Consider the following 57671-nt stretch of genomic DNA (forward strand, 5'->3'; position numbering starts at 1 on the left):
TTCAACATCCTTCATTCCACCTCTTCACACGTCATTTCATTGAATATATCGGTCTTCAGACGGTGGAAAATTATGAAGCATCTGTTAAGATAACGTTAGCGTTTCGTAAGAGCACACCGATCAAGCGCTTGCTGGGTGCTTTTTCACAAACATTTCGTTATGATAATAAGGAAACCACTCATCTGAAATCGATTGGAACCTTTCCAAAAGAAGGAGATTACGTATATGTCAGAAATTTTGCATCGTTCATTAACCCGTCCGATCCGTGTCGGCAACCTCATCATCGGTGGATCCAATGAAGTCGTCATCCAGTCAATGACGACAACAAAAACTCATGACGTCGAAGCAACCGTCGCTGAGATTTTACGTCTCGAAGAAGCGGGTTGCCAAGTCGTCCGCGTCGCTTGTCCTGACGAGCGTGCGGCTGACGCCCTCGCTGAAATCAAGAGCCGCATCAATATCCCGCTCGTCGTCGATATTCACTTTGACTATAAACTGGCGCTCAAAGCCATCGAGAGCGGTGTCGATAAGATCCGCATCAACCCGGGTAACATCGGTCGCCGCGAGAAAGTTGAAGCGGTCGTCAACGCTGCTAAAGCAAAAGGTATCCCGATTCGAATCGGTGTCAACGCCGGCTCGCTCGAAAAGCAGTTTCTCGAGAAATATGGTTACCCGACGGCCCAAGGGATGGTCGAGAGTGCCATGCACCACGTCAAGATTTTGGAAGATCTCGGCTTCTATAACACGATCATCTCGCTCAAGGCGTCTGACGTAAACCTCGCCCTCGAAGCATACACGCTCGCGGCCAAGACGTTTGACTACCCGCTCCACGTCGGGATCACCGAGTCGGGTCCTCTCTTCTCAGGCTCACTCAAGTCAGCAGCTGGCCTCGGTGCGATTCTCTCGCTCGGTATCGGTTCGACGGTCCGCGTCTCGTTATCGGACGATCCGGTCGAAGAAATCAAAGTTGCCAAAGAAGTGCTCAAATCGTTTGGTCTCGCGGCTAACGCAGCGACACTCATCTCATGCCCAACATGTGGTCGCATTGAGATCGACTTGATTTCAATCGCTAAAGAAGTCGAGGAGTATATCCAAAACATCAACGTCAACATTAAAGTTGCCGTCCTCGGCTGTGCAGTAAACGGACCTGGGGAAGCTCGTGAAGCTGATATCGGGATCGCCGGCGCCCGCAACGAAGGCCTTCTCTTCCGTCACGGGAAAATCATCCGGAAAGTACCGGAAGCCACGATGGTCGAAGAATTGAAAAAAGAAATCGACGCCATCGTCGCCGAAAAATTGGCCGCACGTGAACTTGAAGAGCAAGAGCTCGCCAACCAATCTAACTAATCCTTTGCCCGCTCGGTTGCAACCGAGCGGGCTTTTGGTACAATAAGGGTTATGAGCAAGGAGGGACGAATATGCACATTGGAATTGACCTCGACGGAACCGTCACGGATCCGCAAAGTTGTTTTCATTATATGAACGATGCGCTCGGATACGCCATCGATTATCATCAGGCGACCGAATACGAGCTGCATACTTATACAGATATGACACAAGAAGCGTTTTGGCGCTTCATGATTGAACAAGGTCATGAGGAAGCGATTTATCGTCGCTCACTTCCGCATTCCGAAGTGAACGCCGTCTTATGGAATATGCGCAAGTCGCACCGCCTCCATTACGTCACGGCCCGCAGCGAAGCCGTCCGCGCCGTCACCGAGGAGTGGATTCGGCAGCATGAACTCCCACTCGACTCGCTCATCATGACAGGGAGCCATGACAAGGTCGGCGTCGTCAAACAGCTCGAACTCGACCTATTCATGGAGGACCGTTATGAGAACGCGATCTCGATCCATGAACAGACGACCATCCCGGTCCTATTGTTCGACGCGCCGTATAATCGCAAACCGTTACCGGATGGGGTGAAACGGATCACATCTTGGAACGAGGCGCTCCACATCGTCAATCGCTTCGAGACGACCAAGTCCATCACCATTTAAAAAAAGCCCCATATACGTTGGATAGGAATATCCACTGTATACAGGGCTTTTTTATATGTGTCCGATTGCTTCGATGACGTCTGTTGCGAGGACACTCGCCGGATGCATCTGCCGACTCGCGGCTTGTGCCGCCAAGGCGTGCCATAGGACGGCTTGTTCGTTCGGGGACGACTCGGTGTCAATTCGGTCCGTCCGCGCCCAGAGCGCGAGCAACATTCCGGTCAACACGTCGCCGCTCCCTCCTTTCGAGAGCGCCGCGGCTTGAATCGTATTGACCGCCCCCGTCCCGTCTGGTTTGACAATGAGCGTATGCGTCCCTTTCAAGATGAGGTGAATCCCATGTTGCCGTGCGAAGTCTGACGCGATACGGAACCGGTCCGCTTCAATCTCGGCGACGGACCGTCCCGTCAAGCGAGCGAACTCTCCCGGGTGCGGCGTCAACGTGAGAGGACCTTCCGCTGCGAGATGTTCCGTCGTCAAGGCGCCCGCATCGACGATGAGCGGTTTCGATTGACGACTGACGGTTTGCCATAAACGGTCCGACCGTTCATCGTCGACGAGACCTGGCCCAATCGCCGTAGCTGCATACTCCTTGTCCGGCAACTCATCGATGCCATAATACATCGCCTCAGGTAAACTCGATGCCATGATGTGCGCCTCCGATGGGATGGCCAAGTCCAGTAAGCCAATGCCAGTCCGTAACGCCGCCCGGGCCGCCAAGAACGGGGCTCCAATCAAATGACGGCTCCCGCCAATCAAACATCCATGCCCATATCGATTCTTATGACCGTACGGGTCGCGCTCGAGCAAATCCCGGTCAAAGTCTGACTCCGTCAACACGCGCCATTCAGACGTGTGAGGCAGTCCGATATCGACTACCTCGACCGTCCCATAATATGGGGCCGTCTGTGTTAAAAAGGCACTCCGCTTATAGCCGTGTAGCGAAAACGTCGTATCCGCCTTAACCGCATGTCCGTCAAATTCTGACGCCTCATCACTCGGGACACCGGACGGCACATCGATCGCCATGACCGGCGCCGACTGTTCACGCATCCAAGTGATGACGTCCCTCGCCTTTCCGGTGACCGGACCACGGAATCCGACCCCGAACAAGGCGTCGACGACATAATCGGCGTCTCGGGGCTCCTCGACGATGGTGACGAAACGGCGCGCATACGCCGCATGCCGTTCCCCTTCCGAAGACTTCGGTTCGCCAAATGGGGCATAGACAAAGACGTCACACCCTCGCTGTGCCGATTCTCGAGCCACGACCCAGCCGTCCCCACCGTTATTGCCGGCGCCGCAGATGACGAGCACCGACGAGCGTGGCCGGAAGGTCAGACGGGCCGCCACGGCCGATGCTGCCCGTTCCATTAACACGTCGGCCGGCATCCCTTGCCGGAGCGCCGTCGTATCGGCTTGTTTGGTTTCGGCTGCGGTGTAAATCATCTCGACTCCCCCTCTCTTGATTCGACAAAAAAGGGATTGCATCCACAATCCCTTCTCGTCACTTACATTGTTTACAATACCCGTAAATCTCGAATTTATGATCGACGACCTCAAAATCAGGATCGAGCGTCTCGACATAGCGCATCGGGCAGAGCTCGAGCAGCTTCGTCTTACCGCAACCGCGGCAAATCAAATGGTGATGATGATGATTCGACCCGCACGTGACGCGGAACGCCTTCTCTCCATTCAATTCGGTCGCTTCGAGCAATCCTTCCTCGGCGAATGACTTCAAGTTGCGGTACACGGTGTCAAAACTCATCGTCGGATGTTTCGCGCGCATATAGTCGAGCACATCCTTGGCACTGACGTAACGCTCTTCCGCCGCGAGAAAGGCAAACATCTCAATCCGTTTCGGTGTCACTTTGAGCGACGACGATTGCAGACGGGTCAATTGTTCAGTTTCCTTCATAACGAACCTCCTTCTTCCGAGCGAGTCCGAGTCGTTCAGCCAGCATGACGACGGCTAAAATCATAACGGCGAGCAGAACGATGACACCACCCGGGGCGACATCGAGCTCATAGGCGAGGATGAGTCCGCCAATCGTCGCGACTTCTCCGAACACGATTGACCAGAGAATCGTTTGCTTGAAGCTGCTCGTGAACCGGAGCGCAGCCGCTACCGGTAATGTGATCAGACTCGAGACGAGCAGCGTGCCGACGATGCGCATGCTGACGGCAATGACGAGCGCGACGACGAACATGAACAGCACGTGGAGCATCGTACTCGGCAGACCCGACACTTTCGCCTGTTCTTCATCGAACGACAAGAACAACAGCTGTTTATAGAACACGATGATGATGAGCAGCGTGAAACCCGCCACCGCTAAAATCATCCAGATGTCTGATAGACTGACCGCTGAGATTGACCCGAACAGGAGCGTCGACAAATCGATGGAAAACCCGCGCGACAACGAGATGAAGATCGCACTGAGTCCCATCCCGGCCGACATCATGATCGGAATCGACAACTCTTGGAAATGGACGTATTTTCCGCGGAGCCAATTGAGGCCGAGCGCGGCGAGCACGGAGACGAGCGTCCCCAAGTAAAGCGGGTTCAAGTCGCTGAACAGCAGAATATACTGTCCGAGGAACAGACTGAACGAGATTCCGGCAAGCGTCATATGGGACAATGCGTCGGCAATTAAGCTCATCCGTCTGACAACGACGAACGAGCCGATGAGCGGCGCGGTGAACCCGATGACGACGGCTGCGATGAACGCATAACGTAAAAAGCTGTACGTGAACAGATCCGTGATCATGACGTACCTTCATGGACGAGCACTTTGACCGGATACGGTTTAATCGCCGTCAATTCGCCGAGCTCACTATATTCTTTCAAGCCACAGTTGCAGGCCATACGTCCGTGATCGAGATGGACGACTTTCGTGACGAGGTCGGTGACGACGTTCAAGTCATGGGTAACGAGAATGAAAGTACATGACGTGTGCTCGCGCAACAGATGGAGCACCTCATAAAAATCACGCAAATGTTTTTGGTCGACCCCGACCGTCGGCTCATCCAAGATGAGCAAGTCCGGTTGGTTGACAATCGCTCGAGCAATAAAGACGCGCTGTTGCTGACCGCCGGACAGGCTGCCGATTTTCCGATGTCGAAACTGCCACATATTGACCGTCTCGAGTGCATTTTGAATGGCCGCCTTGTCTTCGATATTCAACCGTTTGAACAGACCGAGGCGTCCATAACGGCCCATAGCGACGACTTCCTCGACCGTCACCGGAAATCCTGAGTTAAACGACGCGGCTTTTTGGGAAACGTAACTTATACGAGACTTGTCTTTGAACTGTCCTTGGGGACGGCCGAACAGTTCGACTGATCCGGTTTGCGGCGATAACAATCCGAGAATCGTCCGAATCAACGTCGATTTGCCGGACCCGTTCTCCCCGACGACAGCGACAAAGTCGCCTTGTTTAATATCGATGGACACGTCCTGTAGCGCGGCGGTCCCATCGTAATGATAGGAAACATGATTTAATTTTACGACGGATGTCGTCATAAGCTACCCTTCTCTCGTGTGATAAATCGTAATCATTTCTACTTGCTTGGCGTCTGTATTATACAGAATATCAGTCTATGCTTCAAGTATAGAGGCAATGCGAGCCGATTGGCGGCGCACGAACTGAAATCCGTATGTAATTTTATGGTCTTCGTTGTACACTAGAGATAACGCAGAGGGGGTTTTTCCGTGGAGAAAAAACTAGCAGTCATCGATATCGGGTCCAACTCGATTCGTAACGTCATTTTTGAAGTGAACGGCCACGGTCAGTATTTTGAACGGTTGAACGTGAAAGAAGTGGCACGGCTGTCGAGCCATATCACCGATGACAATGAACTGTCCGAGTCTGGCATCGAGGCGCTCATCGAGACGCTGAATCACTTTAATCGCTTGAACGAGCATCACGAAGTGAAAGAAGTGTTGCCCGTCGCGACGGCCGCCATCCGCAACGCCAGCAATTCCGAGGCCATTTTAGAAGAAGTCCGGCAAGCGACCGGCATGGAGATTCGGTTGTTGAGCGACTATGAGGAGGCGTTTTACGGCTACTCGGCCATCATCAACTCGACGTATATCGAGGACGGCTATTCAGTCGATATCGGTGGTGGTTCAATGGAAGTGACCTACTTCAAAGATCGTGAACTCGTCTTCTATCACAGCTTCCCGTTCGGAGCCGTCACATTGACCGAGGACTTCATGAAGGGTGACACGCTCACGAAAGACGAGCGTAAACAATTGACGACGTTCTTGAAAAAGTCGTTCAAAGAGATCGACTGGCTCGAGCCGCACGGTATACCGCTCGTCGGTGTCGGAGGCACGGCTCGAAACCTCGTTCGGGTCGAACAGTCGATGTCCTTGTTCCCACTCGAGGGAATTCATCAATACACGCTCGGGGCCGACCGCCTGCATGATGTCGTCGACGAACTCATACAAATGTCGCCGAAACAACTTGGGCGTCTCGACGGTTTGTCGAAGGACCGGATGGACATCATCGCCCCGGCCGTGACCGCCATCGATGAACTGGCGAAGTATTTGAAAGTTCCTGAGTTCATGATGAGCAACAACGGACTACGCGAGGGCTTGTTCTATGAGTACTACTTAAAGGAAAACAATCTGGTCCGTTTCGGTGACGTCAAAGAAGAAAGTTTCCGGTATTTCGAGAAGCAGTATGCCGTCGACCTGGTCCGTCATCAACACTTGATTCATCTCGCCCGCCAAATCTACACCGGCTTGATTGAGACAAAGACGATTAAGCCGAAACCGTTCGAACCCGGTCTTTTAGAAGGGGCGTGCCGGCTCGCTTATGTCGGGGAATATATCGACCATAACAACAAGAGCGACCACACGTTCCACTTGATTACGACGAACGATTTTAAAGGGATGAACAACGAGGACCGGCTCGCCCTTGCCTTGGTGACGTCCTATAAATCGCGACGCCTGCTCAAACAACATATCGAAGGCTTCCCTGAATGGTTCGACTCGAAGATGTTGAAGAGCTTAGAGCTGCTCGGCTCCATCGTCAAGCTCGTCGACGCGCTCGATTTGACCGAACGTCAAGTCGTAGAGAACGTCGACGTATCCTCGACCGAGGAAGGACTTGTCTTCACGCTTCATACGCACACATCCCCGCGCTTTGAACTGCAGCGCGGCATCCGCCATAAAAAACATTTGGAACGTGCGATTGACCAATCAATCGAGTTACGCGTAGAGGAGAGAGATTCATGACCATCTACTTACCCGAACATTTCAATAACCGTGAGCTCAGCTGGCTGAGCTTCAACGAACGCGTCTTGCAAGAAGCGATGGACGAACGCAATCCGCTCATGGAACGGCTGAAGTTTCTCGGCATCTTCAGCTCGAACCTCGATGAGTTTTATATGGTCCGTTTCGGCGGATTGAAGGACGAGGTGCTCGCCGGCTTCAACCGTCCGGAAGACAAGGCCGGTCTGACGCCGAAGCAGCAAATCAAAGCCATCTCCATCAAGGCGCAAGAGCTCGTCGAGGTCCAGTACGCGACATATAAGAAAATCCTCAAGCAGCTCGCCGCGGAGAACGTCCGTTTCTTGCGGCCGAAACATTTGAATAAGACGCAACTCGAGTTCGTCAAACTCTATTTCCGGACGCATGTCTTCCCTGTCTTGACGCCGATTGCCGTCGACGCCTACCGGCCGTTCCCGATGTTGTTGTCTAAATCACTGAATATCGCCGTCGAGATCGCCTCGACCGATGAAGGCAAGAAACGGCTCGCTCTCGTCCAAGTGCCGGCCGTCTTGCCACGCTATCTCGAGCTACCGACCGAGGATGAGGACCATACCGACTTGATGTTGCTCGAGGATGTCATCATCCAGTTCATCGACTCGTTGTTCAAAGGGTTCGAAGTCGAGTCGACGATGCCGTTCCGAATCACCCGAAACGCCGATATGCCGTTCCATGAGGAAGGCAGCCGCGACGTCTTGAAACAAATCGAGAAAGAGTTGAAGAAACGACGCTACGGGGTCGCGATTCGGCTCGAGGTGCAGCAACGGTCGCTCAGTAAAGAGCTGTTGTTCATGCTCCAGGACGTGCTCGACCTTCATGACCGGGACATCTTCCTCGTCGATGGTCCAATCGATTTGACGTTCTTGTTCGGGGTCTATAATAAAATCGGGATCGAGTATGATGAGATGATTAACGAGACGCTCATTCCGTTCGTCCCGGAAGGACTTGAACCGGGGAAAGATTTGTTCCAAGCGGTACTGAAAAAAGATTACTTGCTCCACCATCCGTACCATTCGTTCGACCCGGTCGTCCGCTTCATCGCCCAGGCGGCCAAAGACCCGAACGTCCTCGCCATCAAGCAGACGTTATATCGGGTGTCCGGTGACTCGCCGATTATCAAGGCGCTGACCGATGCCGCCGAGAGCGGGAAGCAAGTGACGGTGCTCGTCGAATTGAAGGCCAGGTTCGATGAGGAGAAGAATATTCAATGGGCAAAACAGCTCGAGAAAGCCGGCGCCCACGTCATTTATGGCTATAAAGAGTTAAAGACGCACTCGAAAATTACGCTCGTCGTCCGTATTCTTGAAGGCGGCGTCTTGCAACGGTTCGTCCATCTCGGTACCGGCAACTATAACGACTCGACCGCCAAGCTGTACACGGACATCGGCTTGTTGACAACGAACGAAGAGCTCGCCGAAGACGCGACCAACTTCTTCAACTGGCTCTCGGGGTACGGAGAACGTCCGTCGTGGCATAAATTCGAGACGTCACCGGACGACATGCACGACTTCTTCCTTCAAAAGATTGAGGACGAAATTAAACTGCACGAGAAATTCGGTAACGGCCGCATCGTCGCCAAGATGAACTCGATTACCGACAAGCCAATTATCACGAAACTATACGACGCCTCACAGGCCGGCGTCAAAATCGATTTAATCATCCGCGGCATCTGTTGTCTGCGTCCGGGCATTAAAGGCATCTCGGAAAACATCCGTGTCATCTCCATCATCGATCGCTATTTGGAACACTCGCGTATCTTCTACTTCTATCAAAACGGGAAAGAAGACTTATATTGTTCCTCTGCCGACTGGATGACCCGTAACATGCACAAACGGATTGAGATTCTATTCCCAATCCTCGATGCGGGACATAAGTCGTATATTAAAGACATACTCGCGCTACAACTCGTCGATAACGTGAAAGCCAGAATCCAGCGTGCTGACGGCAGTTATGTGTATTTGAAACAAGAAGCCGGACAAGAACAAATTCAATCACAAATCATCATCCATCAATACACGGGCGGCCGCTGGAACAACATTCCGAGCGTGTTTGAACGGGAACCTTCGAACTGGGCCGAACGGGAAGTCCTTCGCTTACGAGCTGAAAATGAGAAAATGACAGATGACTGATGTTAGACTTCTCAAACGAGAATGAACATTGTATAATGAATTCGGTTACCTGTTAATAAAGCGTTTTCATTTCGATTATGGAGGAATCATTCATGCAAGAAATCCTATTGTCATTGCTCGCTGGTCTTATTTGTGGCATGATTTTCACCGCTTTGAAGTTGCCGCTCCCTGCTCCACCCGTTTTACCTGGTGTCATCGGCATCTTCGGCGTGTTTCTTGGGATGAAAGTATATCAATTCGCACTCGCGAACTGGCCATTTTAATTCAAAAAACGAAGCCCCTGGGCTCCGTTTTTTTTTACATATCGTAATGTCTTGCTTTGTGACACGTGGGGCATAGCCATGTGCCGCTTCCTGCTTCAAAATGATACTCCATCAGACGAACCCCGAATGCTCCAAAACGATTCAAATCATCCCCGCATGCCTCACAGACAGTCGTCGGGGCGAGTTGTAACATCGCCTGTTCGTTTGCCAAGTGGGCGCGAAACGACTCCCGGGTCCACTTGGCAGAAGGCACGCGGTATCCTTGTTCCCATTTCGCGCGGATGACATCGTTAGTATCCCCGTCATACATCCCGGCTCGGAGGAGCGGATGATGGAAGTCGAGGCCGACCACATCAACGAGACTATACGCCGTCACTTCGGGCGTTGCCTCCATCCGCCAATAACGGTCAAACGGGCGCTGCGTCGTCTCTACGAGCATGACTTCGACTTCGGCCACGATTCCATACTCGAGAATCTCGATCCATGCTGTCGCCTCGTCAATTTGCCCTTCCACATAAAACGGGCTCGCTTCTTGAAAATATGTCGGAAGCGCAGACCAGACATCATATACGTTCGGGTCGATCCGAATGAGGCTCATCTTATTGGTGCGCGAGCGTAAACTGTTCGCGCCATTCGGCGTCAAAGCGGTTCGCCCGGAACATCTCGATTTCCTGCTTGTATGGTGCCACTTTCGTCTTCTCACTGATTGGAATATATGGTGTCTCTAAAATTTTCGGCAAGTGGGTGAACGCCTCGTGATGAATGATGCGGTTCAACGTCTCGAATCCGATTTCCCCGTATCCAATATTCTCATGTCGGTCTTTCTTCGCGCCACGAACGTTCTTCGAATCGTTGACGTGGATGACACCGAGACGCTCGAGTCCGACGATTCGCTCGAACTGTTCGATGACGCCGTCCAAATCGCCGACGAGGTCGTAACCTGCGTCATGAACGTGACACGTATCGAAGCAGACCGACAGGCGATTGTTATGCGTCACCCCATCGATGATGGTCGCCAGCTCCTCGAACGTCTTGCCGAGCTCGCTGCCTTTCCCAGCCATCGTCTCGAGCGCGATTTTAACTGTTTCATCGCCAGTGAGCACTTCGTTCAAGCCCTCGATGATGCGGGCGAGTCCGACCTCTTCACCGGCACCGACGTGGGCACCGGGATGGAGCACGACATGGCGCGCGACTTGGAGCGCCTCGGCCCGTTTAATCTCGGCTGCTAAGAATGACACGGCGAGTTCGAACGTCTCCGGTTTCGTCGTATTTCCTAAGTTGATGATATAAGGGGCATGGACAACGATTTCCTCGATGTCGTGCGCCGCCATATGGACGAGCGCCGCCTCGATATTCAAGTCCTCAATCGGTTTGCGACGCGTGTTTTGGGGCGCACCCGTATAGACCATCATCGTATTGGCACCGTAAGACACGGCCTCCTCACTACCTGCGAGCAACATCTTCTTACCGGAAACTGAAACGTGGGAACCAATTTTTAACATAGTCATTTCTCCTTCATTCTCATCTGTCTTTAGTGTACACAAAAAGAAGAATCGACTCCACGAAGTCGATTCTTCTTTTGCTTAGCGACGGTTCTTCTTACGAACTTCGCGACGTTCCTTACGTTGGCTCTGCATATGCTCACGTGAGGCCGTCTCTTTCAACTTATACTTGAACTTCTTCTTGTAACCAGGCTTGACCTTTTTCTTCGCCTTCTTGATTTCGCCCGCCATCCGGCTGTGCGCCGTTTGCGAGACTTTCATCTTCCGGTCGGTCGTGCGGCGTTTGCGCGTCTTAATCTCTTGGAGCGATCCGTTCCTCACATCGACGTGCTTGAACGTGAAACCACGCTCTTCGAGTCGATTGATGGGACCGTTCTCGTGATCTTCATATAACGTGTACGCTTCGCCCGTCTCACCGGCGCGGCCCGTCCGGCCGACACGGTGCGTATAGAAGTCGAGGTCTTTCGGAATTCCGAAGTTGATGACGTGCGATACACCTTTAATATCGATGCCGCGCGCTGCTAAGTCGGTGGCAATCACGAACTGATATTTCGCGTCGTTTATGTCTTTGATGGCTTGCTTGCGGCGACGAGCTTGCATGTCCCCGTGAAGCGTGCCGACGTTGAGTCCCGCCTCGCGGAACGAAGTCTCCAACTCATCTGCATCCTGTTTCGTGTTCGTGAACACGAGACAGACGAACGGGTTAATCGTTTTGGCGATTTCGACCGTCAACGCCTTACGGTCACGGTGACGTACCGGGATGACGTGATGCTTGATTTTCGGAACGACACGGTGCTCTTCACTCGCTTCCGCGTAGCGTGGGTCGTGCAAGTATTTCTTCAAGAACGGCTGTAACTTCTCAGGGATTGTCGCTGAGAAGACCATCGTTTGAAGTTTTTCTGGCAACGCCTGCGCGATACGGTCGACTTCAGGCAAGAAGCCCATGTCGAGCATTTGGTCAGCTTCATCGACGACGAAGTGCGTGACTTTGTGCGGGAATAACGCTTGGACTTTCATCAAGTCGAGCAAACGACCTGGTGTCCCGATGATCAGTTGTGGTGGGTTTTTCATCTTGTCGATTTGTCGTTCCCGGTCAGTTCCTCCGACAATCAGACTTGTCTTAATATAATCCGGCTGTTTGACGAGGAGTGTTTTCAACTCTTCGTGAATCTGCCAAGCGAGTTCGCGCGTCGGTGCGACGACGATGGCTTGGACCGATTCTTCTTTCGGATCGATTGCTTCTAAAATAGGTAAGAGGAACGCAAGCGTCTTCCCCGTTCCGGTTTGTGATTTCCCAATGATATCGCGGCCATTCATGGCAGCCGGGATAATCCGGGCCTGAATGTCCGTCGGTACTGTGATGCGCTTTTCTGTCAAGGCATCGACGATAAACGGTAACAATTTGAACTGTTGGAAGCTGTTCAATCGATACACCTCCTGTTTCTTTCCACTTTTCCTAGCATAGCGGAATCTAATCATTTGTCAATTAATCTTTTGCGAGCCCTTCATACAAATAGCTCGATGTGTAGTAGTGTGGTGCGATTTTCTTGCCGCTCAAATATAGTTCGAGCGCTTTGAACCCGACCTCGATCATCTCATTCGGAGATTGGACGACGGTCGCATTTACTTTGCCGTTATGAATGAGCGGATAAATCCCCGTCACCCCGTCGACCGATACGAGCGTCTTGTCGCTGAGTCCATGACTTTCAAGGGCACGGACGACACCGAACGTATTGTCATCGTTATGCGAGAAGACGGCATCGAATGGGATGTCGGACTCGAGCCAACGTGACATCTCGATCTCCGCTTGAAACGTATCATAGTTTCCGGTGATGGAGGCGACGACTTGAAGGTTGTCGTTCGCCTTATCATATTCCGTCAATCCGAGGCTTCGGTCAATCGTCGAGCGGACCTTGGCCGTCCCGCGTACTTCGACAACTCGAATCGGACGGTCTAGCCCGGCGTGTTGGGCGGCGATATGGTTCGCAGCCATGCGTCCGATTTCGACATTGTCGGACATGACGGACGTCAAAACGCTCTCATGGTCGATCATACGGTCAATCGCGATAATCGGAATGCCTTCCCGCTCGGCACGCTCGAGCGACGAACGAATGAACGCCTCGTCGAGCGTCGTCACAAAAATCGCTTCGACCCCGCGGTCAATCAAGGCATCCAACTTCTCTTTCTCTAATACCCGTGAGTCCTCGCTCGTCGTCGGGACAGGGATGAACCCTTTTTGGTTCGCCGTCCGGACGAAAGCGGCCAGTAACTTATTGGCGTGTTCGTGCTTCTCACTGACGAAGACGAAACCGACTTCGTTATTCTCGCTCGATTGTTCCGGCAATTGAATTGATGTGATCAGTAAAATCGTCAACGCCCAGACGACAGGCAGCCATAGCCAGTAATGTTTGAATCCTTTCGTCATGGGTGTGACCGCCTTGGGATTTTAATCATCATGGCCGTACCTTCTCCTTCAACGCTCTCGATTTCCATGTCACCGTTCACGGCTTTCAAGTATTCGCGAATCATGTAGAGACCTAAGCCGTTGCCGTTCTCTTTCGTCGTGTAAAACGCCGACCCGACCGATTTGACTTGAGCCTCGGTCATACCGATGCCGTTATCCTTGATCAAGAAACGATAATCCCGCTCCGTGAATTGAATCGTGACCGTGACATTGCCGGCGGCCCCTTTCGAATCGACGGCTTCGACCGCATTTTTGAACAAGTTGTAAAGGATTTGAATGAGCATGTCGCTCGAGCAGTAGAACAGCGGCATGTCGTTCGGGAAGTTCAACTCCCAATTCGTGACCCGCTTATAACACTCGGCGTCGAGCAAGAATTCAAGGCGACTCGCAAACTCTGTCATATCGAGCCATTCTTCTTGCAGTTTGGCCTGATCCGGTTTGGCGAGCGTTAGCATCGTCGTAATCAAATGGTTGGCCCGGTCGAGCTCTGAGAGGGCGAGGTCAAGCATCTCTTGGCTGCTATGCCCTTCTTTCACCATCTGTAACGTGATTTGGACAGGTGTGAGCGGGTTACGGATCTCATGAGCGATTCCGGCCGCCAGCTGTCCGAGCGAGGCGAGCTTCTCTTGCTGGAGCAATAGTTGTTGTTGGCTAAGCTGTTCCCGTCGTGCCGTCTCCATGCGGCGGGAATAGTCGTTATACGTATCAAGCAACGTCTCGACTTCTTTGGAGCCGGTCCGTTCTAGTTGAATCGGTTCAAGCGACTGCTGCTTCTTGATGTTTTGCACGAGCTCGAGGAGCGGGCTCGTCAACGTCTTCGACAACAGCAAACCGACCATGATACTTAAAAAGAACGTGACGAGCGTAATCATTAAATATTGCCAACGCGTCGCATAGACCGCCTCGTACACAGAATCGGTACTATGTTTAGCGAGGACGCTCCAGCCGGTGACACGGGCGTCCGGTTCATACATGATGACGTCATCCTCGGTGCTGAACAGCGTCCGGACCGAATAGTCGTCCGTCGCCTCGATAATAGAGCGAGGCAGACGACGTTCCGCGTCTGTGACGAGATTGAACGATGTCGATAACACCTCGCCCCGCTCGTTCAACAAATAAAGAATCATATCGTCGTTCGCCGATTCGAGCATGCGTCGATATAAATCGGAGTTGAGCACGCTGATGCTGCCGCCAAACATCCCGACCAACCGGTTATCCTCAAGGACCGGTACGTATAAAAACGTCCCGACGTCACCGGAGATGGAAATCGGTTCACTCATGAATAAGTCGTTGCCTCCACCGTTGAGCACTTCGTTAAACTTTGCATCGGCTTTCAGTGTCGTGGTCGGCACTCGACGTTGCGAGTACCATTTAAAGGCATCGTCCTGTAAATCGTAATAAAAAATCGAGGTAAAGCTCGTGCGCTGATTCAAATAGCCGGTTCGAATCCGTTCTTCGATATACGTCTCGTTTCCGACGTAGGCGCCGAGATAGACCAAGTCTTCATACAGTTTACCGAGTCGCGTCTCTAGGTTCTCGATACTCCCGTCAATCGCATAATCAAATTGTTCTTTCGCTAGCTCTTCCGCCCGGGACACCGTCACACGATCGGCAGAGAACGCTAGTGAAGAGATGACAAGTCCTAGTATAATGAAGATAATAAATGTAATCTGAAAGAAGTACGATTTTCGAACTTCAAGCAATGTTCTCACGCGTTCCACGGTGTCCCTCCTTTCTAACCTTAAGATTATAGCATGAATACACGCAATTCTTTTCGTATTTTCGAAACAATGTTAGACTAATACGTATGAAAGCATCGCGAAAGGAGCGTTCCTTACAAAATGAAAGTTAAAAAAATCAGTCCACGCGGATACTGCTACGGCGTCGTCGATGCCATGAAGCTCGCCAACGAAGCGATGGCCAACCCAGATTTACCGCGTCCTATCCATATACTCGGCATGATCGTCCATAACCGACATGTCACCCAAGCGTTCGAGGACCTCGGCGTCAAGACGGTCGACGGCGAGGATCGCATGAAAGCACTCGAGACCATCGACCGCGGTACGGTCGTCTTTACCGCTCACGGCATCTCGCCGCTCGTACGTAAACGTGCCATCGAGAAGGGATTGACGATTGTCGATGCTTCGTGCCCAGACGTCTTGGTCACGCACGATTTGATTCGTGAAAAGACGGCCCTCGACTATGAGGTCATCTATATCGGGAAGCACGGACACCCGGAACCAGAAGGTGCCATGGGCGTCGCCCCGGGCAAAGTTCATCTCGTACAATATGAACGGGATTTCGAGGCATTGCCAGCCCATCTCTATGAGACGAAAATCCTCGTCACGAACCAGACGACGATGAGTCAATGGGACGTCTCGGCCTTGATTGAAATGATTCAAGAGCGTTATCCGCATGTCGAAGTGCATAATGAAATCTGTAACGCGACGCAAGTCCGTCAAGAAGCGGTGGCCGAACAAGCCGGCGATTGCGAACTGTTAATCGTCGTCGGCGACCCGAAATCGAATAACTCGAACCGCCTGGCCCAAGTTTCTAAAGAGATTGCCGGCACGAATGCCTATCGCATCGGTGATTTGAGCGAGCTCGACCTTGCTTGGCTCGATGGTGTCGAGACGGTCGCCGTCACGTCAGGTGCGTCTACACCGACGCCGATCACGAAGAAAGTGATCGACTTCCTGAGCCAATATGACCCGCTCGATTTGAGCACACATGACAAGACCCCTTATCTCGAACTCCGTAGCATCCTCCCGAAAGTGAAGGCGCTCCGTAAGTGACATCAAACCCCGTCCTCGTGAGAGGACGGGGTTTTCGCATAATCAATAGAAACGAAACGGATTCGTATCGGCTTCGGACACGAAGAATTCGACATCGAGCTTCGCACGTTCTCCTTTTTGCCGCATGACGTCGACGACTCCCTGCTTCATGACACTCTCGACATGATGACCCGGGTCGACGACCGAAAGACCGAGAGCCATCGCGTCGTGCGCCACATGGAAATACAAGTCACCCGTCACATACACGTCCGCGCCTTTGAAATGGGCGGCCGACACGTATTTGTTCCCATCACCACCGAGGACGGCCACTTTCTCGATTGTCCGGTTCGGATCGCCAACGATACGCACCGCTTCGACGCCAAAACTCGCCTTGACGTGCTCTGCGAACGCAGCGAGTGTGAGCGGGGTCGATAGACGACCAATGCGCCCGAGACCGAACACACGCCCCTCTATGTCGTCCCGAATCAAATCGTAGGCGACCTCTTCATATGGATGCGTGTCCCTCATTGCCTTGAGTACTCGTTTCTTTTGGCTCTCCGTGACAATCGTCTCGATTTTCACTTCCTCGACATGTTCCGTCTTGCCGTGTTGGCCTAGATACGGGTCCGACCCTTCGAGTGGCGTGAACTGACCCTCTCCCGAGACGGTGAACTGACAGTCCCCATAATCTCCGAGACGACCGGCTCCGGCCCGGCCAAGCGCATCCGACACGGCTTGCCGATGCGTCGTCGGGACGAACACGGACAGTTTATATACCGGTTCTTCATACGTCGGGATGAGCACCGTCGGATCGACCAACCCGAGTGCCTCACTCATCCAGTCGTTGACCCCGCCCTCGCAGACGTCCAAGTTCGTGTGGGCCACATAGACAGCGATGTCATGCCGAATGCATTTCATGACGATGCGCCCTGCCGCACTGCGGTCGTTCACTTGTTCTAGGGCACTGAAAATCGGTGGATGATGGGCGATAATCAAGTCGACGTCCCGTTCGATGGCCTCATCGACGACCGATTCGAGCACGTCGAGCGTCACCATGACCCGATGTATGGGCTTATTCAGCGTACCGATTTGGAGACCGATTTTATCGCCCTCGACGGCAAGATGTTTCGGGGCAAACTCGTCAAACAATTGGATGACATGGTTTCCGTTCGCCATTAGTTGCTCACCTCTCTCATTTTGTCACGTAACGTCTTGAACTCCTCCTGCTTCTGGATGAGCGCCTCGGTCTGTGCCCCCTCAGCCATTTGACCAAGCACGTAATCGAGCTTGTCCGCTTCACGTCCCCATTTCAGCTTGAACGCCTCAGGCCGTGTCTCGAGCAAGTAAGGACCGAACATGAGCTGCCAAGCCCGTTCCGCTTCATCCGAACTATAGCGGGTCTCCGTACCACGTTCGCCGACGAGAATCTCATATACTTTATCGTTCTCTTCGACGATGGACTCAGCAATCAACACGAAGCCTGCGTCGAGCAACCATTCGCGGACGTGTTGTCCATCTACATTCGGTTGCAAGACGAGCCGTTCGACCGCGCCTAACTTGTCACGGCCACTCTCTAAAATCGATCGAATCAAACTTCCTCCCATCCCGCAGATTGAGATACAAGTCGCCTCATCTGCTTCGAGAACGGCTAGTCCGTCACCGAGACGGACGTCAATCTGTTCAGTCGCGCCAATCAACGCGACTTGCGCTTTTGCCGCCTCCATCGGTCCGCGGTTCACTTCGCCGGCGATGGCTCGATTGACGATGCCTTGTTGGACGAGGTAACATGGCACGTAAGCGTGGTCAGATCCAATGTCCGCCACCACGCTACCTTTCGGGATGAAATCGACGACTTGCTTCAGCCGCCGGTCTAACGTCACTTGTTCTTGCATAGGGACAACTCCTTTTTCTACTTCTTCACTATTAGGGTAACGAATATTGATAGTCAGGACAATAAAAAACGTACCCCGCTAGGAGTACGTTTCCCTCTTATTGTTCGAGCAACCAAGTCGCGAGCACGTCCGCCTCTTCGGCAGTGGCGAGGCCAGCTGGCATCGCACCTTTACCGTTGACGATGATGTTCGTGATCTCTTCAGCCGATAAACGTTCGCCGACACCAGTCAAGGCAGGACCGACGCCTCCTTCGAGATTTCCACCGTGGCAACCTGTGCAACCTTTAGCTGCATACAAGTCTTCTGGGTTCATCTCAGTGACAGACGGACCTTCAGCAGCTTGTTGTGCTTGGTTTACGCCAAAATACGATAATGAGACCATGGCAATGATTGCGACGATCGCAATCGCTGCAAACGGTAACAATGGATTACGCATTGCATTTCCCCCTCATGTTCATTCCAAATTTCTACCCATCACTATTTTACTCAAAAAATAATAAAGAAGGAAGGAAAATCACTCATTTTCCTTCCTTTCTTCTAAAACTTCACACTTTATTCAAAAACACAATTAATCGAGGAAGTCTTTCAAGCGTTTCGAACGGCTCGGGTGACGAAGTTTCCGAAGTGCCTTCGCCTCGATTTGACGAATCCGCTCACGAGTGACACCGAACACTTTACCTACTTCTTCAAGCGTACGCGTACGGCCGTCATCGAGACCGAAGCGGAGACGGAGTACGTTCTCTTCACGGTCCGTGAGCGTGTCGAGCACGTCTTCGAGTTGTTCTTTAAGCAATTCATACGCGGCGGCATCTTGTGGAGCCATCGCATCTTGGTCTTCAATGAAATCACCGAGGTGTGAATCGTCTTCTTCACCAATCGGAGTCTCAAGCGACACCGGCTCTTGAGCGATTTTCAAGATTTCACGCACCTTCTCAGGTGTGAGCTCCATCTCTTTGGCAATCTCTTCAGGCGACGGTTCGCGTCCGAGGTCTTGCAACAATTGACGTTGAACACGAATCAATTTATTAATCGTTTCGACCATGTGAACCGGAATCCGGATTGTACGGGCTTGGTCCGCGATGGCTCGTGTGATTGCTTGACGAATCCACCACGTCGCATATGTCGAGAACTTGAACCCTTTCATATAGTCGAACTTCTCGACGGCTTTAATGAGGCCCATGTTTCCTTCTTGAATCAAGTCGAGGAAGAGCATGCCGCGCCCGACATAACGTTTCGCAATCGAGACAACGAGACGGAGGTTGGCTTCGGCGAGGCGTTTCTTCGCCTCTTCATCGCCTTGTTCAATCCGCTTCGCGAGTTCAGTCTCATCTTTCGCGCTAAGAAGATCGACGCGTCCGATTTCTTTCAAGTACATGCGGACCGGGTCATTGATTTTAATGCCCGGTGGGACAGATAGGTCGTTCAAATCGACCTCTTCGTCTTCTTTTTTCGATGGCGTCTCTTCGGCATCGGCCGCATCTTCTGTGACGCGGATATCTTTACCTTCTAAATCTTCGATGAAGTTATCGATAAAGTCTGAGTCTACCTCAAAATGGCTGAGGCGATCTTGAATCTCCTGCATCGATACGACGCCTTTTTTCTTCCCTAATTTCTCAAGTTCCTCTATGGCGTTAAATAAATCCTCTTTTTTCTTCTCTGCCATCTAGCAGTTCAACTCCTTCCAAACTTCCTCCACGTTCATCGTTCACGAAGCCGACGACTCCGGGTAATCAATTCTTGTAACTTGGATGCCTGGTCTACTATACTTTCGGCATCTTGTCCGATTTCCCTTTTCGCCCGCTCGATTTGACGCTGTTCCTCATAACTGTTTATGACCTTAATGTATTCATCTAAAACCTCTTCGGTCAGTTCATCCGGTGCGGCCATGAGTCGAATCTCGGCATAACGATTCGCAAAGTCCGGACGTTGGTCACAATATCGTTCCATGAACGGGGGGGCGACTTGTTCGAACTCCTCGTGTGTCATGTCCTCGGAGACGATTTCATACAATGCCGTCGCCAACATGCGGTGCACCTCGTCCTGATAGGACAGGCCGAGACGGTCCCGGACGAAACGAACCCGTTCCGGTCCACTCAACATTGCCCGCAGCAATAACTTCTCCGCTTTGACGTAGCGTGGCTCGTTCGCTTTAGACGAACGCCGGCGGACCGGCTCCGGTTCGCGGACGGGCTGTGGGACGGCTTCTTTCGAAGACGTCTTCGGCATCCGCGACAATAACGTCTCGACCGGAATCTCAAATTCGTTGGCCAGCTTCTTCACGTACAGGTCACGGCGAATCGAGTTATCCGTTTTACTAATTTCCACAAGCATAGATTCAATAAACCGTATCCGTTCTCCTTCTCGATTCATGTTTTTCCCACGCCGGAGCGTGCGGTTCATGAAATCGAGGACGGACAACCGTTCCGATTCGACCAATTTACGCCACTGTTCCGCCCCGTTCGTCCGAATGTAATCGTCCGGGTCGGTCTTCTCAGGTAACATCAACACTTGCACGTCGAGCGGATAACCTTCGAGCAAGCGGACGACTTTCATCGTCGCTTCCTGTCCGGCCGTATCGCCGTCGTAACAAATGATGACTTCTTCGACCATACGGGCCAAGGCGCGGGCATGTTGGGACGAGAACGCCGTCCCGAGCGAGGCGACGACTTCTTTCGTCCCGGCTTGCGCGACTTGCAAGACGTCGACGTTTCCTTCGACGAGCAAGACACGTTTTTGTTTGCGCATCGTGGCGCGGGCCTGTGAGAACCCGAATAAGAGTTCACTCTTATTGAATAACGGAGTATCCGCTGTATTGACGTACTTTGGCTGTCGCTCATCGATCGCCCGTCCGCTAAATCCGACGATTGTGCCGTCTCGATCCGCAATCGGAAAGACGACTCTGCCTTCGAACCGGTCGAAATATTCACCGGATCTAGACTTAGAAATCAATCCCGCTTCTACCATAACCTCGAGGTCGAAACCTCTTCGTTCTAATGAATCCACGGTGAATCGGCGATGGTCGGGCGCGTAACCAATCTTATACTGACCGATCGTCGACTCCTCTAAACCGCGCTGCTGCAAATACGTCAATCCGACTTCGCCCGCCTCGGTCTTCATCAACACCTCGTGATACAAGTCGGCCACGACCCGATGCGCATCGCGCATCTGTTTACGGAGGACTTGGTCACGCGACAATTCCTCGTCGCCCGACACGCCACCTTCGATTGCGATATTCGCTCGCGTGGCGAGGCGTTCAATCGTCTCTGGAAACGATAGTCCTTCCGTCTCCATGACGAACGTGAACACGTTCCCGCCGGCGCCGCATCCGAAACAGTGATACATCCCTTTCTCCGGGGACACGGAGAACGATGGGCTGTTCTCCGAGTGGAACGGGCAAAGCCCGACGAGACGATGTCCTTGCTTCTTCAATTCAACGCGTTCACTAATTAAATCAACGATATCTGTGGCTTGTTTTACTTCCGCAATGACTTCATCCGGTATGCGCGGCAACTTGACCACTCCCTATCCAAACTCGCAACGAAACGGAACGTTCACCACGTTCCGTTTCAATGTCATGTCAGTACTCTATTATACCGTTATCACCAGTCGATTACTAATCCGAGTGCTCAATCCTCTTTTGATTGATCGAGCATCCGTAAAATGATGCCAGCCGTCTCTTCGACGGCCTTGTTCGTCACATCGATGACCTCACAACCGATCCGCTCGTAAATCCCACGGGCGTATTCGAGCTCCCGGTTAATCCGTTCGAGTTGGGCGTAATCGGCCTCGGGTTTTAATCCGAGCGATTTCAACCGTTCCATCCGAATCGAAATCAATTTGTCAGGTGAGATAATCAAGCCGACACACTTGTCAGGCGGCAATTCAAACAGTTCTTCCGGCGGGCGTGACTCCGGCACGAGCGGCACGTTCGCGACCTTATAGCGCTTCAGGGCCAAATACTGCGAGAGCGGTGTCTTCGACGTCCGTGAGACGCCGACGAGGACGATGTCCGCCTTTTTCAACCCGCGCGGATCACGTCCGTCATCGTACTTGACCGCGAACTCCATCGCTTCGATTTTCCGAAAATAATCTTCGTCCAAACGATAGATGAGTCCTGGTTTTTCGCGCGGACTCTCACCGAGTTTACCAGCGAGCACATCGAGCAAATCCCCGAGCAAATCGACCGTCTTCACACCGTACTCTTGTCCGAGACGGACGAGTAACGACCGGTGTTCTTCATTGACCAACGTGAAGGCGATGACCGCTCCTTGGGCACGCGCTTGAGTCACGACGTCGTGAATCGTCTGTCCATCTTCGACGAACGGGATGCGAAGCGTCTCAATCGCATTCTCATGGAATTGGATGCTCGCGGCCCGGACGACGAGTTCACACGTCTCGCCGACTGAATCGCTCACGACAAATACGAGTTGTTTTTGTGTCAGTGTCAAACCAGATTCCTCCTCAGAACGACTCATCGTTAGCGAGCGCGATCAATACTTTCGTCATGTTCGTCTTCGTCATGCGACCGAGAACGATCAGCTTGCCATCCTTCTCTTCAACGACCGGCATGGCATCGATTTGCTTCTCGATCAACTTCATTCCGGCCCGAATCAACGTCTCACCCTTCTCGCATACCGTGATGTTCGGCATCCGGGTCATGATGACGTTGACCGGCAATTGATCGAGATCTTGATTACCGATGGCAGCCCGGAGTAAGTCTTTACGCGATAGGACGCCGACGAGCTCATTGTCTTTCCCGACGACAAACAGCGAGCCGACGTCTTCCAAGAACAACGTCACGACAGCGTCATACACCGTCATCTCGTTACTGACGACTTTCGCCGACGACATGAAGTCTCCGACCGTCAACGAGTCAAGCTTTTCCCGAAGCAGGGATGAGTTTCGTTTGCCGACGAACGTGTAGCCGACACGCGGTCGGGCTTCTAGTATTCCAGTCATCGTCAAAATGGCAAGGTCCGGTCGGAGCGTGGCCCGGGTGAGCGATAGCTCTTGGGCGATCTGCTCCCCCGTGATTGGTCCGTTGACCCTTACGATTTCAACGATCTTCTGTTGGCGTTCATTCAGCTGCATAGCCAACCCCCTCAAGTTTGGTCAGAGTACGAGCGCGCTAAAATCGGCGACATTCTCGATTGTCGCAGCGAGTCGCTTCATCTCGCGCAGACGGTTCTCGCGAATCGCCTCGACATCGCTCATGACCATTGTATTTTCAAAATAAGCGCTAATCGGATGTTCTAGGGCGCGCAATGATGTGATTGCTTGATGATAGTCGCCCGCCTCGACCGCGCGTTCCGTCTCCGGTAACGTCGCTTCGATGGCAGCGTGGAGTTCTTTCTCCTCCGTATTTTCAAACAATGACGGATCGACGTCCCCGGCCTCGCCTTTTTTAGCGATGTTGACGACGCGTGTCAATTGTTCGATGAGCAGTTTCGCCTCGCTCGCGAGCATGGCTTGAACCGCATCCGCTCTCGCATCGAGTCGGTCGATCGCAAGGCCAGTCGTCAAGACGGCGTCAATGACGTCATAACGGACTTGTCGCTCTTGCAGACGATACTTCAAGCGAAGCATGAAGAAGTCCTCGAGTTGCGCCTTGACTTGTTCTTTATCGGCATCGTAAAGTCCTGCCTGAAGTTGCGAATCGACAACTTGTGAAAGTAATTTGTCGAGTGGCAAGGCAATCTTCCAATCCGCCAAAATTTGAACGACCCCTTGGGCTTGGCGACGGAGCGCAAACGGATCTTGTGAACCGCTCGGGATCATGCCGATTCCGAAGAAGGCAGCAATCGAATCCAGTTTATCGGCGAGTGCGAGTACGGCACCCGTCGATGTCGCCGGCGAGGCATCACCAGCAAAGCGCGGCATGTAGTGCTCACGGATCGCCGCGGCCACTTCCGCGTCCTCACCTTGTTGGAGCGCATACTTCTCACCCATCACTCCTTGAAGTTCTGTGAACTCATACACCATTTGGCTGACGAGGTCGAATTTATGGATGGCACCGGCACGCGCCACTTTGGCTGCATCCGCATTGAACAATGGCGCAAGCGTTCCTGCGAGCTGTTCGACGCGACGGACCTTGTCTCCTGTCGTACCCAACTTCTCATGGAAGACGATGCGGTCGAGACGGACGAGTTGTTCGTCAATCTTCGTCTTTTGGTCTTCCTCATAGAAGAAAACGGCATCTGCCAAGCGGGCCCGGATGACCTTCTCGTTCCCTTTGGCAACGTTTTGAAGGTGTTCAGCATTTCCGTTACGGACGGTCACGAAATAGTTTTTGAGCGTTTCACCGATATAAACCGGGAAATAGCGCTGATGTTCTTTCATCGTCGTAATCAAGACTTCTTCTGGAAGTTCGAGATAACGGGCATCGAATTCACCGAATAGCGCTGTCGGCCACTCGACGAGGTTCGTCACTTCTTCGAGCAACGAGGCATCGAGCGGCACGGTCCAACCCTGTTCTGAAGCCAACTCCTCGATTTGACGTTCGATGCGCCCTTTCCGGTCTTCGTACGAAGCGACAACGAACTCGCGTTCAAGCGTCTCAGCGTAGGCAGCCGGTTCCGTGATGACGACGTCACCCTTACTCAAGAAACGGTGACCACGCGTCACGTTCCCCGTCTTCACGCCTTCGATTTCGAAATCAATTTGTTCGGCACCGAACAAGGCGACGAGCCAACGAATCGGACGCATATAGCGTAGGCTGCTCGTTCCCCATTTCATGTTTTTCGGGAACGTCATGCCACGGACGACGTCTTCGAGTGCTGGGAGCAACGTGCTCGTCGGTTGACCTGATTCATGACGGTCGGCGAAGACGTACTCGACACCTTTCTCTTCGGCGAAGTACAAGTCGTCGACCGATAGACCGCGGCCACGGGCAAAGCCGGCGGCTGCTTTCGACCAGTTTCCTTCAGCGTCTTGGGCAATCTTTTTCGCTGGTCCGCGAAGCGTCTCCGTCAAATCTTGTTGGTTCTCTTCCACATCTTTGACGAGAACGGCGAGGCGGCGCGGTGTCGAATAAACGGTGATGGCACCGAATTGGACACGGGCTTCCGTCAAGAAGGTAGTTACGCGTTCCGCCAATTGTTTTTCTGAACGGAGGACGTATTGGGCTGGTAATTCTTCAAGTCCGATTTCTAATAAAAGGTCACGCATCAAGGGCACCTGCTTTCTGTTGGTTCAAAAGTGGGAAACCGAGACGTTCCCGCTCTTCGATAAATTTGGCGGCACAGGCACGGGACATGTTACGGACGCGTTGGATGAAACCGGTCCGTTCTGTCACCGAGATGGCGCCTTTCGCATCGAGAAGGTTGAACGTATGCGAACATTTAAGGATATAGTCGTAAGCCGGGAAGACGAGGTTTTCGTCCAAGGCACGCTTCGCTTCTTTTTCATACGTATCGAACAATGTGAACAACATATCGACGTCCGAGAGCTCGAACGTATATTTTGAATGTTCGAATTCCGGCTGATAGAAGATATCGCCATATTTGAATCCGTCTGTCCAGACGAGGTCAAACACGCTTTCGACTTCTTGGATATATGACGCAAGACGTTCAAGACCGTACGTAATCTCGACGGCAATCGGATCGCACTCGATGCCACCGACTTGTTGGAAATACGTGAACTGAGTGATTTCCATCCCGTTCAACCAGACTTCCCAACCGAGTCCGGCCGCACCGAACGTCGGGTTCTCCCAGTTGTCTTCGACGAAACGGATGTCGTGCTCGAGCGGGTTGATCCCGATCAACTCTAAGCTCTCTAAGTAAAGCTCTTGGATGTTGCTTGGCGACGGCTTCATGATGACTTGGAATTGGTGATGCTGATACAAGCGGTTCGGGTTTTCTCCGTACCGTCCATCCGCCGGACGACGTGATGGCTCTGTGTAACAGACGTTCCACGGCTCGGGTCCGAGACTACGTAGGAACGTCATCGGGTTCATCGTGCCAGCCCCTTTCTCAACGTCATACGCTTGCATTGTCAAACAGCCTTTCGACGCCCAGAAATTTTGTAACGTCAAAATAATTTCTTGCACGGTCATGTGTTTCATATGTGACACCTCCAAAAGTATTGAAACGACAAAAAACGCCCCTATGTGCCATGCACATAGGGACGGGATTACCCGCGGTTCCACCCTACTTGCCTCGAGATGAGGCCACTCTTTGGATTGTGGGCGCTCTGGAATTGCCATTCACTTCAACCTGGCGTTCGGCTTCCACCTTCCCGAACTCGCTGCACCCGCGGTATAAAAGCTACTTGTTTTCCTTCATTGCGCACGCTATTTCATTTGTCTAATCGTAGATTATGGTATCGAATCTTGTCGAAAAAGTCAATCATCGTTCAAGTACAATCGCTGCATTTGGTCGAGGACCCGTTTCGTCTTCAGCCGCAGACCGCTATAGGAGTCCATATACGCATCAAACAGCTGTCGGAGCAGAATCCGTGTCTCTTTCGTGAGCGGAACGTTACTGAATTCGGACAGTTCGTGCCGGCTCATCAAATAGAGCAACTTCGCCAGACGCTCGCTCATGCGAATCGATCCTTCTTCTTGGTGCCGGGCGCAGAGGAAGCCGCCGGCCGTCACCGAGAAGTACATCGGGTCGGTCACATCGTTGCACCGGATGCAGCCGGTCAAGACCGGTGCGACCCCGAGCAAGTGCAAAATGCGCAGTTCGAAGTGATGCGTGATCACTTCCGGATCCATCCCTGCATTGAGCGCCTGCAGGGCGTCGTTCAAGATGCGATAGAGCGGACGGTTCGGGACGCGGTCCTCTACCGTCCGGTCGACGAGTTCGAGCCAATACATGGCGTATGCCATCCGCTCGACGTCTTTTCGGATTTCCGGATAAGACGTGATCACATCCGACGATTTCAATTGGCCTAGGCCACGACTCGCCGGAAAGATATATACCGCTTCGACGAACGGCTGACTCGACGAATGCAGACGGCTGCCCGGCTTTTTCGCCCCTCGTGCCATGACGGCAACTTTTCCGAGCTCTTCGGTGAACAAGGTGACGACTTTGTTCGACTCTCCGTAATTGACGGTCCGAATGACGATTCCCGTGACCTTTTGCAACATGGCTTAATACTCGTCGTCGCGGAAACCGAGGTCGCGGAGTTGGCCCATCTTGTTACGCCAATCTTTTTGCACTTTCACCCATAGGTTCAAATACACTTTCGTCCCGAGGAGCGCCTCGATGTCGTGGCGCGCTTCTGTCCCGATTTCGCGGAGCATCGCACCTTTTTTGCCGATGACGATTCCTTTTTGAGAATCACGCTCGACCATGATCACGGCCTCGACATCAATCATTTCCGAGTTTTCCCGTTTCTTGATCGATTCGATGGCGACCGCGATTGAGTGCGGCACTTCATCACGCGTCTTATGGAGCACTTTCTCGCGAATCAATTCAGAGATGATGAACCGTTCCGGGTGGTCAGTCACTTGGTCGGCCGGATAATACATCGGTCCTTCCGGGAGCAACTTTTTGATTTCTTTAAGGAGCGGTTCGACGTTGTTGCCTTGAAGTGCCGAAATCGGGACGTACGCCGCGAAATCGAGTTGATTCGTATACTGCTCGATGACAGCCGGAATCTCGTCCGGATGAATCAAATCGATTTTGTTCATAACGAGAATGATTGGCGTGTCGAGTCCTTTCAACTTCTCGATGATGAACTCATCGCCGGCGCCGCGCGGTTCCGTGACGTTGACCATGAAGAGGATCGCGTCGACTTCACGGAGTGCGTTCGTCGCGACTTTCATCATGAAATCGCCGAGACGGTGTTTTGGCTTATGAATCCCTGGCGTGTCGATAAAGATGATTTGCGAATCATCCGTCGTATACACACCTTGGACCTTATTGCGCGTCGTCTGCGGCTTGTCTGACATGATGGCAATCTTTTGTCCGATGACCCGATTCAAGAACGTCGATTTCCCGACGTTCGGACGACCGATGATGGACACAAAACCTGATTTAAAATCTTCTTGATACATAGTGCACCTGCTTTCTAAATTTCCAATACGTTCAATCATATAACGAATTTGTCGATTATATAAGGGCCAAAAATGAATAGTGCCGTGATGGCGGCCCCGATCGCTGCGACGAGGACCGACCCGGCCGCGACGTCTTTCGCTTGCTTCGCGAGCGGGTGGATGTCTTTCGTGACGAGGTCGACCGTGCGTTCGACCGCCGTGTTCATCAGCTCGAGCGCGATGACGAGCACGACCCAGCCGAACAGAATCAAGTTCTCGAGTTTCGTCGTCGGGAGCCACCAGGCAAACACGACGACGAGCAGGCTCGATACGAGATGAATCAGCATGTTGCGTTCGGTCCGCACTGCGTGCACGATGCCGTGCACGGCGAACCAGAACGGTTTCACACTTCGCCTCGTTTCAGCTCGAAGTGAGCGAGCACTTGTTCTTGGCGCGCCGTCATCTCCGCTTCTTCCTCGGGCGTCATATGGTCATACCCGAGCAAGTGGAGGAATCCGTGAATCGCCAAGAACCCGAGTTCCCGTTCGAACGAGTGGCCATAATCGGCAGCCTGTTCGCGACAACGTTCGACCGAGATGAGCAAGTCCCCTAAGAGACGGGGCTCGTCTTCATCGAGCATGAAGTCCATCTCGTCTTCTCCCATCTCATCGAAGGCGAAACTGATGACGTCGGTCGCCGTATCTTTCCCGCGCCATTCGCGGTTGATGGCTTGAATCTCATCGTTCGTCAAGAACGTGACCGATAGCTCACTCGGTTCTTCGACGTCTTCTTCCATCGCCGCATGGACCAATATGGATTCAACGAGCTCGATTTGAGCATCCGACAATAAGCCGTGCTCATCGTTCGAAATGATTTGCATGTAAGTCTCCTTCTTTCTTCAGTTCTGGATACTCGATTCGTTCATGGAACAGGCCGGTCAGCGTCTCACACGCGCTTTCCCCGACGCGCCATACTTCTTTCGTCGTCAACTCGCAGTCTTCGAATTGCCCGTCTTGTAGCTTATCACGAATAATCGCACTGACGAGCTGGCGAATCCGTTCTGGTGTCGGTTGCTTCTGTGACCGGACCGCCGCCTCGATCGAATCGACGATCATGACGACCGCCGCCTCGCGTGTCTGCGGCTTCGGTCCCGGGTAGCGGAACCGTGATTCATTGACGTCACGCGTCTCTTTCGCTTTCACATAAAAGAACTTCAAGAGCGATGTGCCGTGATGTTGCTCGGCGATATCGATAATCTCTTTTGGCAACTTATAACGACTCAACAGATCGGCCCCGTCATATGGATGGGCCATGATGATGTCGGCTGATTCCTCCGGTGTGAGCCGGTCGTGCGGGTTGACGCCGTTCTGCTGATTCTCGATGAAATGCAGCGGACGCTCGGTCTTACCGAGGTCATGATAATAACTGGCGACCCGGGCGAGCAGTCCGTCGGCACCAATCGCCTCGCAAGCCGATTCGGCCAAGTTGGCGACCATCATGCTGTGGTGATACGTCCCCGGAGCCTCCATCAACAACTTACGTAACAGCGGATGCGTCGGACTCATCAATTCGATGAGGCGACCCGACGATAGGACGCCGAACCACGGTTCGAGGAACGGCAAGAAGCCGAACGTGAGCACGATGGACAACAGCGCGCTCGTGATGGCGAAACCGGATAAGTAGGCGACCATCTCCCACGTCACTTGCGTGTTGCGCAAGAACAAGAGCGCGAGCACCATGATGATATTGATAATGCCGAGCAACACACCGGACAAGAATAGTCGTTTGCGCTGAATCTTCGGTTCGACGAGGAAGACGGCCAAGAAACTTCCGGTCGCGAAATAGACGACCGTCATGAAGCTCGTGTTTTGCCCGAAACTCGCCACAATCGACCCGGCAATCATCGTGATCAACGCCGAGGCAAGCGCGACCCGTTCATCGACGAGGATACGCAGCAACAGGACGACGAATGCCGTCGGTGCGAGCACGTACGCATATGTCGTGAACTCGATACCGATATAACCGACACCAAAGAAAATGCCGAGCTGTAACAATAATAATCCATAGACAGTAATCAAGATTTTAGGGCGGAGTAACAGTTGTTGAATTTTCGAACGGATTAACATGAACAGAAAACCGATCGTCAACAGTCCGCTCAGTAAGTAAGCCCCGAACAGCGGTGCGAACGAACGATTTGGATCGATAGCCCCTGTCAATTCGAGTTTGCGGTAGATTTCGCGCGTCACGACCTCGCCTTGGTTGACGAGCAACTGGCCTTCTTGAATGATGACCGGTTCGACCGCATCGACCGCCTGCTGTTCTTTCTCACGTGTCGCTTCAGAGTCGAACACGTAGTTCGGTACGATCAATTGATCGCTCAGGCTGTTAGCGATTGCCCGGAACTCAAGTGAGAGCGGTGATTGGTCGACAAGTGTCTCAGCCCGATCTCTCGCTTCTGAGATGGACTGTGAGCTCGTGTCGATGCGGTTACCCATCACTTCTTGAAGCGCCGTCACGGTGACGTCTTCGACCGTACGACGGGTGTTCTCGCTCGCCTCGAGCAGAAGGTTCAGTTCATCATCACCGAGGAATCCGTTCACCTCGGTCGAATTCAAGCGATTTTTGATGTCTGATAGCTCGGTGTCATCTTCCGTCTCTTCGAACGCTGCGAACAGTTGCTCGACTTTGGCGATCTGTTGATCGGCAAACTCGCGCCGCAACGAGAACTGACTGCCGACGCTATTGATCGCATCTTGTCGTAACCGCTCCGTCGCCGTCCGGTCTTCAATCGTGACCGGCGAGCGAATGTCCTGTTCGGCAATCCCGAGCGGCTCGACACTAATGATGGATGGGCGCACCGTAAAGTATAGAATCGCGCCTAAAATGAGAAAAAAGAGGACGGAGATTGTCGCGACCGTCCAATGACGTGCTTGCTGCATCAGTGCCCCCCCTTTTGGTTATGTGAGTTCGTTACTATAGGCGTTAATGATTTTCTTGACGAGCGGATGGCGAACGACGTCGGACGACGTGAAATGTTCAAAATGAATCCCATCGACTCCTTCAAGCAGATGTAACGCTTCTTGCAGTCCTGACGCTTTGCCTTTCGGCAAATCGACTTGCGTCAAATCACCGGTGACGACCATTTTCGAGCCGAAACCGAGTCGCGTCAAAAACATCTTCATCTGTTCTTTCGTCGTATTCTGCGCCTCGTCTAAAATGACGAACGCATCTTCAAGTGTCCGGCCGCGCATGTAAGCGAGCGGCGCGACTTCGATTGTGCCGCGTTCGAGCAATCGGTTCGTCTGTTCGACGCCATAGACGTCAAACAAGGCGTCGTACAACGGACGTAAGTACGGGTCGACCTTCTCTTTCAAGTCGCCTGGCAAGAAGCCCAAGTTTTCACCCGCTTCGACCGCCGGACGCGTCAAAATAATTCGTTTGACTTGGCCTTCTTTCAGCGCACGCGCTGCCAAAACGACGGCCAAATATGTCTTCCCGGTCCCCGCCGGTCCGATTCCGAACACGAGGTCACGTTTTTCAATGGCCCGGACATATCGGCTCTGTCCGACCGTCTTCGCCCGAATCGGTTTCCCTTTGTTCGTCGTGAAGACGACTCGCTCATAATGCTCGAGCAACTCGTCGCCCTTGCCGACCTTGATGTGTTGAATCACACTGATGGCATCGCTTTCGTTCAAGCGAGCCCCTTTTTTAACGAGTTGTTGCAACGTCTTGATAACAGCCTTCGTCAATTCGAGCGTATCGGCCGTATCGGCCTGAATGATTAATTCTTCTCCACGAGGAGTGAGTGCGACCGCGAGTTCTGCTTCGATGGCTTGAAATACCTCGTCCTTCGGTCCGAGGAGCGCCTGCGCTTCGTTCGCATGTTCCATGACGAACGGAATTTTATCAGTCATAATCAATGGTTGTTTCTCCTCCCCATCAGTAGATTGTTCCTTCTTTACTTTAGCACTATCAAGCCGTTCGTGAAAGAAAGACCGTCCATTTCTCCAACAAAAAGAAGCAGTGACACGGAGTCACTGCCTCAGGTTTAACGACGGCGTTTCGACACCGGCGGTTGCAAAATTTCACTCCACACGACCGCTTGCCGAACTTGCTTCATCGAGATGCGCGGTTGTGGCCGCGACTCGGTCGACTCGGAAATCGGTGGAATTTTGACCGTCTGTTCGAACTGGGCACTCACGTGCGGCAGCTCTTCACGTCGACGCGGTGCATGTCGGTCTGTCGTTTCGGCCGGTGCGGCGACACGGCGACGTAGTTTCTGAGGAGCCGGTTTGTCTTGCTTGTTGCGCGGCTCATCGAACGTCGCCTCGACTTCCTTCATCATGTCACCGACCGTATCGAGATAACGTTTCAAATCCGTACTCGGTGGTCGTTCCCCAGTAGATGATGGTTTCTCCATCCGCTTCATGACCGCCGAGGCAATCCCGAAAGCGGCTAAGAGTAGTACCCAGAGTCCATCCATGTCCGTTACTCTCTATCAGATTCGACAGGATGACCGATGGCTTTACGCATTTCTGTATCGGCTTGGACGTTCAAGTAGTTGACGTAATCCATGACCCCGAGTTTGCCATTTCGAAGTGCGTCGGCCATCGCGAGCGGGACTTCCGCCTCGGCCGCGACGACTTTGGCGCGCATCTCTTCGACCGATGATTTCATCTCTTGCTCACGGGCGATCGCCATCGCGCGGCGTTCTTCCGCTTTCGCTTGCGCGATTTTCTTATCAGCTTCGGCTTGGTCGGTCTGGAGGACCGCCCCGATGTTTTTACCGATATCGATGTCGGCGATATCGATTGATAGGATTTCAAACGCGGTCCCTGAATCGAGACCTTTCGTCAATACGGTACGTGAAATCATATCAGGGTTCTCCAAGACGTGCTTATGGTTGTGTTGTGAACCGATCGTCGAGACGACCCCTTCACCGACACGGGCGATAATCGTCTCTTCCCCGGCACCCCCGACAAGACGATCGATGTTGGCACGGACCGTGATGCGGGCTTTCGCCTTCACTTCAATCCCATCCATGGCCACACCGGCGATGAACGGCGTTTCGATGACTTTCGGGTTAACGGACATTTGAACCGCCTCTAACACGTTACGGCCAGCAAGATCGATTGCTGCGGCACGTTCAAACGATAATTCGATATCGGCACGGTGGGCCGCAATCAGGGCGTTGACGACACGGTCGACGTTACCCCCGGCCAAGAAGTGACTCTCGAGCTGGTTCGTGTTCAAGCCGATGCCGGCTTTGACCGCTTTGATGAGCGGGTTGACGATTTTCGATGGGACGACGCGACGGAGTCGCATACCGATTAGTGTGAAGATCGAGACGTGGACGCCAGCGGCGAACGAGCTGATCCACAGCCCGACCGGTACGAACGTGAAGAATACGGCGAGCGCAATCAATCCTCCACCCGAGATGAGTAACGTGGTCAATAGTTCTGGTGTCATTCTGTTACATCCTCCTTAGGCTCTATAAAGTTGCGGACGACAACGCGTCCTGAATCGACTTTATACACCTGAATTTTCGTTTGCGAATCGAGATAGCTACCTTCTGTCACGACATCAATCCGTTCTCCATCAATCTCAGCGGTACCCGCCGGGCGAAGCGGCGTCAACGTGACCCCGACTTTCCCGAGCAACCGTTTGCGGTCATCGTGGGACAAATACCCTTTGTCTGTTGACGTCGAATCGGTCAAAATCAACCCTTTATACATGAGCGATCGATTGGACTGCAGGCGACGATATGCCCAAAATCCGAGCCCGGCGACGATGGCCGTGGCCAATCCGATTGACAACCATAATTGTCCGATTGTGGCACCCGCCATAATCAAACTGGCGACGACCGCCCCAATCCCTAGCACGCCGAACAATCCAAAACCGGCAACGAACACTTCAATTCCTAGAAGGACGATTCCGACAAAAAACACCGTCAGAATCACTCCGAGACCAAATGTCATCGTATTGCAACCCCCTTCCGAGTTCACAAGCTACCTCTTATCTCTAGTGTATACGAAACAAGTTCGCTTTTGGTTTCGGAATACGCAAAAAAAGACAGAAACTTTTGGTTTGACCCAAAAATCTCTGTCTCTCTCATTAATTCGTCAATTGTTGTTTGACAATGCGGTTCACAAGACCACCGTCTGCCTTGCCTTTAACTTGAGGCATGACGACGCCCATCACCTTACCCATATCCGACGGGCCTGTAGCATTCGTTTGAGCAATAGCTGCTTTCACGATTGCCGTGACTTCATCTTCAGAAAGTTGTTCAGGCATATAGGCCTCTAGTACGACAATCTCGTCAGCTACTTTAGAAGCAAGGTCTTCACGACCAGCGCTTTCGAATTCTCGGAGGGAGTCTCTGCGCTGTTTCATCTCTCGGTTGAGCACCGTGAGTTCCTCTTCCTCAGTTAGATCTTGTCGACCAAATTTGATGGCCTCATTTTGGAGCGACGCTTTGACCATCCGGATCGTCGTGAGACGATCTTTTTGTTTCGCGCGCATGGCTTGCTTCATGTCGTCCGTCAAGCGTTCTTGAAGACTCATGAGCTAACACCCTCTCTACAAATGAAACTGAAATTAGAATTTCTTACGCTTACGCGCAGCTTCTGATTTCAATTTACGTTTTACGCTTGGCTTTTCGTAGTGACGACGTTTGCGAACTTCGGCAAGAGTGCCATCTTTCGAAACACCGCGTTTGAAACGACGAAGAGCGTCTTCAAGCGATTCGTTTTTACGGACACGAGTTTCCACTAGTTTTCCCTCCCTCCGAATTACACGACTAAGGAAACGTGTTTCACACGTCATAACATATTATAGTGAAAGTAAGTCGTGCGGTCAACCACTAGTTATTAATAGTCGCTGTCTGAACGTCCACCTGTAACGATGGCGATTCCAGCTGATGCGCCGATGCGCGTCGCGCCGGCATCGATCATCGCTTGTGCGCCTTCGAAATCACGTACGCCGCCTGAAGCTTTAACACCGAGATCTGGTCCGACCGTCTCACGCATGAGGCGGATATCTTCTACTGTCGCGCCGCCTGTCGAGAAGCCAGTCGACGTTTTCACGAAGTCTGCGCCTGCTTTGACTGAAAGCTCAGCCGCTTTTTTGATTTCTTCTTTCGTAAGGAGGCACGTCTCAAAGATAACTTTAACGAGCGTCCCGTTTGCCGCTTCGACGACAGCGCGGATATCGCGCTCAACGAGATCGAAGTCGCCGTCTTTCATAGCACCGATATTGATGACCATATCGATTTCGTCTGCACCGTTTGCAATCGCGTCTTTAGTTTCGAATGCTTTCACTTCTGGCGTGTTAGCTCCGAGTGGGAAGCCGATGACCGTACATACTTTGACGTCGTCATCTGATTTGAGTTGTTCCGCCGCGTACTTCACCCATGTCGGGTTGACACAGACGCTTGCGAATTTGTATTCGAGCGCCTCGGCACAAAGTTTTGTGACTTGATCTTTCGTTGTTTCTGCCTTCAAGGCTGTGTGGTCGATATAACGTGCTAATTCCATCGTAAAATTCCTCCTCTGATGTATCGGTCTGACATATAGGTCTGACATCTAACATATTATCATGTTTTCTTGAAATGTAACAGCTTTCAATTCAGACGAGTTGACGGCGTTTCCGCGTCTGGATCCAACTGTTCCAACTAAAGAAGAAAATGGCAATCCATATACATGTGAACGCAAAAACGTGATAGCCCGTGAACGGTTCATTATAGAGAATGACCCCGATTGCGAGACTGAGCGTCGGTGCGATGAACTGAAGAAACCCGACGAGCGTGAACGGGATATGTTGGGCCCCATACCCGAACAAAAGAAGGGGTAGCGCCGTCATCACGCCTGTCCCGACCAACGCGACCCAAATGACCGGTTCGGTCGTCATCGTCAATCCTCCCTGAGACGTTTGCCAACCCAAGAAAATGATAGCGACCGGAACGACCGCGAGCGTCTCGATGCCGAGGCTGACCGTCGAGGCGAGTGGACGGCGTTTCTTTACCATCCCGTAAAATCCGAACGTACTGGCCAAAATGAACGCGATCCACGGGAACGACCCATACCCGAACGTCAAGACGAGCACGCCGATTGCCGCCACGGTCACCGCCAGCCATTGTACTCGATTTAATGATTCCCGAAAAACAAGCACACCTAACACCATGCTCACGAGCGGATTGATGTAATAGCCGAGTGACGCTTCGATGATATAGCCGTGATTGACCGCCCATATGTAGACGAACCAGTTGGCACTGACGATAAATCCATTCAACATAAAGGCGTTCCTTGTCGCCCGGTGCCGGAGCGCATAGTTGAACTCGGTCCACTGTTTCGTCCATTTCAAGACAAGTAAGATGAAGAGGAACGACCAGACGATGCGATGGGCCAAGATTTGACCGCTCGGTATTTCCTGCAAAAACTTCCAATAAATCGGTAGGACGCCCCACATGACGTAGGCCCCGACCGTTGGCATGACGCCTTTGTTCACTCTGTTCACCCGCTCTCGTAATCAATTATCGTCAGTGTAGTCGATGCGATTAGGACATTCAAGCGAATTCTTTCACCTTGCACACGACAAAAAGAGGCACGCTCGCGAGCGCACCTCGTATCGCTATGCAACTTAGTTCGGAATCGTCGCCACGGTCGCGAGCGCCTGCTCCAAATCTTCAATCAAATCTTGTACATCTTCGAGGCCGACCGAGATGCGGACAAGTCCGTCCGTAATCCCGAGTTCGAGACGGCGTTCCGCAGGGATTGACGCATGCGTCATCCGAGCCGGGACGCTAATCAAGCTCTCGACCGCGCCAAGACTCTCGGCGAGCGTGAAGTACTTCGTCTTCGCGACGACGAGTTCGGCCGCCTCGGCTGAACCGACGTCGAAGGCGATCATTCCACCGAAACCACGTGCCTGCGACAAGTGGACCCGCTTCGCTTCTTCGCTACCGACACTCGGATGCAAGACACGGCTGACTGCTTCATGCTTCGTCAAGTAGTCGACGAGCGCGAGCGCGTTCGCTTCAATCGCTTCCATGCGGACCGCGAGCGTCTTGATGCCGCGAACAACGAGGAAACTGTCTTGTGGTCCGAGTACCGCGCCGACTGAGTTTTGAAGAAACGCCAAACGCTCTCCAAGCTCTTCCGTGCGGGCAACGACGAGACCGGCGACGACGTCGCTATGGCCGCCTAAATATTTTGTGGCGCTATGAAGCACGTAGTCTGCCCCCAATTCGATTGGGTTTTGGAAGTACGGTGTCATGAACGTGTTGTCGACGACGAACAGGACGTCCGCCTCGTCAGCGATGGCGCGGATGAGACGCATGTCCGTCACGTTCAACAACGGGTTCGTCGGTGTCTCGACGTAAATCATTTTCGTGTTCGGCTGGAGCGCTTCACGGACCGCTTGCGTATCGGCCGTATCGACAAAAGTTGCCTCCAAGCCAAGTGATTGAAATACTCGATTGAATACACGGTACGTTCCCCCATATACGTCAGAACCGACGATAACGTGGTCCCCTGATTTCATTAACATTAAAATCGTCGAGATGGCTGCCATCCCAGAACCGAACGCAAACCCGCTAGCACCGCCCTCGATATCGGCGATGAGCGTCTCAAGTGCCGTCCGTGTCGGGTTGGCCGTCCGGGAATATTCATACCCTTCGCGGAGATTGCCGATGCCGTCTTGCTTATACGTGCTCGTCTGATAAATCGGTGGTGTGACGGCTCCCGTCAACGGGTCCGTTGTTTTACCGCCGTGAATGAGTGCTGTTTTTGTACGCATATTCTGCCTCCTTGACTATTCCTTGACTTAAATAACGTTCGACGCTGTCCGGTAAAATCGTCACGATGACGCCTTCTGTCATCTGGGCCGCTTCTTTTACGCATGCCGCGATGGCCGCTCCGGATGAACTTCCGACGAGCAAACCTTCTTGTTTGGCGAGGTGGGCGACATAATAGAACGCCTCTTCGTCCGTAATCGTGTAAATCCCGTCGACGAGGTCGCGCGGCAAGAACGCCGGCCACGCCTCGACGCCGATGCCTTCTGTCTTGTGCGGTCCTGGTGCTCCACCGTTTAAAATCGACCCTTCCGGCTCGACGACGATCGTCTTCGTCCCGTTCGGCCGCAACTTGCTCGCGACACCTGTAAACGTCCCCCCTGAGCCGGCCCCGGCGATGAACACATCGATGTTCGGCAGGTCGGCCTGAAGCTCGAGCGCGAGCGTGTCGACGTATGCGTCCGGATTATCCGGATTCGAGAACTGTTCCGGCACATAGGCGTCATGTTCGATGGCAAGCTCTTTCGCCCGCGCGATGGCACCTTTCATCCCGAGCTCCGTCGGCGTGTTGACGACGGTCGCCCCGAGGAGCGCCATGAGCGCTTGCTTCTCTTGACTGAACTTCTCCGGAGTGACGGTCATCAACTTGATGCCGTGACGTTGACAGGCGAGCGCGAGCCCGATTCCGGTGTTCCCGGCCGTCGGTTCGACGACCGTTCCCCCGCGTTCAAGTTGTCCACGTTCAAGCGCCCGTTCAATCAATTGCAGACCGAGCCGATCCTTGACACTTCCGCCCGGGTTCATCATCTCGAGCTTGCCGTACACTTTGACACCAGGAGGAACCGGTAACGTCCGCAATTCGAGAAGAGGCGTCTCCCCGATCAATTCATAGACGCTTTGGACAATCATTTACGCTTCGTCCTTGAAGATGATGTGCCACTCGTCACGCTTAGCAAGCATGTCGGCCGCGAGCTTCTTCGCGCCCTCGAAATCGTGATGGTTCGCGCTCCCGCATTGAATCGGGTTTTGCGCTGGAAGTTCTGTCGCATTCGCTGCGTCGCGGAGTGTCGCTTCAACGAGGTCGAGCATCGCTTCGTAATCCCCGTCGTTCAACATCGTCCAATAGAAGCCTGTCTGGCAACCCATCGGCGAGACGTCGATGATTTGATTCGAGTGGCTACGGCTGTTTTCAGCAATCAAGTGCTCGAGCGAATGGACGGCGCGCATCGGCATAAGCCCTTCGTTCGGTTGAATAAAGCGAATGTCATATTTATAAATCGTATCGGCCGTCCCTTTCTTCACTCCAGCTAAACGGACGTAAGGCGCTTGTACTTTTGTATGGTCTAAATTAAAGCTTTCGACTTTATAACTTTTCATGATTGAGTTCCTCCTGATTGTTTCGTGGCCACGACGAGCCAGACGAATTTATTTTTTTGCGTGAGCGTAACCGTATAGCCGTTTGCTTCGAGCATCGCTTGAATCGTCTGGGTATATGGATAAAACTCTCGATTCAAATCCTCGAGTAAATCGGTATAGCCGTTCGCTTCGGCCCAGTCCAAGATGTCCCGTTTCGCTGTTTGCGAGGCGAACATCGTATCGAGCAAGACGAAGCGCGGGGCGTCGAGGTGTTCGACGTAACTTCGAATCGCCGTCCGTTTCTCATCATCCGTCAAATGATGGAACGCATAGGATGACACGATTGTATCGACCTGTTGATCCGTCGGATAGTTGAGAAAGTCACCGTCGACGATATCGAGCTGTAACTTCTCGGCCGCGACGGCCCGCATTTCCGGAGACGGTTCGACCGAAATCAATTCGTGGCGCTCCAAGATTTTTGCACTCAAGTTCCCTGTCCCGCTTCCGAATTCCATGACCCGGCCTTCTAATTGGTTGACGACCTCGTTGAGCATCGTCTCGTACCCGGCGAACACTTCACGATACTGTTCGTCATGTCCGGTCACGGTCGCGTCATATTCTGACGCCCATTCCTTAAAAATGTCCATGAATTGTAATCCCATGTTGTCACCCCATCATCTTTATTCCGACTATATCGATAAGTTTTATATGATTTATCTACTACAGACTGTATCAACTTTAGATTAAAATCTCAAGCGAATTGCCCATATTGTTTGAGAGAGATGAATTATTTATTGTTAATCCGATGAAAGAGTCAGGAAATGAGAAAAGACCTATCCACATTTTAACGTGGATAGGTCCAAAGTAATTGTCAGAATCTTTTAATTTGTTCAAATTCATTACCCTATCGTTTAAAAAATAGGAAGAATTTTGGTTTGAAATCCGCTATCATTTTCCACAAATGGATTTATTTTTTCAAAAAACGATTGGAGGATACTAAATTGCCACAACCGAAATTTTATTTGAACGTCTCCCTCGCGACTTGCCTCGCGTTGACGCCCGGCCTACTCGGCCTCGGCGCAGAACCTGTCCTAGCCAAGCCATCCGTCAAACAGAGCGTGAGCTCGACCGACAAGCATGAGAAATTACGCGTCGTCGTCGAACTCGTCGGGGCCCCGGCCATCGAACAAGCCAAGAAAAAAGGTAAAAAATTCAACGAGTTGACGAAAACGGAGAAAGACGGTGCTCAAAAGCTCGTCAAAGCCGAACAGAAGAAAGCGAAAACTGCGATCTCAAAAAAAGGCGTCAAAGCCGTGACGCTCGAAGAGTTCACGACCGTCTTCAACGGTTTCAGTACGATGCTCACAGCGACCGATGTCAAAAAGGTCGAGGCGTTGCCTGAAGTCGCAAGCGTCCACGTCGTCAACGAGTACGAACGTCCAGAAGTCAAACCGGACATGGTCACGAGTAACGGCATGGTCCAATCACAGCAGACGTGGGGCGATTACGGGTTCACGGGTGAAGGGACGATCGTCGCTGTCATCGATACAGGTGTCGACGCCGACCACCGCGATTTCCGTCTCACTGATGACTCAAAGGCCGAATTATCTCAAACAGAAGTCGAGACGGCCGTCAGCACGTTCGGTATGCCTGGAGCTTACATAAACGAGAAAGTCCCATACGCCTATAACTATTATGATGAGAACGATGATATCCGTGACGATTCACCTGGTGCCTCGATGCACGGGATGCACGTCTCGGGTACGGTCGCTGCCAACGGGGATGAAGCGGCCGGTGGCTTGAAAGGTGTCGCTCCTGAGGCACAAGTGCTCGGGCTCAAAGTATTCAGTAACGATCCGAACTACGCTTCGACATATGGCGATATTTACATCAAAGCCATCGATGATGCCATCAAACTCGGTGCGGACGTCATCAATATGAGTCTCGGCTCAACGGCCGGATTCGTCGATGCCGACTCACCGGAGCAACAAGCCGTCCAACGCGCCGTCGATAACGGTGTCTTCATGTCAATCTCGGCTGGAAACTCGGCCTACTTCGGCAATGGGTATGACCTGCCTTATGCCAATAACCCGGACACGGGCGTCGTCGGTGCCCCGAGTGTCAGCTCGGCGTCGACATCTGTCGCTTCGCTCGAGAACGATCAAATTCAATTGGACGCGTTCTCGGTCAAGTCGGGTGACGCCACAGACAAAATCGGTTGGAAAAAACAAGACGGTCCCGCTTTCACACAAGGCAACTACGACCTCGTCTACGTCGGCGACGGCCAACCGAGCCAATACGTCGGAAAAGACGTCAAAGGAAAAATTGTCCTCGCGGTCCGCGATGGCGGTTACTTCTATTCAAACATTCAACAGACAGCCGAAGCGAACGGCGCGGCTGGCGTCATCGTCCGCGGAGCCGTCGGTCACGGCGATTATGTGAGCATGGCACTGGCCAACCCAAAAATCCCGATGGCCTCGCTCAGCATCAAAGACGGGAACACGTTGCAACAACGTCTCCTCGCTGGTGAACAGATGACGATCGGCTTTGCCGGCGATCGCCTCAGCGTTGTCAACGGTGCGGCCGGTCAGCTCTCGAACTTCACGTCGTGGGGCATGACACCAAACCTCGACTTCAAGCCAGAGATTTCAGCACCGGGCGGACAGATCTTCTCGACGTTGAACGATAACCAGTACGGCTTGATGAGCGGTACATCGATGGCCGCCCCACACGTGGCCGGCGGAGCCGCCCTCGTCCTCGAGCGCGTCGACCGCGACTTCAGTTTGACGGGCACGGCACGTGTCACGATGGCGAAGAACTTGCTCATCAACACGTCGAAAGCGGTCACGGATATCGGACCGCTTAACAAACAGTTGCAACAGAACCTTCCGTACACGCCGCGTCGTGGTGGAGCCGGTCTCATGCAATTGCACGCTGCCGTCTCGACACCGGCGATCGCATACGAGAAGAAGACGAAAGAAGCTAAAGTCGCGCTCAAGGAATTGAACCGCAGCAAAGCGACGTTCACGCTTGTCGTCGAGAACTTGTCGGACAAGGCCGTATTGTATAACGTATCTTCGTCACTCCAGACCGACCTCGCCATCGAGCAGACGGCCGGACTCGTTCAGAACGCGATGGAAGCCCAAGCGCTCGAGAATGCAAAAGTGACGGTCAACGGTAAGAAAGTCAGTACGGTCAAAGTAAAACCGAACGCAAAAGTAGAGCTCAAAGTCGCACTCGACGTCTCGAAAGCGAAAGTGCTCAATCCGAAAACGCTCGACGGTCTCGTACCGGCGAAAGACGTCTTCGAGAACGGTTACTTCGTTGATGGATTCGTCCGCTTGACGGACGTCAACGGTGCTGAGGGCAACCCGTCACTCGTCGTACCGTTCGTCGGTTTCGAAGGAGACTGGGGCAAGGCGCCAATCTTCGATGCCTCGATCTATGAAGACGGCTCGTTCTACGAAGTGTCAGGTATGGTCGATCAGACAGGGAACTATCTCGGTTCGAGCCTCGACGAATCGGTCTCTGCCGACGCGATCGCCTTCTCACCAGACAAAGACGGTTCAAAAGATGTTGCCGCACCGGTGTTCTCGTTGCTCCGTAACGCCAAGGACGTCAAGTATCGCATCGTCGACGAGGCCGGTAATGTCGTCCGGACGTTGTTCCAAGATGAAGAGCTTCGTAAAAACTACTTTGACGGCGGTGCCAACACGCCTTATTACTACTCGGCCGCTTACACATGGGATGGTCAGTTGAACGGCAAACCAGCCCCGGCCGGCAAATACTTCTATGAAATCGAAGGCAGCATCGATTACATGAAGAAACAAGCACAGACGCTTCGCTTCCCGGTCAAAGTCGATTACACGGATCCGACGTTCACGACGAAATGGCAAGGGGACAGCTTGGCGGTCCAAGCGAAAGATGAATTCTCTGGAATCCATTCGGTCGAGTACTTCTTGAACGGGAAATCTGTCGCCAAGCAAGCTGATGGCAAAGCCTATACGTTCACAGGCGTCAGTGAAGCCGATCAAGTCAGTGTTCGCGTCGTCGACCACGCCGGCAACAGCACGACGAAGACGGTCGCTTACTCGACAGACGCGGATAAGCCGGGCGTATTCGTGAACGCCCCGCTCGCTTTGACGCCATACGCGACATCGGTCGTCCCGGTCGCTGGAACGATTCAAGACGCATCTGCGATCCAGTCGTTCCAAGTCGACGGTGTTGACGTGCCGCTCACATGGGACGATGCGAAGAAAGAACACGTCTTCAACACGACGCGGACGTTCGCGGACGGTGTCCATAAGTTGCGGTTCGTCGCGGAAGATGCGGCAGGCAACGTCGCCAACTTCCAACGCGCGATTTTCGTGGATACGACACCAGCCAGCATCGAACTTGGAAAACTGCCGAAAAAGATCGGTAAAAAACAAACGTCGGTCGACGTCGCTGTGACGGTGAAAGACAACTTCGACGAAGTGAAACTCGTCGTCAACGGTGACTTGAAATTCAGCCAGGCGCTGAAAGCCCCGTATGAGATGCGTTCATTCGCGAAAACACAGACGGTCACACTTCCTGTGACGTCAGGTGAGAACACGTTCACGTTCGAGGCGACCGACCTCGCCGGTAACGTGACGACGAAGACGATCACACTCGTCAAATAATAATTCGACAGGCTCGCGCCCAAATCGCGAGCCTGTTTTTTCTAGGTACAAAAACGGCTCCCGCATCCGCGAGAGCCGTTTGATGTGTTAATTCAATTCGAGCGCATAAGAGACAGCGGCGAGCGCATAGAGCGGCGCGGTCTCCGAACGCAAGATGCGTGGTCCGAAAGCACAGGCCTGTGCCCCGCGTTCCGTCCACTCATTCACTTCACTTTCGTCAAAGCCGCCTTCCGGCCCGACGATGAGCAGGAGCTTCACCCCAGGTCGAAGTGCTTTCAACACCGTCGCAAACGCTGCTTGCTCCCCTTGCTTCGCTTGTTCTTCATAGGCGATGACGACGGCATCGAACGAATCGATGCGGTCCGTCAGTTCCCGTGGTCTGATGTGTTGGCACATCGGAACGACGGCGCGGTACGACTGTTCTGCCGCTTCCTGCATGATTTTCTGGAGCCGTTCGACTTTTTTCGGTGCCTTTTTGGCGTCCCATTTGGCGACCGAGCGCTTCGATTCGAACACCCAGAAGTGATGCATGCCGAGCTCAGTCCCTTTTTGGGCGACGAGTTCGATTTTATCGCCTTTCGGAAGCGCATAGGCGAGCGTCACGTCGACGGGAAGTTCGGTCGTCGCTTGACGGCGTTCGAGCACCCGGGCCGTGCCCGTCTTCTTCTCGAGCGTCACGACCTCAGCCTCATATTCGAGGCCGGTACCGTCTAAAAGCACCATGCGATAACCGGGCGTCTCCCGGAGCACTGTCCCGATATGATGGACGACGTCGGCCGGTAAGGTGGCCGTGTCATTAACAAATGACTCACGCGGTAAAAAGTATCGTTGCATGGCTCATCCTTTCTTCGCGATGATGGCGACCCAGTCTTCCATGACCCGTGTCTCTTCAATCGCGAATCCGGACGCCTTGAGCGCCTCTGTCACCTCGGCCCGCTTCTGTCCGATAATACCCGACGTGATGAAGTAGCCGCCCGGTTTGACGCGCGCATATGCATCATCGATGAACAGCATGATGACGTCGGCCAAAATATTGGCGACGACGAGGTCATACTCCCCCGTCATCCCTTTCAACAAGTCACCCGTCTTCACGTCGATGACGTTGCCGACACCGTTCGTCTCGACGTTTTGACGCGCCGATTCGACGGCGACCGCATCCAAATCGAGTGCCTCGACCCGTTCGGCGCCAAGCTTCGCAGCAGCGATGGCGAGGACACCTGAACCCGTGCCGACATCAATCAATCGGTCACCCGGTCGGATATAGTTCTCGATCGCCTGAATGCAGAGCATCGTCGTCGGATGCGTCCCCGTCCCGAACGCCATCCCCGGATCGAGCAAGATGACGTTCTCTTCCGGTTGTGGCTCGTAATCTTCCCAAAGCGGAACGATCGTCAAATGTTGTGAGATTTTGACGGGCTTGTAGTACTGCTTCCACGAATGGGCCCAGTCCTCTTCGTCCATCTCGACGACCGTCACGTCGCCGGTGCCGATATCGAGCACATGACGCAAGCCATCCACTTCTTTTTTGAACGCAGCGAGCGTGTCTTGAAAATCACCTGAGGCCGGTACGTATGCTTTCACATAAACACCGGACGTCGGATACGATTCGCGGCCCGACACGTCCCAAATCTCGCCGAAATGGTCTTCGGCCATCATCTGGTCGTAATCTTCGACGTCCTCGATGACGACCCCTTGTGCCCCCACTTCATGTAGTAAATTCGATACGGCTTCGACTGCCTGCTGTGTCGTGTGAACACAAATTTCAGACCATTTCATTGTTTGAACACGCTCCTTTTACTGACTAAAAAACTTCTTCATTTTTTGGAACAGGCCGTGTTGTTCTTCGACGCCTGCTTCTCCGCTAATCTCTTCGAATTCACGGAGCAATTCTTTTTGACGGTCGGTCATGTTCGTCGGCGTCATGACGACGATATTGACGTACTGGTCGCCGTTGCCGCCGCCGCGGACGCTCGGCATCCCTTTGCCGCGCAACCGGAATTTCGACCCGGTCTGCGTGCCGGCTGGTACTTTTAGGCTCACCTTGCCGTGGACGGTTGGCACTTCTAGCTCGGCACCGAGTGCTGCTTGTGCGTATGTGACCGGCATCTCCATCGTGATGTGTTGGTCGACCCGTTCAAAGATCTCGTGGGCCCGGACGCGGACGACGATGTATAGGTCACCGGCTGGCCCGCCGTTATAACCTGGGCCGCCTTTACCGGAGAGACGGATTTGTTGGCCGTTGTCAATCCCGGCTGGAATCTTGACTTCGACTTGCTTCTGTTTCTTGACGTGGCCAGAACCATGGCACGTTTCACATTTTTCTTTGATCGTCTTCCCGCTGCCGTGACATTGGCTACACGTCCGCTGGTTGACCATCCGCCCGAGAATCGTGTTCTGTTCAACCGTCTCGACGCCGCTACCGCCACAACGGCCACACGTCTCTGGTTTCGTCCCTGGTTTGGCACCGCTGCCCATGCACGTGTCGCATTCGACTTCAATCTCAAGGTCGATTGTTTCCGTCTTACCGGTCACGCTCTCCATGAAATCGAGATCGACGACGTATTGATAATCTTCGCCGCGACGTGGAGCGTTCGGGTCTTGACGACGTCCCCCACCGCCACCGAAGAACATGTCAAAGATGTCACCGAAGCCACCTTGGAAGTCGCCACCGCCACCGAATTGGCTGGCCCCTTCAAAACCGAAGCGGTCATACTGGGCCCGTTTCTGCTCGTCTGACAGCACTTCATACGCTTCTCCGAGCTCTTTAAATTTATCGGCCGCATCCGGCTCTTGGTTGATGTCTGGGTGATATTGTCGTGCGAGCTTACGATACGCCCGCTTGATGTCTTGTGCCGAGGCCGATTTATCCAGGCCAAGCACTTCATAATAATCTCGTTTCGCCACGTTACTCTCTCCTCTACACTGTCTAAACTAAGATTCTACCGAATCTACCTTAACATGGAAAGAGCCAAAGCAGAAACCTGCTTTGGCGCTCTCCTATCTATCGGTTGCCTTATTTACGATCGTCGAGGTCTTCAAACTCCGCGTCGACGACGTTGTCGTCTTTCGCTTCCGTCTGTGTCTCGGCACCTTCAGCACCTTGCTCTTCAGCCATGTTCGCATATACTTTTTGCGTCAATTCTTGAACGACGTTTGACAATTCGTCTTTCGCCGTACGGATTGCTTCGAGGTCTGTGCCTTCGAGTGCTGACTTGGCTTTTTCTTTCGCCGCTTCAGCACGTTCTTTGTCAGCCGCATCGACTTTGTCGCCAAGGTCTTTGATCGCTTTGTCTGTCGCGAAGACGAGTTGGTCCGTTTCGTTGCGGAGTTCGGCTTCTTCTTTACGCTGTTTGTCCGCTTCTGCGTTCGCTTCCGCTTCTTTTACCATGCGCTCGATTTCAGCCTCATCGATACCTGAAGACGATTGGATCGTAATCGACTGCTCTTTGTTCGTACCGAGGTCTTTCGCCGATACGTGAACGATTCCGTTCGCATCGATGTCGAATTTGACTTCGATTTGCGGCACACCGCGTGGTGCCGGCGGGATGTCCGTCAATTGGAAGCGGCCGAGCGTCTTGTTATCCGGCGCCATCGGGCGTTCCCCTTGGAGGACGTGGATGTCTACGGCCGGCTGGTTGTCAGCTGCCGTCGAGAAGACTTGTGATTTCGAAGTCGGGATCGTCGTGTTACGGTCAATCAACTTCGTCATCACGCCACCCATCGTCTCGATACCGAGCGAGAGCGGAGTCACGTCGAGAAGGACGACGTCTTTGACGTCACCAGCGAGGACGCCACCTTGGATGGCGGCACCGAGGGCGACGACTTCATCCGGGTTCACGCCTTTGAACGGCTCTTTCTTCGTGAAGTCGTGAATCGCTTTTTGAACCGCTGGGATACGTGTCGAACCACCGACGAGGATGATCTTGTCGAGGTCAGACGGTGTAAGACCTGAGTCTTTCAACGCGCGGCGTGTCGGCTCCATCGTGCGCTCGACAAGGTCGGCTGTCAACTCTTCGAATTTCGCACGTGTGAGTGTCGTTTCAAGGTGAAGCGGACCAGCTGCTCCGGCCGTGATGAACGGAAGGCTGATGTGCGCGCTCGTCACACCTGAAAGATCTTTCTTCGCTTTCTCGGCTGCATCTTTCAAACGTTGAAGCGCCATCTTGTCTTGAGCGAGGTCGATGCCGTTCTCTTTTTTGAATTCAGCTACGAGATAGTCGATAACTTTTTGGTCAAAGTCGTCACCACCGAGACGGTTGTCCCCTGCTGTTGCGACAACTTCGAAGACGCCGTCGCCAAGTTCGAGAATCGAGACGTCGAACGTACCGCCACCGAGGTCATAAATCAAGATCGTGTGGTCTTCACCTTTATCGAGACCGTAAGCGAGTGCAGCTGCCGTCGGCTCGTTGATGATTCGTTTGACGTCGAGACCGGCGATTTTCCCTGCGTCTTTCGTCGCTTGACGCTCCGCATCGTTGAAGTAGGCAGGTACAGTGATGACTGCTTCCGTCACCGTTTCACCGAGGTAGTCTTCTGCATCTTTTTTCAATTTCTGCAAAATGATTGCCGAGATCTCTTGCGGCGTGAATTTCTTGCCGTCAACTTCGACCGTATGCGACGTTCCCATGTGACGCTTAATCGATTGAATCGTGTTCGGGTTCGTGATCGCTTGACGTTTCGCTACTTCCCCGACTTGACGCTCTTCGCCTTTGAATGCGACGACAGATGGTGTCGTACGGTTCCCTTCTGCGTTCGAGATGACGACTGCTTCGCCACCTTCCATGACTGCCACACATGAGTTCGTTGTACCTAAGTCAATTCCGATAATTTTACCCATTGTCTATTCCTCCATCTAATTAAGTAATGTTATTCTGAGACTTTTACCATGCTCGGACGAATGACGCGTCCGTGCATCGTGTACCCTTTTTGAAGCTCCATCGTCACGATGCCCGATTCGAACTCATCGCTCGGCTCTTGCATGACCGCTTGATGATAGTTCGGGTCGAACGGTTGACCAACCGCTTCAATCACTTCGACGTTCTCACCGTTCAAGACGTCGAGTAACTGGCGGTGAATCATGTCGACGCCCGCTTGAATCTGCTTGGCGTCGTCCGAAGTCGCCTCGACTTGGAGCGCGCGCTCGAAGTTATCGATGAGCGGAATCAACTTCTCGACGACCGTCTGTGACGCGAACTTCACGCGTTTCGCGTTCTCTTCGTTCGTCCGACGACGGAAGTTGTCAAAGTCCGCACGGATGCGGAGCTCGCTCGCTTTGAGTGCGTCGATTTCTTTTTGTAAATCCGTCCCTTCAGAAGTTTCTTCCACAATCTCAACATTTGAAACCTCTTCTGCTTCGACAGCCTCTGTCTGTTTCGGATCAAAATCTTTTTCTTCGAGCACTTCTTCTGGTTCAGGCCCGTTTTGTTTGTCAGTTGTCATAATGAGGCTCCTTTCCATCACTCTTCTAATTTCGTTCGCCTTAACGCCTCAATGATTTGTCCCATCATTTGGACACCGTGTCGATAGTCCATCCGGGTCGGTCCAATCATGGCGATTGTCCCGAACGTCTTCCCGTCGAGCGTATAGTCGGACGTGATGACGCTACAATTTTGAAGCGCGACGATGCCATTCTCGCTACCAATGCTCACATAAATCTCGCGGTTTGGCAACGATTCGAGCCAGTCGGTCAACCGTTCCTGTTCATCGATCCATTCGAGGAACGGACGCAACGTGTCGAGCGTCTGAAACTCAGGTTGGTTGAAGATGTTCTTCTTCCCCCCTAGATATAGCGAAGCAGGATGTTGGACTTCGAAGGTCGATTGAATGAGTTGCATCATGAACTCAAATTGTTCCTGGTGCGCGAGTCGAAGTTTGGCCACTTCTTCCCCGATTCGGAACTTTAGCTGACCGAGTGGAGTCCCTTTGAGACGATCGTTCAAGAAACGAATCGTCTGTTCGACCAAGTCAGGCGCCATCGGAGAGTCGAATACAACCGTCCGATGTTCGACGTGGGCTTGATCGGTCACAATCAAGACGACGCCTCGCCGTTCGTCGAGCGGCATCAAGTCGATTCGGGCCAGGCGATTCATCTGGCTGTTCGGACCGAGTGCCACCGTCGTATAGTTGGTCAAATCAGAGAGCAGGTCAGCGGCTTGACGGATGAGCACTTCCGACTCTTGGGCCGAAGCGCGCAGTCGTTCACCGAGACGATACGTCTCGCGCTCGTCGATGATTTTCGTCTCGACGAGATGGTCGACATAATACCGATAGCCGATTTCAGACGGGATTCGTCCAGCCGACGTATGCGGCTTTTCAATCAAACCCATGTCTTCTAAATCGGCCATGTCGTTACGGATTGTCGCCGAACTGAATGATAAGTCATCCCGCTTCGATAACGTCCGCGACCCGACCGGTTGGGCCGTCTGAATATAATCATCGATGATCGCTCGTAAAATGAGCAATTGTCTCTCTGTCAGCACAACATCACTCCTCTCTGAAGGATTGGACTCGCTTTATTAGCACTCATATTTACTGAGTGCTAATCACACTTCAAATATAATCATGTTCTCCTTATTTGTCAATTCATTTGGCTCATTTTTTCCAGTCCGTTCAAGCGTTCGGATATGCATGTTTCGTCAACATTCGGTATGATACGAAATGAGGTGATTAGATGTTTACAACACAACAATTCGACGTATTCACGCAAGACGGACTCGACGCCCGGATGGCCGGGATCCGCTCAGAGATTCAACCGCTGTTTCACCGGATTTATGACGAGGTCGGGCCTCAGCTCGAAGCCGACGTCGGCATCCCGCTCTATTTACATGTCGCCAAGCATGCCCGCCGGACGGTCAATCCGCCGAAGGACACGTGGATGGCGATCTGCCATGACAAACGCGGCTATAAGAAACATCCCCATTTCCAGGTCGGCTTATTCGACGACCGCGTCTTCGTCTGGCTCGCCTTCATCTATGAGATGCCGAACAAGGAAGCAATCGGCCGCCGACTTATGGCACTCGACTTCAAATCGGATTTCCCTGACTTCCATATCGCCGGGGACCATATGAAGAAAGACGCGTTTTTAATCGAGGATATGTCGTCCGAATCGATTGAGACGATGACGGAACGCTTCGCGACCGTGAAAAAAGCTGACTTCTTAATCGGCCGCCAACTTCCGGCCGATGCGTCGATTCTTCAAAACGAAGCCGCCTTCTTGGCGCTCGTCGAGGATACGTTCAGCCGGCTCATGCCGATTTATCGTGACCTCGTCTTATAAACAATCAAGGGCGGACCCAAGTCGGGTCCGCCCTATTTTTATGATAATGAAGGTTGATCGTGAGCGTCATTCACACGCGCTTCACCGATGAAGGCCGCGAACGCCTCATTGGCGAGCGGGAGTCCCGACTCGGTCAAGCGGACGTGTGTGTCCGTCGTCTCAATCAACCGCTTCGCCTCGAGCTCCGTCAAGACGTGCCCGAACACCGAACGCATCGATACACCGTACTTCGACTCGAACGTCGCAAACGACACGCCTTGGCGCATCCGAAGTCCGAGGAACAGCTCTTCTTCCATCTTCTCGAACGTCTCGAGCGTCGTCGTATTGCGGACCGGTAACCCCTCCGCTTTGATATAGTGCGGAATCGGGGCGATGTTCGCCCGACGTTCCCCGTTCAAATAACTGTGTGCGCCGGCGCCGAAGCCGTAATACTCTTCGTTGCGCCAGTACACTTGGTTATGACGGCTCTCCCGTCCTTCAAGGCTATAGTTTGAAATCTCATATTGTTTCAATCCACGCCGTTCGAGCGTCTCCATCACTTTTAAATACATCGCGACTTCGATATCTTCGCCCGGAAGGCGCAGCTTCCCTTTTCGCTCTTGAATCGCGAACACGGTGTGCGGCTCGAGAATCAACGAATAGGAAGACACGTGTTGAATCGGGAGCTCGAACGCTAAGTTGAGGTCGCGCTCAATCTGCTCGAGCGTCTGTTCCGGCAAACCGAACATCAAGTCAATCGAGATGTTATCGAATCGCTTCGCAGCTTCCGTCACGGTCGCAAACACGTCATCGGCCCGGTGCGTCCGTCCGATGCGCTCGAGTCCGCCGTCGTCGAACGTTTGGACGCCGAAACTGACGCGGTTGACCCCTCCTTGCTTCATCGTGTCGAGTTTCTCCGCACTGACGAAGTTCGGGTTCGCCTCGACCGAATACTCCAAATTCGGAGACGCGAGCGGGAGCAGATGACGTGCGACCATGTCCATGAGTCGTTTCATCTGCGCCTCATTGAGCGCCGTCGGTGTCCCACCGCCGATAAAGATCGTCTCGATCGTATCGGTCGGGTATTGTTCGAGCGAGAGGATGATTTCCCGTTCAAGTGCATCTAAATAGTCATCAACCGGTTGGTTCTTTAAGAACACCTTGTTGAAATCACAGTAATAACAAATATGTTCACAAAATGGAATGTGAAGATATACGGCTTTAGCCATGGCGGCCACCCCTTTCTTCTCTTCCATTTATAACGCTTTTCACGCCGAGACGCCACTCTGCACGTTCAATCGAACCGATGAATGAACAGACCGCTCTTCAGTTTCGGTTCGAACCACGTCGATTTTGGCGGCATTTGACCGTTCTCGTCGGCGACGCGCATCAGCTCTTCCATCGCTGTGGCGTAGCACGTCAATACGACGACGTCATCACGTTCAGCCAAGTCGGCGAGTCGTTTCGGTGCGTCCTTGCCGCCGATGAAATCGATTCGATGATCAGTGCGAACGTCCGTGACGTGAAAATATGGTTCGAGCACATCCCGTTGCAACGTCGCGACATCGAGTATCGTCGTCGTCTGTCGTTTTTTGAGCACGTGATGTTCACCGCGATACGACAAGCCGAACGTGCCTCGTTCATTCGGCACTTGCAACTCAGCCACTGGTTCGATGTCATATGAGAAAGCGAGACCATCGAGTAGCGCCATCACTTCTTCCGGGGCCACTTGATTCAAAATCCGGTGATACGGTAAAATCGTCAGCTCATCACTCGGGAACAAGACGCCGAGGAAGTGGTCCCGCTCTTGTTTCGATTCCCCTTCATGAATCGGGCTCCGTGCGACGACGGCTGCGGCTTTGGCCCGGTGATGCCCATCTGCGATATAGATAGCCGGAATGCTGGCCCCGAGAATGATGATGCGTGCTTGATGCTTGGATGGCACGGCATAGCCTTCATGGATGACACCTTCACTGTCCGTGAAGGCAAACAACGCCTCTCCTGTCGTCGCGTCGTCCAAGATGCGACGCAACCCTTCGTCCGGCGCGTGGCTCATCAAAATCGGGCCCGTGTGCGCTTTCGTCGCCGATACGTGCTCGACGCGTTCGCGTTCTTTCGCGGCACGGGTGTGCTCATGAATCTTGATGCGACCGGCCTCATAATCGGTCATCGAGAATGTGGCGACGAGCCCTGTCTGGATACGCCCTTGATCGGTGAGCCGGTAAACATAAAACCCGTGAGTCCGTTCGGTCAACTCGCTCTCATAAAGCCGTTCGAGCTCATGACGGGCCCGTTGTCCCCACGCTTCGAGCGGCATGTCCGCCGTGAACACTTCTGGTTTATCGACCGTAAGGAACGAGTCGGGACGCAGTTTGACGTCCTCACGTGCTTGTTCGACGCTGACGATATCGTACGGGTCGGCGGCGACGTTCTCGGGATGGGTTGGCATGTATGGGGCAAATGGTTTGAATACGACCATGATCATTCCTCCTTAAAATTCGCGGACGCGCATGACGCCCTCGATGTCGTACAAGGCGTTCACAGATAGCGTCTCATGTTTATGGTTGTCGATGTCGATTAACGTATAGGCCACGTCGTTGCGGCTCCGGTTGACCATGTTGTCGATATTGATTCCGTTCTCGGCGAGCCGGCTCGCGATTTGACCGACCATGTTCGGGACGTTCAAATGGAGCACGGCCAAACGCCGCTTGCCGACATAAGGGAGCTCCGTGTTCGGGAAATTGGCCGAGTTTCGGATGCTACCGGTCTCGAGATACAGTTTGAGCGTATCGACGGCTTGGATTGCACAGTTCACCTCAGACTCGTGGGTCGAGGCGCCGAGATGCGGAAACGCGACGACTTGCGGATGTCCAAGCAGCACTTGTTTCGGGAAGTCGGTGATGTATGTCGCCACGTTGTCATCGAGCGCTTCTAACAAATCGGCGTCATTCACGAGTTCACCCCGCGCGAAATTCAAAACGGTAGCGCCCGGTTTCATCTGCTTGAACCATGTCGCATCAATCATGTGGCGCGTGTCATCCGTGAGCGGCATATGAATCGTCAGGATGTCGACGTCGGCGAGCAACTCGCTCAACTGCTTCGCCCGTTTTACTTGTTGTGAGATATTCCAGGCCCCGTCGACCGATAAGTGCGGGTCGTACCCGATGACGTCGATGCCGAGATGGAGCAAATCGTTCGCGAGTGACGCCCCGATTGCACCGAGACCGACGATGCCGACGCGCTTGCCTCGCAGTTCGGATCCGACGAAACGCCGTTTCTGTTGTTCCATGGCTTCTTCGAGCGATGTCTGATCGGCAAACGTGTGATTGTTGACCCAGTTCGCCCCTTCCAAAATCGGACGGACCGATAACAGCATGCTGGCGAGCACGAGTTCTTTGACCGCGTTCGCATTCGCGCCCGGCGTATGGAACACGACGACCCCTTGACGGGCGAGCCGGTCGAGCGGGATATTGTTCACGCCGGCACCGGCCCGGGCGATGGCGAGCAAGTAAGGCGGGATGTCCGCCTGATGGACGTCATGGCTCCGAATGACCCAGGCGTCCGCTTGTTCGGCGTCATTGACGGCATACTCGTTCGGCTTGAAACGCCGTAACCCGTCTTCTGCGATTTGATTATACGTTTTTATATGAAACATCTTGTCCCTCCTGTTCAAACTCATGCATCACATCGATGAGACGCTTCACGCCTTCGAGCGGCATCGCGTTGTATAGACTGGCTCGCAGGCCGCCGACCGAACGGTGACCCCCGAGCTCGATTAACCCGCGTGCCTCGGCGAATCGTTGAAACGCCCGGTCCGTCTCGGCATCCCCGGTCGTGAACGGGATGTTCGTCAGCGACCGCTGCTTGCCCGAGACGACGGCATGAAACAGTGGCGATGCATCCAAGGCGTCGTAAAATAGACCACTCTTCTCGACGTTGCGACGTTCCATCGCCTCGACCCCGCCTTCTCCCTCGACCCAGGCGAGCACGCGCTCGGCGACGTATAGATTGAACGTCGATGGCGTGTTGAGCAGCGTATCAACGTGCTTGCTATACGCGAGGTATGACGGCAAGTCACGGTCGACAATCAAATCGCGACGGATGATGACGAGCGTCAATCCAGCCGGCCCGATATTTTTTTGGGCACCGGCATATAATAACCCATAGCGCTTGACGTCAATCGCTTCCGCCAAGATGTTCGACGAGACGTCGGCGACGATCGGGACTCCCGTGTCCGGCAGTTCCGTATAGCGCGTCCCTTCAATCGTGTTGTTCAACGTCACATGAAGATAGTCGACGTCTGAAATCGTCTTCGGCCATGCGGGAAGGTCTCGATACTTGACCGCTGCCGAACTGCCGGCGACGACGACGTCACCGTAGTGTTTCGCATCAGCAATCGCCTTTTTCGACCAAATCCCGCTGTCGAGATAGACGAAGCGCCCCGACTCGCGCAGGTTCATCGGCACCATCGAGAATTGTAGGGTGGCACCGCCTTGTAGAAACAGGACGGCATAGTCGTCAGGAATCTGCATCAACCGCCGCAGTCTCGCCTCGAGCTGCTCGACGATTGTGGCGAACGTGTCGGAACGGTGACTCATCTCGACGATGGACACCCCTTGTTTATAGGAAAGAAACTCGGCTTGCACTTCACGTAAGACCGGTTCCGGCAAGACGCCCGGCCCGGCTGAAAAATTATAGATCACTGCCACTCCTCCTCTATTTCTCTGTAAGTACGTACTATTCCGTGCCTGATGTGCCGAATCCTGCCAAATGACAAAAATCGCCCTTATCCGGAGATAAGGGCGAACGATTATTCTTCGTCCATCGACAAGACGGACATGAACGCTTCTTGCGGCACTTCGACGGAACCAACCATCTTCATGCGCTTTTTACCTTCTTTTTGCTTCTCGAGCAATTTACGTTTCCGCGAGATGTCACCACCGTAACATTTGGCGAGAACGTTCTTACGGAGTGCCTTAATTGTCGAGCGGGCCACAATCTTCGTTCCGACTGCTGCTTGAATCGGCACTTCGAACTGCATCCGCGGGATGAGTGCTTTCAGCTTCTCAACGATGACTTTCCCACGTTCGTAGGCGAAATCACGGTGCACGATGAAGCTCAAGGCATCGACGAGCTCGTTGTTGAGGAGGATATCCATCTTGACGAGTCGCGACGGACGATAGCCGATCAAATCGTAATCAAGCGACGCATACCCTTTCGTGCTCGACTTCAACTGGTCGAAGAAGTCGTAGACGATCTCACTGAGCGGGATGTCGTACGTGATTTTGACGCGGGTCGTGTCGATATACTGCATATCGATGAAGCTACCGCGTTTCTTCTGACAGAGCTCCATGATGGCACCGACATAATCGTTCGGTGTCATGATGGCCGCTTTGACGTATGGCTCTTCAATCGATTCAATTTTTTGCTGTTCTGGCATCTTCGATGGGTTGTCGACGTGGATGACGTCCCCTGCTGTCGTCGTGACGTGATAGATAACCGACGGTGCCGTCGTAATCAAATCAATGCCGAATTCGCGCTCGATTCGCTCTTGAATGATTTCCATGTGGAGCATGCCGAGGAATCCGCTCCGGAATCCGAATCCGAGTGCCTGTGACGTCTCCGGCTCGAACTCGAGCGCCGCGTCCGACAACTGAAGCCGTTCAAGCGCTTCACGCAAATCGTTGTACTTCGCCGCGTCAATCGGATAGAGACCGCAGTATACCATCGGGTTCATCTTCCGGTAACCCGGGAGTTGTTCCGTCGAAGGGTTTTTGGCGAGTGTGATCGTATCACCGACACGAACGTCGCCGACCGTTTTAATCGACGCCGAGAGCGTCCCAACGTCGCCGACATTCAATTCTTTCACCGATAACGGTTTCGGTGTCGAGACGCCGAGGTCCGTGACTTCAAACGATTTACCCGTCGACATCATTTGTACCTTATCTCCGACTTTGACCGAACCATTGACGATTCGAATCGAAGCGACGACGCCGCGATAAGCGTCATAATACGAGTCGAAAATCAACGCCTGAAGTGGCGCTGACGGATCTCCCGTCGGTGCTGGTACGAGTTCGACGATCTGTTCGAGAATCTCTTCAATCCCGATTCCCGCTTTGGCCGAAGCCGGTACGGCATCACTCGCATCCAGACCGATGACGTCCTCAATCTCTTGACGGACGCGTTCGACGTCCGCAGATGGCAAGTCGATCTTGTTAATGACCGGGATGATTTCAAGGTCGTTATCAAGCGCGAGATAAACGTTCGCGAGCGTCTGGGCCTCGATGCCTTGCGCCGCATCGACGACGAGGACAGCCCCTTCACA

Annotated in this window: 54 protein-coding genes (1 of these 54 cut by a window edge); 8 read left to right on the plus strand and 46 right to left on the minus strand. The window is 53.1% G+C overall.

The window, feature by feature from the left end; genetic code table 11:
* Window positions 1–225: 225 nt before the first annotated feature.
* Both ispG and KNP72_RS01240 read left to right on the plus strand, forming a co-directional pair.
* Window positions 226–1347: a flavodoxin-dependent (E)-4-hydroxy-3-methylbut-2-enyl-diphosphate synthase gene (gene ispG / locus KNP72_RS01235; protein WP_021065716.1), complete on the plus strand. Its 1122-nt coding sequence runs from the start codon at window positions 226–228 to the stop codon at window positions 1345–1347.
* Between the two features lie 71 nt (window positions 1348–1418).
* Window positions 1419–2000, plus strand: a complete 582-nt coding sequence (locus tag KNP72_RS01240) for a hypothetical protein (RefSeq protein WP_251128806.1) — start codon at window positions 1419–1421, stop codon at window positions 1998–2000.
* 51 nt (window positions 2001–2051) lie between these two features.
* On the opposite strand, the gene KNP72_RS01245 is transcribed toward KNP72_RS01240, so the two are convergent.
* The 4 genes from KNP72_RS01245 to KNP72_RS01260 are packed head-to-tail and all read right to left on the minus strand — an operon-like array spanning window position 2052 to window position 5523.
* Window positions 2052–3449 carry an NAD(P)H-hydrate dehydratase gene (locus KNP72_RS01245; RefSeq protein WP_214831859.1) on the minus strand — a complete coding sequence of 466 codons (1398 nt, stop codon included), beginning with the start codon at window positions 3447–3449 and terminating at the stop codon, window positions 2052–2054.
* Between the two features lie 58 nt (window positions 3450–3507).
* A complete protein-coding gene (locus tag KNP72_RS01250; RefSeq protein WP_021065713.1) occupies window positions 3508–3918 on the minus strand; it encodes a Fur family transcriptional regulator in 411 nt (136 codons plus the stop codon).
* Window positions 3905–4768: a metal ABC transporter permease gene (locus tag KNP72_RS01255; RefSeq protein ID WP_214831861.1), complete on the minus strand. Its 864-nt coding sequence runs from the start codon at window positions 4766–4768 to the stop codon at window positions 3905–3907. Before KNP72_RS01255 ends, KNP72_RS01250 begins: the two co-directional genes overlap by 14 nt.
* Window positions 4765–5523: a metal ABC transporter ATP-binding protein gene (locus KNP72_RS01260; protein WP_021065711.1), complete on the minus strand. Its 759-nt coding sequence runs from the start codon at window positions 5521–5523 to the stop codon at window positions 4765–4767. Before KNP72_RS01260 ends, KNP72_RS01255 begins: the two co-directional genes overlap by 4 nt.
* A gap of 189 nt (window positions 5524–5712) precedes the next feature.
* Here KNP72_RS01260 and KNP72_RS01265 point away from each other — a divergent pair, with 189 nt between their 5' ends.
* The 3 genes from KNP72_RS01265 (at window position 5713) to KNP72_RS01275 (ending at window position 9670) form a co-directional block, all read left to right on the plus strand.
* Window positions 5713–7245, plus strand: a complete 1533-nt coding sequence (locus tag KNP72_RS01265) for a Ppx/GppA family phosphatase (protein WP_214831862.1) — start codon at window positions 5713–5715, stop codon at window positions 7243–7245.
* Complete coding sequence (locus tag KNP72_RS01270; protein WP_214831864.1) at window positions 7242–9407, plus strand: RNA degradosome polyphosphate kinase; 2166 nt, start codon at window positions 7242–7244, stop codon at window positions 9405–9407. The genes KNP72_RS01265 and KNP72_RS01270 overlap by 4 nt, the downstream gene beginning before the upstream one ends.
* Window positions 9408–9499: 92 nt before the next feature.
* Window positions 9500–9670 carry a DUF1427 family protein gene (locus KNP72_RS01275; RefSeq protein WP_021065708.1) on the plus strand — a complete coding sequence of 57 codons (171 nt, stop codon included), beginning with the start codon at window positions 9500–9502 and terminating at the stop codon, window positions 9668–9670.
* Between the two features lie 34 nt (window positions 9671–9704).
* Here KNP72_RS01275 and KNP72_RS01280 read toward each other — a convergent pair whose 3' ends face one another.
* From KNP72_RS01280 to KNP72_RS01300, 5 genes are all read right to left on the minus strand, one after another.
* Entirely contained in the window at window positions 9705–10268 is a 564-nt protein-coding gene (locus KNP72_RS01280; RefSeq protein ID WP_214718334.1) for a hypothetical protein, read from the minus strand.
* Window position 10269: 1 nt separating this feature from the next.
* Window positions 10270–11172 (minus strand): deoxyribonuclease IV, encoded by a 903-nt coding sequence (locus KNP72_RS01285; protein WP_214831865.1) that lies wholly within the window; start codon window positions 11170–11172, stop codon window positions 10270–10272.
* Window positions 11173–11253: 81 nt separating this feature from the next.
* Window positions 11254–12606 carry a DEAD/DEAH box helicase gene (locus KNP72_RS01290; protein WP_418508283.1) on the minus strand — a complete coding sequence of 451 codons (1353 nt, stop codon included), beginning with the start codon at window positions 12604–12606 and terminating at the stop codon, window positions 11254–11256.
* Between the two features lie 52 nt (window positions 12607–12658).
* Window positions 12659–13597 carry a sugar ABC transporter substrate-binding protein gene (locus tag KNP72_RS01295; protein ID WP_029595230.1) on the minus strand — a complete coding sequence of 313 codons (939 nt, stop codon included), beginning with the start codon at window positions 13595–13597 and terminating at the stop codon, window positions 12659–12661.
* Window positions 13594–15357, minus strand: coding sequence for an ATP-binding protein (locus KNP72_RS01300; protein WP_214831867.1), 1764 nt, complete (start codon window positions 15355–15357; stop codon window positions 13594–13596). Before KNP72_RS01300 ends, KNP72_RS01295 begins: the two co-directional genes overlap by 4 nt.
* Window positions 15358–15477: 120 nt before the next feature.
* On the opposite strand from KNP72_RS01300, the gene KNP72_RS01305 reads away from it, so the two are divergent.
* Complete coding sequence (locus KNP72_RS01305) at window positions 15478–16431, plus strand: 4-hydroxy-3-methylbut-2-enyl diphosphate reductase (protein WP_214717396.1); 954 nt, start codon at window positions 15478–15480, stop codon at window positions 16429–16431.
* 42 nt (window positions 16432–16473) lie between these two features.
* On the opposite strand, the gene KNP72_RS01310 is transcribed toward KNP72_RS01305, so the two are convergent.
* The 26 genes from KNP72_RS01310 to KNP72_RS01435 all read right to left on the minus strand — a co-directional run bounded on the left by KNP72_RS01310 (window position 16474) and on the right by KNP72_RS01435 (window position 40092).
* Window positions 16474–17586 (minus strand): Nif3-like dinuclear metal center hexameric protein, encoded by a 1113-nt coding sequence (locus KNP72_RS01310; protein WP_214831868.1) that lies wholly within the window; start codon window positions 17584–17586, stop codon window positions 16474–16476.
* Window positions 17586–18302, minus strand: a complete 717-nt coding sequence (locus KNP72_RS01315) for a tRNA (adenine(22)-N(1))-methyltransferase (protein WP_214717404.1) — start codon at window positions 18300–18302, stop codon at window positions 17586–17588. Before KNP72_RS01315 ends, KNP72_RS01310 begins: the two co-directional genes overlap by 1 nt.
* A gap of 97 nt (window positions 18303–18399) precedes the next feature.
* Window positions 18400–18738 (minus strand): cytochrome c550, encoded by a 339-nt coding sequence (cccA, locus tag KNP72_RS01320; protein WP_021065699.1) that lies wholly within the window; start codon window positions 18736–18738, stop codon window positions 18400–18402.
* A 132-nt stretch (window positions 18739–18870) separates the two neighbouring features.
* On the minus strand, window positions 18871–19965 hold the full coding sequence (gene rpoD / locus KNP72_RS01325; protein WP_021065698.1) for an RNA polymerase sigma factor RpoD: 1095 nt from the start codon (window positions 19963–19965) through the stop codon (window positions 18871–18873).
* Between the two features lie 35 nt (window positions 19966–20000).
* Window positions 20001–21821: a DNA primase gene (dnaG, locus tag KNP72_RS01330; RefSeq protein ID WP_353048062.1), complete on the minus strand. Its 1821-nt coding sequence runs from the start codon at window positions 21819–21821 to the stop codon at window positions 20001–20003.
* A gap of 107 nt (window positions 21822–21928) precedes the next feature.
* The gene (locus tag KNP72_RS01335; protein ID WP_214831869.1) at window positions 21929–22777 is read right to left on the minus strand and encodes a pyruvate, water dikinase regulatory protein; all 849 of its coding nucleotides are present in this window, start codon (window positions 22775–22777) and stop codon (window positions 21929–21931) included.
* Entirely contained in the window at window positions 22764–23393 is a 630-nt protein-coding gene (gene ccpN, locus KNP72_RS01340; RefSeq protein ID WP_021065695.1) for a transcriptional regulator CcpN, read from the minus strand. Before ccpN ends, KNP72_RS01335 begins: the two co-directional genes overlap by 14 nt.
* Window positions 23394–23414: 21 nt before the next feature.
* Window positions 23415–25469, minus strand: coding sequence for a glycine--tRNA ligase subunit beta (gene glyS / locus KNP72_RS01345; RefSeq protein ID WP_214831870.1), 2055 nt, complete (start codon window positions 25467–25469; stop codon window positions 23415–23417).
* On the minus strand, window positions 25462–26355 hold the full coding sequence (glyQ, locus tag KNP72_RS01350; RefSeq protein WP_370447070.1) for a glycine--tRNA ligase subunit alpha: 894 nt from the start codon (window positions 26353–26355) through the stop codon (window positions 25462–25464). Before glyQ ends, glyS begins: the two co-directional genes overlap by 8 nt.
* Before the next feature lie 288 nt (window positions 26356–26643).
* Window positions 26644–27393 carry a DNA repair protein RecO gene (gene recO / locus KNP72_RS01355; RefSeq protein WP_021065692.1) on the minus strand — a complete coding sequence of 250 codons (750 nt, stop codon included), beginning with the start codon at window positions 27391–27393 and terminating at the stop codon, window positions 26644–26646.
* A gap of 3 nt (window positions 27394–27396) precedes the next feature.
* Window positions 27397–28305, minus strand: a complete 909-nt coding sequence (gene era / locus KNP72_RS01360) for a GTPase Era (RefSeq protein ID WP_029595225.1) — start codon at window positions 28303–28305, stop codon at window positions 27397–27399.
* Between the two features lie 35 nt (window positions 28306–28340).
* Window positions 28341–28691: a diacylglycerol kinase family protein gene (locus KNP72_RS01365; RefSeq protein WP_214802733.1), complete on the minus strand. Its 351-nt coding sequence runs from the start codon at window positions 28689–28691 to the stop codon at window positions 28341–28343.
* Window positions 28688–29164, minus strand: coding sequence for an rRNA maturation RNase YbeY (gene ybeY / locus KNP72_RS01370; RefSeq protein WP_029595223.1), 477 nt, complete (start codon window positions 29162–29164; stop codon window positions 28688–28690). The genes KNP72_RS01365 and ybeY overlap by 4 nt, the downstream gene beginning before the upstream one ends.
* Entirely contained in the window at window positions 29142–31223 is a 2082-nt protein-coding gene (locus tag KNP72_RS01375) for an HD family phosphohydrolase (RefSeq protein ID WP_021065688.1), read from the minus strand. Before KNP72_RS01375 ends, ybeY begins: the two co-directional genes overlap by 23 nt.
* 18 nt (window positions 31224–31241) lie before the next feature.
* On the minus strand, window positions 31242–32198 hold the full coding sequence (locus tag KNP72_RS01380; RefSeq protein WP_029595222.1) for a PhoH family protein: 957 nt from the start codon (window positions 32196–32198) through the stop codon (window positions 31242–31244).
* A 134-nt stretch (window positions 32199–32332) separates the two neighbouring features.
* Window positions 32333–32767: a hypothetical protein gene (locus KNP72_RS01385; RefSeq protein ID WP_021065686.1), complete on the minus strand. Its 435-nt coding sequence runs from the start codon at window positions 32765–32767 to the stop codon at window positions 32333–32335.
* Window positions 32768–32772: 5 nt separating this feature from the next.
* Window positions 32773–33753 (minus strand): flotillin-like protein FloA, encoded by a 981-nt coding sequence (floA, locus tag KNP72_RS01390; RefSeq protein ID WP_021065685.1) that lies wholly within the window; start codon window positions 33751–33753, stop codon window positions 32773–32775.
* Window positions 33750–34262: an NfeD family protein gene (locus tag KNP72_RS01395; protein ID WP_214831872.1), complete on the minus strand. Its 513-nt coding sequence runs from the start codon at window positions 34260–34262 to the stop codon at window positions 33750–33752. The genes floA and KNP72_RS01395 overlap by 4 nt, the downstream gene beginning before the upstream one ends.
* Before the next feature lie 136 nt (window positions 34263–34398).
* The gene (locus KNP72_RS01400) at window positions 34399–34848 is read right to left on the minus strand and encodes a GatB/YqeY domain-containing protein (protein ID WP_021065683.1); all 450 of its coding nucleotides are present in this window, start codon (window positions 34846–34848) and stop codon (window positions 34399–34401) included.
* Between the two features lie 33 nt (window positions 34849–34881).
* Entirely contained in the window at window positions 34882–35076 is a 195-nt protein-coding gene (gene rpsU / locus KNP72_RS01405) for a 30S ribosomal protein S21 (protein ID WP_029334745.1), read from the minus strand.
* A 77-nt stretch (window positions 35077–35153) separates the two neighbouring features.
* Entirely contained in the window at window positions 35154–35819 is a 666-nt protein-coding gene (deoC, locus tag KNP72_RS01410) for a deoxyribose-phosphate aldolase (RefSeq protein WP_029595219.1), read from the minus strand.
* Window positions 35820–35910: 91 nt separating this feature from the next.
* Entirely contained in the window at window positions 35911–36789 is an 879-nt protein-coding gene (rarD, locus tag KNP72_RS01415) for an EamA family transporter RarD (RefSeq protein WP_021065681.1), read from the minus strand.
* 132 nt (window positions 36790–36921) lie between these two features.
* Entirely contained in the window at window positions 36922–38079 is a 1158-nt protein-coding gene (locus KNP72_RS01420) for a bifunctional cystathionine gamma-lyase/homocysteine desulfhydrase (protein WP_021065680.1), read from the minus strand.
* Entirely contained in the window at window positions 38045–38983 is a 939-nt protein-coding gene (locus tag KNP72_RS01425) for a PLP-dependent cysteine synthase family protein (protein ID WP_214831874.1), read from the minus strand. Before KNP72_RS01425 ends, KNP72_RS01420 begins: the two co-directional genes overlap by 35 nt.
* Window positions 38984–39451 (minus strand): S-ribosylhomocysteine lyase, encoded by a 468-nt coding sequence (locus KNP72_RS01430; RefSeq protein ID WP_021065678.1) that lies wholly within the window; start codon window positions 39449–39451, stop codon window positions 38984–38986.
* A complete protein-coding gene (locus KNP72_RS01435; RefSeq protein ID WP_214831875.1) occupies window positions 39448–40092 on the minus strand; it encodes a class I SAM-dependent methyltransferase in 645 nt (214 codons plus the stop codon). The genes KNP72_RS01430 and KNP72_RS01435 overlap by 4 nt, the downstream gene beginning before the upstream one ends.
* 339 nt (window positions 40093–40431) lie before the next feature.
* On the opposite strand from KNP72_RS01435, the gene KNP72_RS01440 reads away from it, so the two are divergent.
* Window positions 40432–44091: a S8 family serine peptidase gene (locus tag KNP72_RS01440; protein WP_214831876.1), complete on the plus strand. Its 3660-nt coding sequence runs from the start codon at window positions 40432–40434 to the stop codon at window positions 44089–44091.
* A gap of 87 nt (window positions 44092–44178) precedes the next feature.
* On the opposite strand, the gene KNP72_RS01445 is transcribed toward KNP72_RS01440, so the two are convergent.
* The 6 genes from KNP72_RS01445 to hrcA all read right to left on the minus strand — a co-directional run bounded on the left by KNP72_RS01445 (window position 44179) and on the right by hrcA (window position 50570).
* Window positions 44179–44925, minus strand: coding sequence for a 16S rRNA (uracil(1498)-N(3))-methyltransferase (locus tag KNP72_RS01445; RefSeq protein ID WP_214831877.1), 747 nt, complete (start codon window positions 44923–44925; stop codon window positions 44179–44181).
* Between the two features lie 3 nt (window positions 44926–44928).
* On the minus strand, window positions 44929–45867 hold the full coding sequence (gene prmA, locus KNP72_RS01450) for a 50S ribosomal protein L11 methyltransferase (RefSeq protein WP_029595213.1): 939 nt from the start codon (window positions 45865–45867) through the stop codon (window positions 44929–44931).
* Between the two features lie 18 nt (window positions 45868–45885).
* Window positions 45886–46995, minus strand: a complete 1110-nt coding sequence (gene dnaJ / locus KNP72_RS01455) for a molecular chaperone DnaJ (protein WP_214831878.1) — start codon at window positions 46993–46995, stop codon at window positions 45886–45888.
* A 109-nt stretch (window positions 46996–47104) separates the two neighbouring features.
* Window positions 47105–48928, minus strand: coding sequence for a molecular chaperone DnaK (gene dnaK, locus KNP72_RS01460; protein ID WP_214831879.1), 1824 nt, complete (start codon window positions 48926–48928; stop codon window positions 47105–47107).
* A 29-nt stretch (window positions 48929–48957) separates the two neighbouring features.
* The gene (gene grpE / locus KNP72_RS01465) at window positions 48958–49530 is read right to left on the minus strand and encodes a nucleotide exchange factor GrpE (protein ID WP_214831880.1); all 573 of its coding nucleotides are present in this window, start codon (window positions 49528–49530) and stop codon (window positions 48958–48960) included.
* A 17-nt stretch (window positions 49531–49547) separates the two neighbouring features.
* Window positions 49548–50570 carry a heat-inducible transcriptional repressor HrcA gene (hrcA, locus tag KNP72_RS01470; protein WP_214831881.1) on the minus strand — a complete coding sequence of 341 codons (1023 nt, stop codon included), beginning with the start codon at window positions 50568–50570 and terminating at the stop codon, window positions 49548–49550.
* A gap of 191 nt (window positions 50571–50761) precedes the next feature.
* Here hrcA and KNP72_RS01475 point away from each other — a divergent pair, with 191 nt between their 5' ends.
* A complete protein-coding gene (locus KNP72_RS01475) occupies window positions 50762–51367 on the plus strand; it encodes a DUF1054 domain-containing protein (RefSeq protein WP_029595208.1) in 606 nt (201 codons plus the stop codon).
* 38 nt (window positions 51368–51405) lie between these two features.
* On the opposite strand, the gene hemW is transcribed toward KNP72_RS01475, so the two are convergent.
* From hemW to lepA, 5 genes are all read right to left on the minus strand, one after another.
* Entirely contained in the window at window positions 51406–52575 is a 1170-nt protein-coding gene (gene hemW, locus KNP72_RS01480) for a radical SAM family heme chaperone HemW (protein ID WP_214831883.1), read from the minus strand.
* A gap of 65 nt (window positions 52576–52640) precedes the next feature.
* A complete protein-coding gene (locus tag KNP72_RS01485; RefSeq protein WP_214831885.1) occupies window positions 52641–53825 on the minus strand; it encodes a DUF1015 domain-containing protein in 1185 nt (394 codons plus the stop codon).
* 12 nt (window positions 53826–53837) lie between these two features.
* Window positions 53838–55001: a 3-phosphoglycerate dehydrogenase family protein gene (locus KNP72_RS01490; RefSeq protein ID WP_214717448.1), complete on the minus strand. Its 1164-nt coding sequence runs from the start codon at window positions 54999–55001 to the stop codon at window positions 53838–53840.
* Window positions 54979–56055 (minus strand): 3-phosphoserine/phosphohydroxythreonine transaminase, encoded by a 1077-nt coding sequence (serC, locus tag KNP72_RS01495; protein ID WP_214831887.1) that lies wholly within the window; start codon window positions 56053–56055, stop codon window positions 54979–54981. Before serC ends, KNP72_RS01490 begins: the two co-directional genes overlap by 23 nt.
* Before the next feature lie 101 nt (window positions 56056–56156).
* Window positions 56157–57671 carry the 3' portion of a translation elongation factor 4 gene (lepA, locus tag KNP72_RS01500; RefSeq protein ID WP_214717459.1) on the minus strand. Its footprint extends 309 nt past the window's final position, so only the last 1515 of its 1824 coding nucleotides appear in the window; its start codon lies off the right edge, out of view — the gene reads right to left on this strand; it ends in the stop codon at window positions 56157–56159.

This window comes from Exiguobacterium sp. s152, assembly GCF_018618335.1.
Lineage (GTDB): Bacteria > Bacillota > Bacilli > Exiguobacteriales > Exiguobacteriaceae > Exiguobacterium > Exiguobacterium chiriqhucha.

Bases quoted from the DNA above. Each gene is read 5' to 3' on its own strand.
- KNP72_RS01430 (WP_021065678.1), bottom strand. From the start codon at position 39,451: ATGAAAAGTTATAAAGTCGAAAGCTTTAATTTAGACCATACAAAAGTA.
- KNP72_RS01380 (WP_029595222.1), bottom strand. From the start codon at position 32,198: ATGACTGATAAAATTCCGTTCGTCATGGAACATGCGAACGAAGCGCAG.
- era (WP_029595225.1), bottom strand. From the start codon at position 28,305: ATGTATCAAGAAGATTTTAAATCAGGTTTTGTGTCCATCATCGGTCGT.
- KNP72_RS01445 (WP_214831877.1), bottom strand. From the start codon at position 44,925: ATGCAACGATACTTTTTACCGCGTGAGTCATTTGTTAATGACACGGCC.
- glyS (WP_214831870.1), bottom strand. From the start codon at position 25,469: ATGCGTGACCTTTTATTAGAAATCGGACTTGAAGAATTACCAGCCCAA.
- KNP72_RS01295 (WP_029595230.1), bottom strand. From the start codon at position 13,597: ATGACGAAAGGATTCAAACATTACTGGCTATGGCTGCCTGTCGTCTGG.
- KNP72_RS01375 (WP_021065688.1), bottom strand. From the start codon at position 31,223: ATGCAGCAAGCACGTCATTGGACGGTCGCGACAATCTCCGTCCTCTTT.
- KNP72_RS01485 (WP_214831885.1), bottom strand. From the start codon at position 53,825: ATGGTCGTATTCAAACCATTTGCCCCATACATGCCAACCCATCCCGAG.
- KNP72_RS01250 (WP_021065713.1), bottom strand. From the start codon at position 3,918: ATGAAGGAAACTGAACAATTGACCCGTCTGCAATCGTCGTCGCTCAAA.
- rpoD (WP_021065698.1), bottom strand. From the start codon at position 19,965: ATGGCAGAGAAGAAAAAAGAGGATTTATTTAACGCCATAGAGGAACTT.
- KNP72_RS01490 (WP_214717448.1), bottom strand. From the start codon at position 55,001: ATGTTTCATATAAAAACGTATAATCAAATCGCAGAAGACGGGTTACGG.
- cccA (WP_021065699.1), bottom strand. From the start codon at position 18,738: ATGCGTAATCCATTGTTACCGTTTGCAGCGATTGCGATCGTCGCAATC.
- KNP72_RS01305 (WP_214717396.1), top strand. From the start codon at position 15,478: ATGAAAGTTAAAAAAATCAGTCCACGCGGATACTGCTACGGCGTCGTC.
- KNP72_RS01400 (WP_021065683.1), bottom strand. From the start codon at position 34,848: ATGAGTCTTCAAGAACGCTTGACGGACGACATGAAGCAAGCCATGCGC.
- KNP72_RS01385 (WP_021065686.1), bottom strand. From the start codon at position 32,767: ATGGATGGACTCTGGGTACTACTCTTAGCCGCTTTCGGGATTGCCTCG.
- KNP72_RS01435 (WP_214831875.1), bottom strand. From the start codon at position 40,092: ATGGGATTACAATTCATGGACATTTTTAAGGAATGGGCGTCAGAATAT.
- KNP72_RS01425 (WP_214831874.1), bottom strand. From the start codon at position 38,983: ATGATTGTCCAAAGCGTCTATGAATTGATCGGGGAGACGCCTCTTCTC.
- hemW (WP_214831883.1), bottom strand. From the start codon at position 52,575: ATGGCTAAAGCCGTATATCTTCACATTCCATTTTGTGAACATATTTGT.
- KNP72_RS01270 (WP_214831864.1), top strand. From the start codon at position 7,242: ATGACCATCTACTTACCCGAACATTTCAATAACCGTGAGCTCAGCTGG.
- dnaK (WP_214831879.1), bottom strand. From the start codon at position 48,928: ATGGGTAAAATTATCGGAATTGACTTAGGTACAACGAACTCATGTGTG.
- KNP72_RS01395 (WP_214831872.1), bottom strand. From the start codon at position 34,262: ATGACATTTGGTCTCGGAGTGATTCTGACGGTGTTTTTTGTCGGAATC.
- KNP72_RS01335 (WP_214831869.1), bottom strand. From the start codon at position 22,777: ATGAGTCGTTCTGAGGAGGAATCTGGTTTGACACTGACACAAAAACAA.
- KNP72_RS01285 (WP_214831865.1), bottom strand. From the start codon at position 11,172: ATGTTAAAAATTGGTTCCCACGTTTCAGTTTCCGGTAAGAAGATGTTG.
- KNP72_RS01310 (WP_214831868.1), bottom strand. From the start codon at position 17,586: ATGGCGAACGGAAACCATGTCATCCAATTGTTTGACGAGTTTGCCCCG.
- grpE (WP_214831880.1), bottom strand. From the start codon at position 49,530: ATGACAACTGACAAACAAAACGGGCCTGAACCAGAAGAAGTGCTCGAA.
- KNP72_RS01260 (WP_021065711.1), bottom strand. From the start codon at position 5,523: ATGACGACATCCGTCGTAAAATTAAATCATGTTTCCTATCATTACGAT.
- KNP72_RS01280 (WP_214718334.1), bottom strand. From the start codon at position 10,268: ATGAGCCTCATTCGGATCGACCCGAACGTATATGATGTCTGGTCTGCG.
- KNP72_RS01245 (WP_214831859.1), bottom strand. From the start codon at position 3,449: ATGATTTACACCGCAGCCGAAACCAAACAAGCCGATACGACGGCGCTC.
- KNP72_RS01275 (WP_021065708.1), top strand. From the start codon at position 9,500: ATGCAAGAAATCCTATTGTCATTGCTCGCTGGTCTTATTTGTGGCATG.
- deoC (WP_029595219.1), bottom strand. From the start codon at position 35,819: ATGGAATTAGCACGTTATATCGACCACACAGCCTTGAAGGCAGAAACA.
- ispG (WP_021065716.1), top strand. From the start codon at position 226: ATGTCAGAAATTTTGCATCGTTCATTAACCCGTCCGATCCGTGTCGGC.
- glyQ (WP_370447070.1), bottom strand. From the start codon at position 26,355: ATGACCGTGCAAGAAATTATTTTGACGTTACAAAATTTCTGGGCGTCG.
- ybeY (WP_029595223.1), bottom strand. From the start codon at position 29,164: ATGCAAATCATTTCGAACGATGAGCACGGCTTATTGTCGGATGCTCAA.
- KNP72_RS01240 (WP_251128806.1), top strand. From the start codon at position 1,419: ATGCACATTGGAATTGACCTCGACGGAACCGTCACGGATCCGCAAAGT.
- KNP72_RS01315 (WP_214717404.1), bottom strand. From the start codon at position 18,302: ATGCAAGAACAAGTGACGTTAGACCGGCGGCTGAAGCAAGTCGTCGAT.
- prmA (WP_029595213.1), bottom strand. From the start codon at position 45,867: ATGAAATGGTCTGAAATTTGTGTTCACACGACACAGCAGGCAGTCGAA.
- floA (WP_021065685.1), bottom strand. From the start codon at position 33,753: ATGACACCAGAACTATTGACCACGTTACTCATCTCGGGTGGAGGATTG.
- recO (WP_021065692.1), bottom strand. From the start codon at position 27,393: ATGTTGCAAAAGGTCACGGGAATCGTCATTCGGACCGTCAATTACGGA.
- KNP72_RS01420 (WP_021065680.1), bottom strand. From the start codon at position 38,079: ATGCGTACAAAAACAGCACTCATTCACGGCGGTAAAACAACGGACCCG.
- KNP72_RS01475 (WP_029595208.1), top strand. From the start codon at position 50,762: ATGTTTACAACACAACAATTCGACGTATTCACGCAAGACGGACTCGAC.
- ccpN (WP_021065695.1), bottom strand. From the start codon at position 23,393: ATGCAGCTGAATGAACGCCAACAGAAGATCGTTGAAATCGTAAGGGTC.
- KNP72_RS01255 (WP_214831861.1), bottom strand. From the start codon at position 4,768: ATGATCACGGATCTGTTCACGTACAGCTTTTTACGTTATGCGTTCATC.